Origin of the sequence: Chromobacterium sp. IIBBL 290-4 (assembly GCF_024207115.1) — a bacterium.
GTDB lineage: Bacteria > Pseudomonadota > Gammaproteobacteria > Burkholderiales > Chromobacteriaceae > Chromobacterium.
Genome location: NZ_CP100128.1, coordinates 968,921 through 1,022,344 on the forward strand (window position 1 = coordinate 968,921; position 53,424 = coordinate 1,022,344).

General features: G+C 62.9%; 64 protein-coding genes, 1 tRNA gene and 1 pseudogene (2 of these 66 only partly in view). 25 read left to right on the forward strand and 41 right to left on the reverse strand.

The genetic code is table 11. The annotated features are described in order from the left end of the window. Positions 1–693: the 3' portion of an S-formylglutathione hydrolase gene (gene fghA, locus NKT35_RS04420; RefSeq protein WP_371926490.1), read on the forward strand. Its footprint begins 138 nt before the window's first position; only the last 693 of its 831 coding nucleotides appear in the window; its start codon lies beyond the left edge, outside the window; the stop codon is at positions 691–693. Positions 694–750: 57 nt separating this feature from the next. On the opposite strand, the gene NKT35_RS04425 is transcribed toward fghA, so the two are convergent. The 3 genes from NKT35_RS04425 to NKT35_RS04435 all read right to left on the reverse strand — a co-directional run bounded on the left by NKT35_RS04425 (position 751) and on the right by NKT35_RS04435 (position 2,377). Further along, positions 751–836 (reverse strand) — tRNA-Tyr (locus NKT35_RS04425). Positions 837–879: 43 nt separating this feature from the next. After that, complete coding sequence (locus tag NKT35_RS04430; protein WP_254299237.1) at positions 880–1,473, reverse strand: glutathione S-transferase family protein; 594 nt, start codon at positions 1,471–1,473, stop codon at positions 880–882. Between the two features lie 34 nt (positions 1,474–1,507). Beyond that, positions 1,508–2,377 (reverse strand): LysR family transcriptional regulator, encoded by an 870-nt coding sequence (locus NKT35_RS04435; protein WP_254299238.1) that lies wholly within the window; start codon positions 2,375–2,377, stop codon positions 1,508–1,510. Between the two features lie 121 nt (positions 2,378–2,498). Here NKT35_RS04435 and NKT35_RS04440 point away from each other — a divergent pair, with 121 nt between their 5' ends. The 3 genes from NKT35_RS04440 (at position 2,499) to NKT35_RS04450 (ending at position 6,227) form a co-directional block, all read left to right on the forward strand. Then, positions 2,499–3,887, forward strand: coding sequence for an MFS transporter (locus tag NKT35_RS04440; protein ID WP_254299239.1), 1,389 nt, complete (start codon positions 2,499–2,501; stop codon positions 3,885–3,887). 34 nt (positions 3,888–3,921) lie between these two features. Continuing rightward, positions 3,922–5,067, forward strand: coding sequence for an MFS transporter (locus tag NKT35_RS04445; protein WP_254299240.1), 1,146 nt, complete (start codon positions 3,922–3,924; stop codon positions 5,065–5,067). A 218-nt stretch (positions 5,068–5,285) separates the two neighbouring features. Then, positions 5,286–6,227 (forward strand): LysR family transcriptional regulator, encoded by a 942-nt coding sequence (locus NKT35_RS04450; RefSeq protein ID WP_254299241.1) that lies wholly within the window; start codon positions 5,286–5,288, stop codon positions 6,225–6,227. On the opposite strand, the gene NKT35_RS04455 is transcribed toward NKT35_RS04450, so the two are convergent. Beyond that, on the reverse strand, positions 6,197–7,105 hold the full coding sequence (locus NKT35_RS04455; RefSeq protein ID WP_254299244.1) for a LysR family transcriptional regulator: 909 nt from the start codon (positions 7,103–7,105) through the stop codon (positions 6,197–6,199). The two genes, NKT35_RS04450 and NKT35_RS04455, sit on opposite strands and share 31 nt — an antisense overlap. Before the next feature lie 135 nt (positions 7,106–7,240). Between NKT35_RS04455 and NKT35_RS04460 the strand changes: the two genes are divergently transcribed. Further along, positions 7,241–7,879 (forward strand): NAD(P)-dependent oxidoreductase, encoded by a 639-nt coding sequence (locus NKT35_RS04460; protein WP_254299246.1) that lies wholly within the window; start codon positions 7,241–7,243, stop codon positions 7,877–7,879. Here the strand turns inward: NKT35_RS04460 and NKT35_RS04465 are convergent. Both NKT35_RS04465 and NKT35_RS04470 read right to left on the reverse strand, forming a co-directional pair. Then, a complete protein-coding gene (locus tag NKT35_RS04465) occupies positions 7,873–8,286 on the reverse strand; it encodes a hypothetical protein (protein ID WP_505190904.1) in 414 nt (137 codons plus the stop codon). The two genes, NKT35_RS04460 and NKT35_RS04465, sit on opposite strands and share 7 nt — an antisense overlap. Beyond that, complete coding sequence (locus NKT35_RS04470) at positions 8,286–9,710, reverse strand: MFS transporter (RefSeq protein WP_254299249.1); 1,425 nt, start codon at positions 9,708–9,710, stop codon at positions 8,286–8,288. The genes NKT35_RS04465 and NKT35_RS04470 overlap by 1 nt, the downstream gene beginning before the upstream one ends. A 113-nt stretch (positions 9,711–9,823) precedes the next feature. Between NKT35_RS04470 and NKT35_RS04475 the strand changes: the two genes are divergently transcribed. Next, positions 9,824–10,741 carry a LysR substrate-binding domain-containing protein gene (locus NKT35_RS04475; protein WP_254299251.1) on the forward strand — a complete coding sequence of 306 codons (918 nt, stop codon included), beginning with the start codon at positions 9,824–9,826 and terminating at the stop codon, positions 10,739–10,741. Between the two features lie 4 nt (positions 10,742–10,745). Here the strand turns inward: NKT35_RS04475 and NKT35_RS04480 are convergent, their stop codons facing one another. The 3 genes from NKT35_RS04480 to NKT35_RS04490 all read right to left on the reverse strand — a co-directional run bounded on the left by NKT35_RS04480 (position 10,746) and on the right by NKT35_RS04490 (position 14,183). Next, positions 10,746–12,680 (reverse strand): methyl-accepting chemotaxis protein, encoded by a 1,935-nt coding sequence (locus NKT35_RS04480; protein ID WP_254299253.1) that lies wholly within the window; start codon positions 12,678–12,680, stop codon positions 10,746–10,748. Positions 12,681–13,014: 334 nt separating this feature from the next. Then, on the reverse strand, positions 13,015–13,524 hold the full coding sequence (locus NKT35_RS04485; RefSeq protein WP_254299255.1) for a DinB family protein: 510 nt from the start codon (positions 13,522–13,524) through the stop codon (positions 13,015–13,017). 59 nt (positions 13,525–13,583) lie between these two features. Continuing rightward, complete coding sequence (locus tag NKT35_RS04490) at positions 13,584–14,183, reverse strand: TetR/AcrR family transcriptional regulator (protein WP_254299257.1); 600 nt, start codon at positions 14,181–14,183, stop codon at positions 13,584–13,586. A gap of 115 nt (positions 14,184–14,298) precedes the next feature. Here NKT35_RS04490 and NKT35_RS04495 point away from each other — a divergent pair, with 115 nt between their 5' ends. The 6 genes from NKT35_RS04495 to NKT35_RS04520 all read left to right on the forward strand — a co-directional run bounded on the left by NKT35_RS04495 (position 14,299) and on the right by NKT35_RS04520 (position 22,208). Beyond that, on the forward strand, positions 14,299–15,747 hold the full coding sequence (locus tag NKT35_RS04495) for an efflux transporter outer membrane subunit (protein ID WP_254299259.1): 1,449 nt from the start codon (positions 14,299–14,301) through the stop codon (positions 15,745–15,747). A 34-nt stretch (positions 15,748–15,781) separates the two neighbouring features. Next, positions 15,782–16,924 (forward strand): HlyD family secretion protein, encoded by a 1,143-nt coding sequence (locus NKT35_RS04500; protein WP_254299261.1) that lies wholly within the window; start codon positions 15,782–15,784, stop codon positions 16,922–16,924. Between the two features lie 7 nt (positions 16,925–16,931). Then, entirely contained in the window at positions 16,932–18,476 is a 1,545-nt protein-coding gene (locus tag NKT35_RS04505) for a DHA2 family efflux MFS transporter permease subunit (protein WP_254299266.1), read from the forward strand. Positions 18,477–18,682: 206 nt separating this feature from the next. Continuing rightward, on the forward strand, positions 18,683–20,362 hold the full coding sequence (locus NKT35_RS04510) for a pectate lyase family protein (RefSeq protein ID WP_254299267.1): 1,680 nt from the start codon (positions 18,683–18,685) through the stop codon (positions 20,360–20,362). A gap of 135 nt (positions 20,363–20,497) precedes the next feature. Continuing rightward, positions 20,498–21,439, forward strand: coding sequence for a DMT family transporter (locus NKT35_RS04515; protein ID WP_254299268.1), 942 nt, complete (start codon positions 20,498–20,500; stop codon positions 21,437–21,439). Positions 21,440–21,506: 67 nt separating this feature from the next. Further along, positions 21,507–22,208, forward strand: coding sequence for a S4 domain-containing protein (locus NKT35_RS04520; RefSeq protein WP_254299269.1), 702 nt, complete (start codon positions 21,507–21,509; stop codon positions 22,206–22,208). On the opposite strand, the gene sigJ is transcribed toward NKT35_RS04520, so the two are convergent. Continuing rightward, positions 22,209–23,084 (reverse strand): RNA polymerase sigma factor SigJ, encoded by an 876-nt coding sequence (gene sigJ / locus NKT35_RS04525; protein ID WP_254299270.1) that lies wholly within the window; start codon positions 23,082–23,084, stop codon positions 22,209–22,211. Between the two features lie 87 nt (positions 23,085–23,171). Here sigJ and NKT35_RS04530 point away from each other — a divergent pair, with 87 nt between their 5' ends. The 11 genes from NKT35_RS04530 to lnt all read left to right on the forward strand — a co-directional run bounded on the left by NKT35_RS04530 (position 23,172) and on the right by lnt (position 33,014). After that, positions 23,172–24,377 carry an NAD(P)/FAD-dependent oxidoreductase gene (locus NKT35_RS04530; RefSeq protein WP_254299271.1) on the forward strand — a complete coding sequence of 402 codons (1,206 nt, stop codon included), beginning with the start codon at positions 23,172–23,174 and terminating at the stop codon, positions 24,375–24,377. A gap of 119 nt (positions 24,378–24,496) precedes the next feature. Further along, positions 24,497–25,684: a cation:proton antiporter domain-containing protein gene (locus NKT35_RS04535; RefSeq protein ID WP_254299276.1), complete on the forward strand. Its 1,188-nt coding sequence runs from the start codon at positions 24,497–24,499 to the stop codon at positions 25,682–25,684. Between the two features lie 91 nt (positions 25,685–25,775). Continuing rightward, the gene (locus tag NKT35_RS04540) at positions 25,776–26,291 is read left to right on the forward strand and encodes a GNAT family N-acetyltransferase (protein ID WP_254299278.1); all 516 of its coding nucleotides are present in this window, start codon (positions 25,776–25,778) and stop codon (positions 26,289–26,291) included. A 77-nt stretch (positions 26,292–26,368) separates the two neighbouring features. Next, complete coding sequence (locus tag NKT35_RS04545) at positions 26,369–26,749, forward strand: hypothetical protein (RefSeq protein ID WP_254299279.1); 381 nt, start codon at positions 26,369–26,371, stop codon at positions 26,747–26,749. A 30-nt stretch (positions 26,750–26,779) separates the two neighbouring features. Further along, on the forward strand, positions 26,780–28,114 hold the full coding sequence (miaB, locus tag NKT35_RS04550) for a tRNA (N6-isopentenyl adenosine(37)-C2)-methylthiotransferase MiaB (RefSeq protein WP_254299281.1): 1,335 nt from the start codon (positions 26,780–26,782) through the stop codon (positions 28,112–28,114). Positions 28,115–28,193: 79 nt separating this feature from the next. Next, positions 28,194–28,481, forward strand: a complete 288-nt coding sequence (locus NKT35_RS04555; protein WP_254299284.1) for a YciI family protein — start codon at positions 28,194–28,196, stop codon at positions 28,479–28,481. Continuing rightward, on the forward strand, positions 28,478–29,149 hold the full coding sequence (locus NKT35_RS04560; RefSeq protein ID WP_254299286.1) for an HAD family hydrolase: 672 nt from the start codon (positions 28,478–28,480) through the stop codon (positions 29,147–29,149). The genes NKT35_RS04555 and NKT35_RS04560 overlap by 4 nt, the downstream gene beginning before the upstream one ends. Next, positions 29,146–30,105 (forward strand): PhoH family protein, encoded by a 960-nt coding sequence (locus NKT35_RS04565; protein WP_254299289.1) that lies wholly within the window; start codon positions 29,146–29,148, stop codon positions 30,103–30,105. The genes NKT35_RS04560 and NKT35_RS04565 overlap by 4 nt, the downstream gene beginning before the upstream one ends. Further along, positions 30,092–30,598, forward strand: a complete 507-nt coding sequence (ybeY, locus tag NKT35_RS04570; protein ID WP_254299296.1) for an rRNA maturation RNase YbeY — start codon at positions 30,092–30,094, stop codon at positions 30,596–30,598. The genes NKT35_RS04565 and ybeY overlap by 14 nt, the downstream gene beginning before the upstream one ends. A gap of 3 nt (positions 30,599–30,601) precedes the next feature. Further along, a complete protein-coding gene (locus NKT35_RS04575) occupies positions 30,602–31,453 on the forward strand; it encodes a CorC family transporter (RefSeq protein WP_254299297.1) in 852 nt (283 codons plus the stop codon). Between the two features lie 70 nt (positions 31,454–31,523). Then, positions 31,524–33,014, forward strand: coding sequence for an apolipoprotein N-acyltransferase (gene lnt / locus NKT35_RS04580; protein WP_254299298.1), 1,491 nt, complete (start codon positions 31,524–31,526; stop codon positions 33,012–33,014). Here the strand turns inward: lnt and NKT35_RS04585 are convergent. After that, on the reverse strand, positions 33,011–34,621 hold the full coding sequence (locus NKT35_RS04585; protein ID WP_254299299.1) for a methyl-accepting chemotaxis protein: 1,611 nt from the start codon (positions 34,619–34,621) through the stop codon (positions 33,011–33,013). The genes lnt and NKT35_RS04585 overlap by 4 nt on opposite strands. A gap of 192 nt (positions 34,622–34,813) precedes the next feature. After that, on the reverse strand, positions 34,814–36,691 hold the full coding sequence (locus NKT35_RS04590) for a methyl-accepting chemotaxis protein (RefSeq protein ID WP_254299300.1): 1,878 nt from the start codon (positions 36,689–36,691) through the stop codon (positions 34,814–34,816). A 405-nt stretch (positions 36,692–37,096) separates the two neighbouring features. On the opposite strand from NKT35_RS04590, the gene NKT35_RS04595 reads away from it, so the two are divergent. Next, complete coding sequence (locus NKT35_RS04595) at positions 37,097–37,894, forward strand: MOSC domain-containing protein (RefSeq protein WP_254299301.1); 798 nt, start codon at positions 37,097–37,099, stop codon at positions 37,892–37,894. A gap of 32 nt (positions 37,895–37,926) precedes the next feature. Continuing rightward, positions 37,927–38,841 carry a glutaminase gene (locus NKT35_RS04600; RefSeq protein ID WP_371926444.1) on the forward strand — a complete coding sequence of 305 codons (915 nt, stop codon included), beginning with the start codon at positions 37,927–37,929 and terminating at the stop codon, positions 38,839–38,841. Positions 38,842–38,953: 112 nt separating this feature from the next. Here the strand turns inward: NKT35_RS04600 and NKT35_RS04605 are convergent. The 29 genes and pseudogenes from NKT35_RS04605 to rplC form a co-directional block, all read right to left on the reverse strand. Beyond that, positions 38,954–40,190, reverse strand: a pseudogene (locus NKT35_RS04605) (IS3 family transposase). A 107-nt stretch (positions 40,191–40,297) separates the two neighbouring features. Further along, positions 40,298–40,693: a 50S ribosomal protein L17 gene (gene rplQ / locus NKT35_RS04610; protein ID WP_254299305.1), complete on the reverse strand. Its 396-nt coding sequence runs from the start codon at positions 40,691–40,693 to the stop codon at positions 40,298–40,300. Positions 40,694–40,717: 24 nt separating this feature from the next. Continuing rightward, positions 40,718–41,701: a DNA-directed RNA polymerase subunit alpha gene (locus tag NKT35_RS04615; RefSeq protein ID WP_254299312.1), complete on the reverse strand. Its 984-nt coding sequence runs from the start codon at positions 41,699–41,701 to the stop codon at positions 40,718–40,720. A 23-nt stretch (positions 41,702–41,724) separates the two neighbouring features. Beyond that, the gene (rpsD, locus tag NKT35_RS04620; RefSeq protein ID WP_254299319.1) at positions 41,725–42,345 is read right to left on the reverse strand and encodes a 30S ribosomal protein S4; all 621 of its coding nucleotides are present in this window, start codon (positions 42,343–42,345) and stop codon (positions 41,725–41,727) included. Positions 42,346–42,363: 18 nt separating this feature from the next. Further along, on the reverse strand, positions 42,364–42,759 hold the full coding sequence (gene rpsK / locus NKT35_RS04625; protein ID WP_011137709.1) for a 30S ribosomal protein S11: 396 nt from the start codon (positions 42,757–42,759) through the stop codon (positions 42,364–42,366). A gap of 17 nt (positions 42,760–42,776) precedes the next feature. Then, the gene (gene rpsM / locus NKT35_RS04630) at positions 42,777–43,139 is read right to left on the reverse strand and encodes a 30S ribosomal protein S13 (RefSeq protein WP_254299322.1); all 363 of its coding nucleotides are present in this window, start codon (positions 43,137–43,139) and stop codon (positions 42,777–42,779) included. A 70-nt stretch (positions 43,140–43,209) separates the two neighbouring features. Further along, entirely contained in the window at positions 43,210–43,323 is a 114-nt protein-coding gene (gene rpmJ / locus NKT35_RS04635) for a 50S ribosomal protein L36 (protein ID WP_011137711.1), read from the reverse strand. Positions 43,324–43,359: 36 nt separating this feature from the next. After that, entirely contained in the window at positions 43,360–43,578 is a 219-nt protein-coding gene (gene infA / locus NKT35_RS04640) for a translation initiation factor IF-1 (RefSeq protein ID WP_031296780.1), read from the reverse strand. 23 nt (positions 43,579–43,601) lie between these two features. Next, on the reverse strand, positions 43,602–44,921 hold the full coding sequence (gene secY, locus NKT35_RS04645) for a preprotein translocase subunit SecY (protein WP_254299324.1): 1,320 nt from the start codon (positions 44,919–44,921) through the stop codon (positions 43,602–43,604). A gap of 11 nt (positions 44,922–44,932) precedes the next feature. Then, on the reverse strand, positions 44,933–45,364 hold the full coding sequence (gene rplO, locus NKT35_RS04650) for a 50S ribosomal protein L15 (RefSeq protein ID WP_254299326.1): 432 nt from the start codon (positions 45,362–45,364) through the stop codon (positions 44,933–44,935). 3 nt (positions 45,365–45,367) lie between these two features. Beyond that, the gene (gene rpmD, locus NKT35_RS04655) at positions 45,368–45,553 is read right to left on the reverse strand and encodes a 50S ribosomal protein L30 (protein WP_011137715.1); all 186 of its coding nucleotides are present in this window, start codon (positions 45,551–45,553) and stop codon (positions 45,368–45,370) included. Continuing rightward, positions 45,546–46,064 (reverse strand): 30S ribosomal protein S5, encoded by a 519-nt coding sequence (gene rpsE / locus NKT35_RS04660; protein WP_021478366.1) that lies wholly within the window; start codon positions 46,062–46,064, stop codon positions 45,546–45,548. Before rpsE ends, rpmD begins: the two co-directional genes overlap by 8 nt. A 13-nt stretch (positions 46,065–46,077) precedes the next feature. Beyond that, the gene (gene rplR, locus NKT35_RS04665) at positions 46,078–46,431 is read right to left on the reverse strand and encodes a 50S ribosomal protein L18 (RefSeq protein ID WP_254299329.1); all 354 of its coding nucleotides are present in this window, start codon (positions 46,429–46,431) and stop codon (positions 46,078–46,080) included. Between the two features lie 13 nt (positions 46,432–46,444). Beyond that, positions 46,445–46,978, reverse strand: coding sequence for a 50S ribosomal protein L6 (gene rplF / locus NKT35_RS04670; RefSeq protein ID WP_011137718.1), 534 nt, complete (start codon positions 46,976–46,978; stop codon positions 46,445–46,447). 9 nt (positions 46,979–46,987) lie between these two features. Further along, positions 46,988–47,383 carry a 30S ribosomal protein S8 gene (gene rpsH / locus NKT35_RS04675; protein ID WP_114061419.1) on the reverse strand — a complete coding sequence of 132 codons (396 nt, stop codon included), beginning with the start codon at positions 47,381–47,383 and terminating at the stop codon, positions 46,988–46,990. Between the two features lie 15 nt (positions 47,384–47,398). After that, positions 47,399–47,704 carry a 30S ribosomal protein S14 gene (rpsN, locus tag NKT35_RS04680; protein ID WP_103903478.1) on the reverse strand — a complete coding sequence of 102 codons (306 nt, stop codon included), beginning with the start codon at positions 47,702–47,704 and terminating at the stop codon, positions 47,399–47,401. 4 nt (positions 47,705–47,708) lie between these two features. Then, entirely contained in the window at positions 47,709–48,248 is a 540-nt protein-coding gene (gene rplE / locus NKT35_RS04685; RefSeq protein ID WP_254299332.1) for a 50S ribosomal protein L5, read from the reverse strand. A 9-nt stretch (positions 48,249–48,257) separates the two neighbouring features. Beyond that, the gene (rplX, locus tag NKT35_RS04690; RefSeq protein WP_254299334.1) at positions 48,258–48,572 is read right to left on the reverse strand and encodes a 50S ribosomal protein L24; all 315 of its coding nucleotides are present in this window, start codon (positions 48,570–48,572) and stop codon (positions 48,258–48,260) included. 9 nt (positions 48,573–48,581) lie between these two features. Beyond that, positions 48,582–48,950, reverse strand: a complete 369-nt coding sequence (rplN, locus tag NKT35_RS04695) for a 50S ribosomal protein L14 (protein WP_043579386.1) — start codon at positions 48,948–48,950, stop codon at positions 48,582–48,584. Between the two features lie 208 nt (positions 48,951–49,158). Continuing rightward, positions 49,159–49,422 carry a 30S ribosomal protein S17 gene (gene rpsQ, locus NKT35_RS04700; RefSeq protein WP_088736470.1) on the reverse strand — a complete coding sequence of 88 codons (264 nt, stop codon included), beginning with the start codon at positions 49,420–49,422 and terminating at the stop codon, positions 49,159–49,161. Position 49,423: 1 nt separating this feature from the next. Next, the gene (gene rpmC, locus NKT35_RS04705; protein WP_011137725.1) at positions 49,424–49,612 is read right to left on the reverse strand and encodes a 50S ribosomal protein L29; all 189 of its coding nucleotides are present in this window, start codon (positions 49,610–49,612) and stop codon (positions 49,424–49,426) included. Beyond that, positions 49,612–50,028: a 50S ribosomal protein L16 gene (gene rplP, locus NKT35_RS04710; protein WP_011137726.1), complete on the reverse strand. Its 417-nt coding sequence runs from the start codon at positions 50,026–50,028 to the stop codon at positions 49,612–49,614. Before rplP ends, rpmC begins: the two co-directional genes overlap by 1 nt. Beyond that, positions 50,012–50,713 (reverse strand): 30S ribosomal protein S3, encoded by a 702-nt coding sequence (gene rpsC, locus NKT35_RS04715; RefSeq protein ID WP_254299336.1) that lies wholly within the window; start codon positions 50,711–50,713, stop codon positions 50,012–50,014. The genes rplP and rpsC overlap by 17 nt, the downstream gene beginning before the upstream one ends. A gap of 10 nt (positions 50,714–50,723) precedes the next feature. Next, complete coding sequence (gene rplV, locus NKT35_RS04720; RefSeq protein ID WP_011137728.1) at positions 50,724–51,053, reverse strand: 50S ribosomal protein L22; 330 nt, start codon at positions 51,051–51,053, stop codon at positions 50,724–50,726. Between the two features lie 9 nt (positions 51,054–51,062). Next, positions 51,063–51,341: a 30S ribosomal protein S19 gene (gene rpsS, locus NKT35_RS04725; RefSeq protein ID WP_011137729.1), complete on the reverse strand. Its 279-nt coding sequence runs from the start codon at positions 51,339–51,341 to the stop codon at positions 51,063–51,065. Positions 51,342–51,347: 6 nt separating this feature from the next. Then, positions 51,348–52,181 (reverse strand): 50S ribosomal protein L2, encoded by an 834-nt coding sequence (gene rplB / locus NKT35_RS04730; protein WP_254299339.1) that lies wholly within the window; start codon positions 52,179–52,181, stop codon positions 51,348–51,350. Between the two features lie 11 nt (positions 52,182–52,192). After that, the gene (gene rplW / locus NKT35_RS04735) at positions 52,193–52,501 is read right to left on the reverse strand and encodes a 50S ribosomal protein L23 (protein WP_254299340.1); all 309 of its coding nucleotides are present in this window, start codon (positions 52,499–52,501) and stop codon (positions 52,193–52,195) included. Further along, entirely contained in the window at positions 52,498–53,118 is a 621-nt protein-coding gene (gene rplD, locus NKT35_RS04740) for a 50S ribosomal protein L4 (RefSeq protein ID WP_254299342.1), read from the reverse strand. The genes rplW and rplD overlap by 4 nt, the downstream gene beginning before the upstream one ends. Continuing rightward, positions 53,118–53,424: the final stretch of a 50S ribosomal protein L3 gene (gene rplC, locus NKT35_RS04745; protein WP_254299343.1), read on the reverse strand. The gene runs 338 nt beyond the window's last position; 307 of the gene's 645 nt are visible here — the last part of the coding sequence; the start codon falls outside the window, past its right edge; it ends in the stop codon at positions 53,118–53,120. The genes rplD and rplC overlap by 1 nt, the downstream gene beginning before the upstream one ends.

The window sequence follows — 53,424 nt, forward strand, 5'->3', positions numbered from 1 at the left end:
CTGTGGCTGTCCGGCCTGACTTGCAGCGACGAGAACTTCAGCCAGAAAGCCGGCGCGCAGCGCCTGGCCGCCGAGCTGGGCATCGCGCTGCTCATGCCGGACACCAGCCCGCGCGGCGAAGAGGTAGCCGACGACGACGCCTATGATCTGGGCCAGGGCGCCGGTTTTTATCTCAACGCGCTGCGCGATCCCTGGCGCCGCCACTACCGGATGTACGACTACGTGACGCGCGAGCTGCCGGCGCTGCTGCGCGAGTCGTTTCCGCTGAATGGACGCTGCGCCATCGCCGGGCACTCGATGGGCGGCCATGGCGCGCTGGTTTGCGCGCTGCGCCGGCCGCAGGATTATGTGTCGGCGTCGGCCTTCAGCCCGATCTGCCGCCCCATGCAAGCGCCGTGGGGCCGCAAGGCTTTCGCGGCCTATCTGGGCGACAATGAGGAAACCTGGAGGGAGTGGGACGCCAGCGAGCTGCTGGCCGAGCGCGGCAGCCCCTTGCCGCTGCGGGTGGACGTGGGCCTGGCCGATCCTTTCCTGGCCGAGCAATTGCAGCCGGAAGCGCTGCAACTGGCGGCGCGGCAAAGCGACGCCAAGCTGGAGCTGCACCGCCACAGCGGCTACGACCACAGCTATTACTTCGTCGCCAGCTTCATCGACGAACACCTGCGTTTCCACGCCCGCCACCTGCGGGCCTGAACGCGGACGCGGAACGCAAAAAAGCCAGGTTCGAGAACCTGGCTTTTTTGTTGAATCTGGTGGAGGGAGAAGGATTCGAACCTTCGAAGGCTTAGCCGCCGGATTTACAGTCCGGACCCGTTGACCGCTGGGGTAACCCCTCCAGAGCGGCGCATATTATCGGTAAGCAGCCTGACTGTCAATAGCCTAGGGCAACTGGCTGGCGCGCAGATACGCCGGCCGGCTCAAACAACGCCTCAGCCAATCATGAACATGCGGCCGCGCCTGCGGCTCAAAATCCGCCAGGCCGTTGATCACCGCCGCCACGTTCAGATCCGCCGCGCTGAAGCTGTCGCCCAGCAAATATCGGCGATCGCGCAAAGCCCGCTCCAGCCTGTCCAGCGGACGCCGCAAGTCTTGCGCCGCCTGTTCGCGCTTCGCCGCGTCGCGCAAGGCCGCCGGCAGCCACAAGCTATGCTCCGCCCAAAGAATATAAGGCCCTTCCAGTGTAGCCTGCGCCCAGAACGACCATTGCAGCGCCAGCGCTTGCTCCCGCTCGTCCGCCGGCCACATGCGCCCGTGTTTGCGGGCCAGATAAAGATTGATGGCCAGAGATTCCGCCAACACGAAATCGCCATCTTTCAACAAGGGAATGGTGCCGGCCGGATTCAGCGCCAGGTACGCAGCGTCGCCGCCGCAACGCTCCACCGCCAAAGGATGGTGGACAAACTCCGTCTCCTGCTCGCACGCCATCCACAACACGCGGAAAGCGCGGGAATGGCTGGTGCCGTAGATTTCCATGACGCCCCAGTGAAATTACAAAAGCATATCACGCCTATCCAAGCGCCTGAAACGCCGCCGCGATCGCCTCCACCGCCGCCCGCACCCGCGTCACCTTCTGCACGTCGGGATGCAGTACCATCCACATGTCCACATGATCCACCCGCTCCGGCCAGACGCGTTCCAGCTCGGCGTCGCCATCGGCGATGAAGCAGGACAGCATGGCGATGCCCATGCCGTTCAGCGCGGCCTGGCGCAAGGAGAACTGCGAGTTGGCCTGCAGCGCGATGCGCGCCTGGTCTATGCTTTCTCCGCACAGGTTTTGCCAATGGCGCGGCACCGCCTCGCGCCGCAGCATCAGCAAATCATGGCCGGCGAAACTCTCGCCCGCTTGCGGCCGGCCGCGGCGGGCCAGGTAGCCGCGCGAGGCGTAGAGGCTCATTTCTATCGTCGCCAGCTTGCGCACCAGCAGTTCGCCTTTGTCCGGCCGCCGGCTGCGGATGGCGAAATCCACCTCGCCCGCCGCCACGTCGCTCAGGCTCAATCCGGTCAACAGGGTGAACTCCAGCTCGGGTTGGCGTTGCGACAGCTGCGCCAACGCCGGCAGCACGAATGCCTGGGCCACCGTCTCGGTGGCGGCGATGCGCACCGGGCCGGCCAGCTGGCGGTCGCTTTCCGCCGCCTTGCGGCAAAAAGCATCGGCCGAGGATTCCATCCTTTCGGCGTCGGCCAGCAGCATCCGCCCCGATTCGCTCAATTGATAGCCCTGCGGCGTGCGCAGAAACAGCCGGCTGCCCAGTTCGGACTCGAAAGCCTGCAAGCGCCGTCCCACCGTGGCCTGATCCACTTCCAGCTGCGCCGCCGCGGCGCGCAAGCTGCCGGCGCGCGCCAGCGCGAGAAAATAACGGGCGTTGTCCCAGTTCATCGATTCAACACTTTTACACGAAGATGCGAAATTGCATCACCATCTATCATATTTGTCTATTTTTTTGCTTGCCGCATTTGCCTAGGATGGGGGCCTTGCCTTTCACCCACCTGGATCATCGATGTCGCCCAACGCTTCCTTCCGCCCTGGCCTGCCCACCCTGCTGACGCTGAGCGCCGGCATGTTCATGGCAGTGCTGGACACCAATATCGTCAACTTGGCGCTGCCGGCCATGCAGCGCAGCCTGTCGGCCAGCCTCAGCGAGCTGACCTGGATTGTGGATGCCTATGCCCTCAGCCTGGCCGGCCTGATGCTCAGCGCCGGCTGGCTGGCCGACCGGCTGGGCGCGCGCCGGGTGCTGGCCTGGAGCTTGGGCTTGTTCGCGCTGACTTCGCTGCTGTGCGGCCTGGCGCCGGATGCGCGCGTGCTGATCATCGCCCGCTTGCTGCAAGGCCTGTCGGCGGCCTTATTCATTCCCAGCTCGCTGGGTTTGTTGCGCCATGCTTTTTCTGATCCGGCGCGGCGCGCGCGCGCGGTGGGCCTGTATGGCGGTTTGTCCGCCACTGCCGCCGCCGCGGGGCCGGTGCTGGGCGGCCTGCTGCTGGGCCCGTTGGGCTGGCGCGGCGCGTTTCTGGTCAATGTGCCGATCGCGCTGGCCGCGCTGCTGTCCATCCCCTTCACCGTGCCTGGCCAGCCCCCGGCGCCCAAGCGCGGCGCGGATCTGCCCGGCCAGTTGGCCGGCATGCTGACGCTGGCGCTGATCTGCTACGCGCTGATCGAGGGGCCGCATCTCGCCCATATCTGGATGTTGCCCGCGCTGTGCGCCGCCGCGCTGCTGTCCGCCCTCGCCTTCTGGCGGCTGGAACGCGCCAATCCGCAAGCGATGATGCCGCCCGCGCTGTTCGGCCATCCGGCTTTCGCCGCCGCCAACTGGGTCGGCCTGGTGATAGGCGTGGCTTATTTCGGCAGCTTGCTGTTGCTCAGCCTCTATCTGCAGCAAGGGTTGAAGCTGGACGCGCTGCATGCCGGGCTGTCCATGCTGCCGCTGGCCGGCTGCCTGGTGGCGGGCAATCTGTTGGCCGGCAGGCTCTTGCCCAAGCTGGGCGCGCGCCGGCAGATCCGCGACGGCTTGCTGCTGGCGGCCGCCGGTTACCTGTCGCTGGTGTGGGCTAGCCAATATGCGCTGGCTTGGCAGCTGCTGGCCATGCTGCCGCTGGCGCTGGGCACTGCGCTCGCCATCGCGCCGATGACGGCCACGGTACTGGAAACCGCGCCGCCGCATTTATCCAGCACCGCCTCCGCCGTGCTGGGCGCGGTGCGCCAGACCGGCGCGCTGGTCGGCACCGCCGGCGCAGCGCTGGTGATTGCCCGCAGCGCCGACCTGCGCCATGCGCTGGACATAGGCCTGTCGATTGCCGCCCTGGCCTCGCTCAGCGGCGCTTGGGCGGCATCTTGGGTGCCCAAAATGCGGGAGCAAAGCCTGCCTGCGCTCGCGGTCTCCGAACATTGAAACCGGCTTTTTTCCCATCCCGCTAAGGATTGTCATGCGCAATGTCTACTGGATCGGCCTAGGCGCTTTCGCGCTTGGCATGTCGTCTTATGTCACCGCGGGGCTGATTCCGCTGCTGGAGCGCGATCTTGGCGTGTCCGCCGCCAGCGCCGGCCAATTCGTCACCGCCTTCTCTCTGGCTTATGGCTTGGGCTCGCCCTTGTTCGCCGCGCTGCTGCCCGCCTCCCGGCAAAGACTGGGGCTCTTGCTGGCCTTGGCGGCCTTCACGCTGGCCAATGCCGCCAGCGCCGTCTGCGCTTCGTTCGGCGCCTTGCTGATCGCCAGGGCGGCGGCGGGCGCGGGAGCCGGCGTGTATCTGGCGCTGGGCATAGCCGCCGCCGCGACGCTGGCGCCCAGCGGCAAACGCGGCCAAGCGCTGGCCATCATCATGGCGGGCATGAGCGCAGGCACCGTGCTGGGCGTGCCGCTGGGCATTCTGCTGGCCGAGCGCATCGGCTGGCCAGCGGCCATGTGGCTCATCACGTTGCTGGGCGCGCTGTCGTTCATCGGTTTGGGGCGGGCGCTGCCGCCCTTGCCGGCATCCGCCTCGCCTTCATTGGCGCAGCGGCTGGCTTTGCTGCGCAACGGCCGGCTGGTTTCGGTGATTCTGGTTTCCTTCCTCGCCGCCATCGCCAGCCTGGGCTTGTACACCTATCTGGCCGCCGTGCTCAATGGCGAGCGCATCGCCTTGAGTCTATGGGTCTGGGGGCTGGGCGGCATCGCCGGCAGCCTGTTGATTGGCCCGCTGGCGGACCGCTATCCCGCCCGCACGCTATTGCTGTTCATCCTCGCCGGCCTGACCTTGTCTTTGGCGGCCTTGTCCCCCGCGCTCGCGCTCCATCCCTTATGGGCGCTGCCGCCCATCGCCATTTGGGGCGCCGTCGGCTGGGCGCTGCAAGTGCCGCAAAACCAGGAGCTGATTTCGGAGTCCGGCCATCACGGCGCCATCGCGGTGGCCCTCAACGAGTCGGCGCTGTATCTGGGCGGCGCAGCGGGCGCGGGGCTGGGCGGGATCGCCCTGGCTTATGGCCTGCCGGCATGGCTGCTGCCGCCCGCAGCCGCTTTGATCGGCTTATGCGCTCTGATCTGGCAATGGCGCCTGCCAAGCGCCGGCATCGCCGCCTCGACGGCGACGGATTAGCACACGGTTCGCCTCAGCAATGGCATCTGTTGATATTTGAGGCGGCGATACTCGTTCTCGGCGCATTGGCGGCCAAACAGCCTGGGATAAAAACGGAACAGATATCGCATGATGAACGCCTCGCGCAGGTGCGGAATGAAAGATGCATGCTAGGATAGCCAGCCTATTGTTCCGGAATAAATCCGCAAAACCGGATTCATTGTCCTGATATGAAAACAATGCCTTCGCCCGACAATCTGCTCGCCTTCGACGCGCTGGCCCGCGGCGGCAGCTTCACCGCAGCCGCCGATCTGCTCGATTGCAATAAAAGCCTGATCAGCGCCCGCATCAAGGAGCTGGAGCACGAGCTGGGCGCCGTGCTGGTTCAGCGCACCACGCGCAAGGTGGCGCTCACCGAAGCCGGCGAACGGCTGCGCCCGCATGCGGCCCGGCTGCGGGAAACCGTGGCCCAGGCCAGGATGGCGGTGGATGAAACGCAAAGCGATGTGCAGGGTCCGCTGATGGTGAGCACCACCTCCTCGCTGGCCCAGTATGTGCTGGGCCCGGTGCTCAGCGAGCTGGCCACCCTGCACCCGGGCTTGCAGCTATCGCTGGAAGTGAATAATCAGCTGCAAGACCCGGTGGCCGATGTGCTGGACTTTTGCCTGCGTTCCGCCCGTTCGCACAAGGTGCACGACGACAGGCTGGTAGCCCGGCTGGCGGGCTATGCCAGCGAGAATCTTTACGCTTCGCCAGCCTATCTGGCGCGCCATCCCGACATCCGCCAGCCCGCCGACCTGGCGGCGCACCGGCTGTTGGCGACGGAGGCGGAGCACCGCGGCGGCCTCAAGCTTACCCGCGGCGAGCAACACGTCCAGCAAGCCATCGCCCCCTTGTTTTACTTGAGTCACTACCCGCTGCAAGCCAATCTGGCCCTGGCTGGCCACGGCATCACCTTATTGGCTGATTACACGGTGCAGCGGCATCTGGATCGCGGCGAACTGGTGCGGGTATTGCCGGAATGGCATTGCGACTATTGGCCGATCTACCTGGTCCATGCCTTCCGCGCGCCGCTGACGCGCAAGTACCAGACTTTCATCGATTTCACGCTGCCGCGCGTGGCTGCCGCGCTGCCGGAAAATGGCAAATCTCAAACCGGCCTGGACAGACACACCCGGTAGAACTCGACAAAGGCGCGCACCGCCGGCGGCACATGCCGCCCGGGCGGAAACACCGCGTAGACGCCGCCCTTGGGCAAGGTCCATTCCGGCAACAGATGAATCAGGCGCCCTTGGCGCAAGTCGTCCTGCACGCTGAGCGAATCCAGCACCGACATGCCCGCGCCGGCCAATAGCAAGGAGCGCAGGGACGCGCCGGAATCCACCTTCATCCGTCCGCGCATCCGCACTTCGGCCTCTGCGCCGTTTGGCCCGGCGAAGCGCCAGGTCAGCGGCGTCTTCAATAGCGTCAACGCCACCCAATCGTGCGCCGGCAAGTCTTCGGGATGGCGGGGATGGCCGCGCTCGCGCAGATAGTCGGGCGAGGCCACCAATTGCTGGGCGAACTCCCCCAGCTTCAGCGCCCGCAGCGACGAATCCCGCAACATGCCCAGGCGGATGCCCAAGTCCATGCCTTCCGCCACCAGATCCACCATCCGGTCCACCGCGTGCAGCTCCAGCTGCAAGCCAGGGTGCTGGCGCATGAACTGGGTAGCCGCCGGCGCGACCGATTCCGCCATATGGCTGACCGGCGCGGTCAGCCGCAAGACGCCGCTCAACTCGCCCGCGCCATGTCCCGCCTGCAGCAGCGCGTCGCGCAATGCCGCCAAGGCCGGCTGGGCATCCAGATACAAGGCCTGTCCAGCCTCGGTGAGCTTGACCCGCCGCGTGGTGCGGGTGAACAGCGTCGCGCCCAGCTGGGTTTCCAGCCGCCCCACTTGCAGGCTGACATTGGCCTTGGTCATGCCCAGCCGCTCGGCGGCGGCGGTAAAGCCACCCGCCTCCGCCACCGCCACGAATACCTGCAAGCCTTCCAGATTGTTCTCTACGCCGCGCTTCATCTTGACTGTCAATTTTTCAATAACAATCAATTATGATTTCAGCCGTTTATCGAATCAATCGAAAAGCGCATGATGCACTCCATCAGCGCTGCGACGCGGCGCCTCAAACTCGATACCCAAGCAAGGAGTCACCCCATGAAAATCGCACTGATCGGCGCCAGCGGCTATGTCGGTTCCGCCCTGTTGCAAGAAGCCCTGTCCCGCGGCCACCACGTCACCGCCCTGGTGTCCCGTCCGGAACGCATCGAAGCGCAAGCCAACTTGGTCGCCGCCAAAACCGACGTGCAGGACAGCGCCGCGCTGGCCGAACAGCTGAAAGGCTTCGACGCCGTGATCAGCGCCTTCAGCGGCCACGCCCAAGCCGAGCAGTTCGATTACTACGTGAAGGGCATGCGCGCCATCATCGCCGCCGCCAAGGCCGCGCAAGCGCCGCGCCTGTTGGTGGTCGGCGGCGCCGGTAGCCTGGAAGTGGCCCCCGGCGTGCAACTGGTGGACTCCCCGTCCTTCCCGGAACAATGGAAAGCCTCGGCGCTGGGCGCCCGCGAAGCGCTGAACCTGCTGCGCGCCGAAACCGAGCTGAACTGGACCCTGCTGAGCCCCTCGGCCATGCTGGAACCGGGCGAGCGCACCGGCAAGTTCCGCCTGGGCAAGGATCAGTTGCTGGCCGACGCCGACGGCAACAGCCACATCTCGGTAGCCGACTACGCCGTGGCCATGTTCGATGAGCTGGAAAAAGGCGAACATCAGCGCAGCCGCTTCACCGTAGGCTACTGATCCGCCGGCCAGGAGGCCGCCAAGGTCTCCTGCAGATGGCGCCAACGCCAGTTGGCGCCATTCCGCCGCAACAGCGCCGTCGCATGGCGGCCGTTGCCGCTGCCGTCGTCCAGTGTTTGGGTTTCGTAATACGCCGCAACCGCCTCTGACATCCCCAGACTCAACACCGTCATCTCAGTCAGAGCGATCCGCAAGCCCGGCCGGCTGCCCGCCGCCTGCTCGAAGAACGCCTGCAATCCCCCGCTATCCAGACGAGAGCCGTCAGGCGCCGTCATCGTGAAATCCGCTTCGAAATCCGCCATCAATGCCTGCAAACGCGCCGGCTCATGCGGCCCGTCGCCCAGCCAACGTTCAATGCCTGCCAAAGTGGCGCGCAGCCGCGCGCAAACCGCCGTTTGTTCATCCATCATCCCTCTCCCTGAGTTTGAGGCGCCGCAGCCAAGGCCAGCGCTTCGTCATTGCGCATCCGCGCGCCCAGCCACAGCGGCGCCAACATGGCGCAGGCGGCGATCAGAAAACACGCGTGAAAGGCCAAACTGGCCGCGCTCCGCGCCGAAGCCGCCCCCGCGTCGCTCACCCCCATAGCCGCCAGCATGCAGCTCAGCAACAAGCTGACAAGCGCCGTGCCCAAGCAAAACGCCGTCTGGCGATTGATATTCCACCAGGCGCTGGCCTCGGCCATCCGCGCCGGCGGTATCCGCAAAAAAGCCGTGCTCTGGCTGGCGCTGCTGCACAGCGAACCGCCCAGACCCATGGCGGCGTAGCTGAGCGTCAGCAATAGCCATTGGTCCGGACTCTCCACCGCCAGCAGCAGCAAAATGCCCGCCGCCTGCGCCGCCGCGCCGCTCATGATCAAGGGCTGCGGCCCCCATGTCCGATAGCGCCGCCCGGTCAGGCTGATGGCGAAAAAGGCCGCCAGCGACCACGGCAACATCAGCAAGCCAGCCGCCCCAGCGGCCATGCCCAACACTTGCTGCAAATACAGCATGGCCGCCAGGCTCACGCCCATGAAAACGCCCGGCGCCGACAAATACACCCACATCGACTGCCGCAGCAAAGGCTCGCCCAACAGGTCCAGCCGCAAAAGCGGGCGTTCGCAGCGCCGGCTGTGGCGGACATAGGCCGCCGCCGACGCCAGGCTGAGCAACACGCAGGCCGCGCCCAGCGCCCGAGCCGAAGCTTGCGCCAGCTCGCTCAAGCCCAACAACAGCGACAGCAGCGCCGCCGCGCCCAAAAACAGCCCTCGCCAATCCATCGCCGCCGCAGGCTCCGGCTCGCGTTCCTCGCGCAGCCAGAGCCAGGCCAAGCACAAGGGCAGCGCCGCCAGCGGCGCGTTGAGCCAGAAAATCCAGCGCCAGCCCAGGCCATCCACCGCCAAGCCGCCTAACATGGGCGACAGCGCCGGGGCCAATTGCCCCACCAGCAAGATCGCAGCCGTCAAACCGGGCCGTTCCGACGCGTGAAACAAACGGTAGGTCATGGTCTGCCCCAAGGGGATCAACAAGCCGCCGCCCAAACCTTGCAAGGCCCGCCAAGCCACCAGCTCCGGCAGCGAACGCGCGCAACCGGCCGCGAAGGAAGCCAATATGAACAACAACAAGGAAAACATGAAAGCGCGCTTGCCGCCCCAGCGCGCCGCCAGCCAGCCGCCCAGCGGAATCACCACGGTCAGGCCCAGGATATAGGCGGTGCCTACCCACGCCAGCTCCGTCACGCCGCAGTGAAAATCGCGGACGATGGCTGGAAAAGCGACATTGCCGACGAAAAGATTGGCCAGATCGATGAAAAAGCCCAGCAGATACACTGTGGCCACCCGTTTGCGGTATTCCATGCCCGCCCCTTTGTGCTTGATTGACGCCAGCATAGCGAGGCATGGAGAGCGGAAAAACCACCGCCAATCGACCAAACTGTCAAAATTATTTTGACAATAAATCGAGCGACGACATGAGCCTACAGCGTTTCCGCATATTCACCGCCATCGTGGAAAGCGGCTCGCTGACCGCCGCCGCCGCTGCCTTGGGCCAAAGCAAGGCCGTGGTCAGCTTCAATCTAAAACAGCTGGAAACCGAGCTGGGCGCGGCGCTGCTGCTCCGCAGCACCCGGCGGCTGCAGCTGACCGAAACCGGCCGCCGATTCTATGAAGACTGCCGCCGCGTGCTGGAACAGGCGCAAGCGGCGATGGACGGCGCGCGGCTGCGCCATGGCGGCCTGGACGGCACGCTGAGTTTGAGCACCACGCCGGAATACGCGCGCTGGCGGCTGATTCCGGCGCTGGCGGCATTCGCCCGCCTGCATCCGCGGCTGCGCATCCGCCAGGCTTCGTCGTCCCAGCATGCCGATCTGATTTCCGAGCAAGTGGATGTCGCGATCCGGCTGGGCACGCTGGCCGACTCCAGCTACCGCGCGCGCTTGCTGGAAAGCTTCGACATCTGGCCGCTGGCCTCGCCCGAATATTTGAGCCAGCCAGGCCAGGCGATCCGCGATATCGACGATTTGGCCCGCGCCCGCTGGCTGGCGCACAGCCGGCTGACCGCGCCGTTGCGCTGGCGGCTATGCCGGGACACGGCTGATGGAATGGAGGAAACCGAACTGGACGCGGGGGATGCGCCCATGGTCTACGCCGACACTTCCGGCGCCTTGCTGGAGTTCGCCCGCCAGGGCAGCGGCGTGGCGCTGCTGCCGGACTGGCAGGCAAAAGAGGACCTGGAGGCCGGCCGCTTGGTCCATCTGCTGCCGGATTACCGTTTTCCGCGGCAAGGGGTGTACGCGGTTTACCCGGACACCCGCCACTTGCCGGAAAAGGTTCGCGCCTTCATCGACTTCTTCGCCGATTATCTGGGAGAGGCGCAAGCCTCCCCCTAGGCCCTTACAAGCGGAAGCGGCCCACCACCTGCTCCAGCGACTGCGACAGCCGCTCCAGGTCGGCCACCACCTCGCCGGCGCGGGTGATTTCAGCGTCGGACTGGGTGGCTTGGCTGGACATCTGCTCGGCGGTTCGCGCCATGTCTTCCGTCGCCTTGGACTGCTCGCTGGCCGCGTCGCGGATTTCCGCCGCCTGGCGCACCACCAGCTGCATGCTGGACTGGATCTCAGCGATCTGGCGCTGCGCCGCCTCGGCCAGCTCCACCCCGCCCTGCACCACGCCATAGGTGGCGGCGACGCGCTCGCGCGCCTGGCCGGAGCCCTGCTGCATGCCGTCCACCATATCGTCGATCTCCACCGTGGCCTGGCTGGTGCGCTCGGCCAGCTTGCGCACTTCGTCGGCCACCACGGCGAAACCGCGGCCTTGCTCGCCGGCGCGGGCGGCTTCGATGGCGGCGTTCAACGCCAAGAGGTTGGTCTGATCGGCGATGTCCTTGATCACGCCGGCGATGCTGCCCACCTGGGCGGAGCGGCGCTCCAGCTCCTCCATCACCGACTTCACCTCATCCATCGATTCGGCCACCGAGCCGATTTCGACGCTGACCTTGCCCACCGCGTCGGCGCTTTGCGATGACAAGGCGCCGGCCTGTTCCACCGCCTCGGCGGTGCCGTGGCAGTTGCCGGCGATGTGGCTGACGCTGACCGACAGCTGCTCGATGGTGGCGGCCGTGGTTTCGCTCAGGTCGGCGTTATAGCGAGAGCCGCTGGACAGACGCTCGGTCATCCGCGCCAGTTCGCCGGCGCTGTGATGCAGCTGGGCGCTCTGCTCGCGCACTTGCAGGAACAAGCCGCGCAGCTGCTCCATGAACTGGTTGAAGGCCGCCGCCACCTGGCCGGTTTCGTCGCGGCTCTCCACCGGCAGACGCAGCGTCAAATCGCCGTTGCCGGACACCAGCGCGCCCATGGCGTTGCGCAGCTGCACCAGCGGCCGGCTGATGAAGCCGGACACCCACCAGATCAACAACAGCGCCAAAGCCAGCACCAGCGCGTCCACGCCTGCCACCCACCAGATGGTGCGGGTCACCGCGCCGTAGACCTCGTTCGGGTCCATCTCCACCACCACGAACCAGTCGGCGTTGGGCATATAACTGGAGGCTGCCAGGCGCGGGCCATCCGGGCCGTCGAAGCGGACCAGGTTGAAACCGGTCTTGTTCAGCAGCTGCGGCGCGATCGCCGACAGGCCGGGCAGCTCGGCCAGCAGGGTTTTCTTCTGCATCGCCGCCGGATCGCGGTGCAGCCGCACCTGGCCGGAAGCGTCCGCCACGTAAACCTGGCCATGCTCGCCCACCGCCATCTTGCGCACCTTGTCGGCCATGGCGGTCACGTCGTAGCCCAGCGCGGCCACGGCGCGGTGGCCGGGCTTGTCCTTGTTGGCCAGCACGTTGACGAACATCATCACCTGCTGCTTGCCGGTTTCCGAACCCAGCGTGAACTGGCTCTCGCGGCCGGAGGCCAGGAAATCGGCCAGCCACTTGTCGTTGCCCTTGGGGTCGGCCTTGACCGTGCTGTGGTCGATATAGATGTTGAGCGTGGCTTCGGAAGTCCAGGAAATGATGGCCGCGCCCGAAGTCTGCATCAGCGCCTTGGCGTAATGCTGCCAGGCCGGCACGCCGCTTTCCGGCTCGCCGGCGGCGGTCCAGTCCAATAGATAAGTGTTGGCCGCCATCTGTCGCGTCTGCGACAGCGGCATGGCGATTTGGGCATCCAGATCATTGCGGATGCTTTCCACCGTGGCTTTCAATTCGTGCTGCTCCAGCCGCTCGGTCAACGCGGCTTGAAACATGCGAGTGGATACCGTGCCGGCGATCGCCAGCGCGGCTATCAGGATCAGCGCGACGCTGACCAGGATTTTCTGTTTGACCGACCAGTTCTTGAACATGCTTGCTGGCTTCCTGCAAATAAGGACGATACGTCCGGCACCGCTCCGGACAAGCGCGCGGCCGGCCGCATGGCCGGAAAGCTCCGGCATGCTGCGCCAGCCGCATCAAGACAGTTCTGAGCCGGATCAAATCAGGCGCGATCCGCTCATGCCGTCGAAATAGCGCGCCATTCTAGCAAGCTTGCCGCCACTTATTATGAATATTTACAGGCAAACCACTTCACATTAATTAAATCGCAAAATAAATCCAAATACATAAACGAGCCACACCCTGTTCCCGCCTCGTAAAGAGGCAAACCACGCATCGCCTCGTTTCCTGCGACAGCGGGTCTTCTTATGCGGGATGGCGGCGCGCAGGCTCGCTGTCGTGCAAGTAGCGGGTGTAGATGTCGCGCGGCGGCTGCAGGCCGCAATCGGCCAGGATGCGCCCCACTGCGCCACGGTGGTAGCCGCCGTGGGTGATGATCTGCAGCAGCATTTCGGCGCGGCTCATCCGGCCATGGCCGCCGTCGGTGAAGGTGAAATCGATGCTTTCCGACAATTCCGCCTCGCTCAAACCAGACGCGTAGGCGATGTACCAGGCATCGGTTTCGCGCGCCGCCGCCAGCAAATCGGCCAAAGCCGGCGTTTCCGGAGTGTTGGTGGCGGCATAGCCATGCGCTTGGCCGCTCAGATTGCCGCGGAAAATCCGGTCCACCACGTGGATGTGGTTGAGGATGCGGATGGCCAGATGGCGGCGCTCCGGATGCGCCTCGCCATCCAATCGCGCGGTCAGCGCGTACAGCTCTTCATCCGCCCAGGATTTGTAGCGGAACAAGGAGGGGAAGAAATCGGCAAAACTCATCGCGTGGTCTTTCGCTCATCAGGATCAGCCGCCGATTCTCTCACGCGAACTTGCCGACGTCATGCGCCGTAAGCGATCAAAAACACTTCCACCGCCGACGCCACCCAGGCGGGCCGGCTTTCCTTCGGCGCCAGCTGGTCCACCAGGCCAGTGATCATCGCCACCTGGCATTCGGCATGCAGCAGGCCGTGGAAATGCATGGCCGCGGTCCATGGCGACGCATCGCGCAGGCGTCCGGCCTGAATTTCCGCGGCCATGAAATCGGCCAGCTTGCCCCAGCCCACCTTGGGGCCGTTTTCATAGAACAGCAAGCCCACCTCGGAGCGGCTGCCGCTGCCCATCACGATGGCGCGCAGGGCCCGCAGCTCGGGGCTGAACAGATTGTCCAGATAGGCCTCGCCGAAATCCTGCAGCACCGCTGGCAAATCGCCGCCAGGGATGAGCTTGGTGTAGACCTTGGACATTTCGCCGGCCAGACAGGACATCACGTCCAGGAACAGTTCTTCCTTGGACGAAAAGTAGTTGTACAGCGTGGCCTTGGAGCCGCCGGCCCGCGCCGAGATTTCCGACATCGACGTCGCCTCGTAGCCGCGTTCCAGGAAGACCTCGGTCGCCGCCGCGACGATAGCCTGTCGCTTACTTTCGCTTTTTGTACGCATATCCACCCTTAAACTGAACCGTTCAGTTCAGTTTTTCTTGACAAGGAAACTTCGCTCGCCATATAACTATACCGTACCGTACAGTTAATGTCTTGAACACGACGAGCGAATCACCATGAACCCCACCGCCCCGTTTTTTTCTTTTACAGCGAGCGCCAGTCTGGCCGCGGCCCTGGCGCTGCTGCTGGGCGGCTGCGCCGCGACGCCCGACCTGGGCCCGGCGCCGCAAAGCAAACCGCTGCAACAATACCAGATTACGCAAAGCCTGCCTTCCGGCCAGGGTCAATGGAGCGACAGCCAGTGGTGGCGCAAGTTCGGCGACGCGCAGTTGAACCAGCTGATGGACGAGGCGCTGAGCCAGGCGCCCGACCTCGCCGCCGCCCGCGCCCGCGTCGAACGCGCCGAAGGCATGGCGCAACAAGCCGGCGCCGCGCGGCTGCCCAGCGCGGACCTGAACGCGTCCATCAACCGCGACAAGCAAAGCTATAACAACGGCATGCCGGCGCCGCTAGGCTTCAACACCAGCGGCCGCGCCACCCTGGATTTCAGCTATGAGCTGGATTTCTGGGGCAAAAACCGCGCCGCGCTGGCGGCCGCCACTTCTGACCTGGACGCCGCCCATGCCGACGCGGCCCAGGCGCGGCTGATGCTGACAACCTCGCTGGCCGCCGGCTATGCCGAACTGGCGCGGCTGTTCGCTGAGCGCGATGCCGCCGCGCAGGCGCTGGACGTGCGCCAGCACAGCGCCACGCTGATGCTGCAACGCTGGCAGCAAGGCATGGACACCCGCGGCGCATTGCGCCAGGCCGAATCGCGCCAGGCCGGCGCCGCGGCCGATCTGGAAGCGGTGGATGAAAACATCGCGCTGCAGCGCCATAGCCTGGCCGCGCTGATCGGCGCCGGACCGGACCGGGGTCTCGCCATCGCCCGCCCCGCCGCCAATTTGTTTCGGCCGCAAGCGTTACCAGCCGCCCTCCCCGCCGAGTTGCTGGGCCGCCGACCGGATCTGGCGGCCGCCCGTCTCCGCGCCGAAGCCGCGGCCAAGCGCATCGATGTCGCCGAGGCCCAGTTCTACCCCAACGTCAACCTTACCGCCTTCGTCGGCGCCCAATCGCTGGGGCTGGACTTGTTCGCCAAAGGCGGTTCCGGCATAGCCGGCGTCGGCCCGGCCATCAATCTGCCCATATTCCGCGGCGGCCAGCTGCAGGGCCAGTACCGCGCCGCGCGCGGCGATTACGACGCCGCCGTCGCCAGCTACGACGCCGCGCTGAGCCAGGCGCTGCGCGAGGTGGCCGACGCGGTGAGCAGCCAGGCCTCGCTGGCGCCGCAATTGACGCAACGCCAGGAAGCGCTGAGCGCCGCCGATGAGGCCTACCGTGTCAGCCAGAACCGCTTCAACGGCGGCCTGGCCAATTACCTGGACGTGCTGACCGCGGAAGACAGCGTCATCGCCGCTCGCCGCAGCCTGGCCAATCTGCAAGCCCGCCGCTTCTCGCTGGATGTCGCCCTGATCAAGGCCCTGGGCGGCGGCTACCAACAAACGACGCAACAGGCCGCCCGCTGAGGCCGCCGGCACACCCACACAAGGAATACCCATCATGAGCGAAAACGTACAAGCCCTGCCGGCCTCCGAGGCGCCCGCCGCCGCCGGCAAACCCCTGCAACGCAAGAAACTGTTCTCGCTGCTGTTCGGCGTCGTGGCCGCGGCCGCCGTCGCCTATGGCGGCTACTGGACGCTGATAGCCTCCCATCATGTCAGCACCGACAATGCCTACGTCGCCGCCGAGATCGCCCAGGTGACGCCCGAAGTGGCCGGCACCATCCAGCAAGTGAAGGTGGTGGACACCCAGCCGGTGAAGGCCGGCGACGTGCTGGTCGAGTTGAACGACAGCGACGCCAAGCTGGCGCTGGCCCAGGCCGAAGCCGATCTTGCCCGCGCCGAGCGCCGGGTGAAGGGCTATTTCGCCAATGACGAGGGCCTGAACGCCCAGGCCCAGGCGCGCGATGCCGACCAGACCCGCGCCGCCGCCCAGCTGGCCTCCGCCCAGGCTGACTTCGCCCGCGCCAAGCTGGACTTGCAGCGCCGCCAGGCGCTGGCGAAAAGCGGCTCGGTGTCCGGCGAGGAGCTGAGCAACGCGCAGAACGCTTTCGCCACCGCCGAAGCCAATCTGAAGTCCGCCGCCGCCGCCCGCCAGCAAAGCGAGGCCAATTACCGCGCCGCGCTGGGCTCTTTGAAAGCCAACCAGACGCTGACCGCCGACAGCACCGTGGAAAACAACCCGGAAGTGATGCTGGCCCGCGCCAAGCGCGACCAAGCCAAGCTGGACCTGGAGCGCACGGTGATCCGCGCCAAGGTGGACGGTGTGGTGGCCAAGCGCCAGGCCCAAGTGGGCCAGCGCGTGCAGGCCGGCACGCCGCTGATGTCGGTGGCGCCGCTGCAAAACGCCCACGTCGACGCCAACTTCAAGGAAGTGCAGCTGAGCAAGGTGCGCGTCGGCCAGCCGGTGGAGCTGACCGCCGATCTGTACGGCGGCAAGGTGGTCTACCACGGCAAGGTGGCCGGCCTGTCCGGCGGCTCCGGCGCCGCTTTCGCGATGATTCCGGCGCAGAACGCCACCGGCAACTGGATCAAGGTGGTGCAGCGGCTGCCGGTGCGCATCGCGCTGGATCCGGCGGAACTGAAGGCCCATCCGCTGCAAGTGGGGCTGTCGATGGAAGCCACCATCGACGTCAGCGAGTGAGGCTCCCATGTCTAGCGCGAATCCCGCTGCCGGCGGCGTCCAGCAACCGCTGACCGGCAATATGCTGTGGCTGGCGGCGCTGGTGCTGGCCGCCGCCAACTTCATGGTGGTGCTGGACACCACCATCGCCAACGTGTCGGTGCCGAATATCGCCGGCGGCTTGGCGGTGTCGTCCAGCCAGGGCACTTATGTCATCACCTCTTACGCGGTGGCCGAGGCCATCATCGTGCCGCTGACCGGCTGGCTGGCGGCGCGCGTCGGCACCGTGCGGCTGTTCGTCGGCTCCATGCTGCTGTTCGGCCTGTTCTCCATGCTGTGCGGCCTGGCCGGCTCGCTGGAGATGCTGGTGCTGTTCCGCGTGCTGCAAGGCCTGGCCGGCGGCCCGCTGATGCCGATGTCGCAGACGCTGCTGCTGCAGATCTTCCCCAAGCAGAAGGCCGGCGCGGCGATAGGCTTGTGGAGCATGACCACGCTGGTGGCGCCCATCATGGGGCCGATTCTGGGCGGCACGCTGTGCGACCAGGTCAGCTGGCCGTGGATCTTCTACATCAATGTGCCGATCGCGCTCGGTTGCGGCTTTGTCGGCTGGAAGCTGCTGAAGCGCTATCAAAGCCAAACCGCCAAGCTGCGCATCGATGTCGTCGGCCTGGCGCTGTTGATGCTGTGGGTGGCTTCGCTGCAGCTGATGCTGGACAAGGGCAAGGAGCTAGACTGGTTCGGCTCGCCGCTCATCGTCGGCCTGGCCATCGCCGCGGTCATCGGTTTCGCCGCCTTCCTGATCTGGGAGCTGACCGAGGCCCAGCCCATCGTCGACCTCAGGGTGTTCCGCCATCGCGGCTTCTGGGCCAGCGTGCTGACCATCTCCCTGGCCTTCGGATCGTTCTTCGGCGCCACCGTGCTGACGCCGCAATGGCTGCAGGGCTATATGGGCTATACCGCCACCCAGGCCGGCTACGCCACGGCGATGAGCGGCGTGCTGGCGGTGATGGTGGCGCCGATCGCCGCCCAGCTGTCCTCGCGGCTGGACCCGCGCAAGCTGGTGTTCTGCGGCGTGATGTGGCTGGGCTGCGTCACCTTGTACCGCAGCTTCTCCACCACCGACATGGGCTTCTGGCAGGTGGCGCTGCCGCTGTTGTTCCAGGGCCTGGGCATGCCCTTCTTCTTCGTGCCGCTGACCGGCCTGGCGCTGGCCAGCGTGGAGCCGGCGGAAGTGGCGTCCGCGGCGGGCCTGATGAGCTTCATGCGCACGCTGTCCGGCGCCTTCGCCACCTCGCTGGTCACCACCGCCTGGGACGACAAGGCCAATTACAACCATGCCGAACTGGTCGGCATGGTGGACGGCGGCGGCGACGCGCTGCGCGCGCTGACCGGCGGCGGCCTGTCCGACAGCGCCGCCTGGGGCACCATAGAACAGATGCTGCAGACGCAAAGCATCATGTTGTCCACCAATCAGATCTTCTGGCTGGCGGGGCTGTCCTTCATCGTCGCCGCCTGCGCCATCTGGCTGGCGCCCAGGCCCAGCCGCGTGGCCGACACCAGCCAGGCCCATTGATTTACGCGTTGTTTCACCCTTGCCCCGCGCCCTTGTGGCCGGGGCTTTTTTATTTCCGTCCGCGAGGCCTGGATTTACATATAGCCACCATCCTGTAACAGACCTTTACATGGAATGCGTGGTATCAATATGACAAACAATAATCAATGACGACAACGCCGCGCCTTCACCTGCAATCACTTTGAACAGACAGGATTCCCTTACCGATGAAGCACTCGATGACGCGGCTGGCGCTGACGCTGGCCATCGCGCTGGCCGCACAGGCCGCGCAGGCCTCTCCCCCTCTCCCGCTCCGCCATGATTTCGCCCAAGCCTGCCAAGCCTTATGGGGCGGCGAAAGCGCGCGCAGCCGCTGGGTGAAAGACGACGGCCAAGGCGGCCTCGCCTATGCGCCGCTGAACGGCAACGGCGATCATGTGATGGACTTCTCAAGCGCCGGCTATATGGGCGGCGGCGTAGCCTTGCCGATCGCGCCGGTGAAAGCGACCGTGCAAGCCAGCGGCAACGCGGCCAGCGACCTCGCCAACATCCAGGCCGCCATCGCCAAAGTGGCCGCCCTGCCGGCGGTGAACGGCGTGCGCGGCGCGGTGCTGCTCGCCCCCGGCACCTTCCTGCTCAGCAGCCCTATCCAGTTGGCCAGCGACGGCGTGGTGCTGCGCGGCAGCGGTTCCGGCGCTGGCGGCACCGTGCTGAAGGCCCAAGGCGATGGCCACGCGATGCTGAGCCTGGGCGCCAGCGCCGGCAGCCTGACGCCGCAAGGTTCGACCGTCGCCATCAGCGACAGCTATGTGCCCTCCGGCAGCAGCGTCATCCATGTGGCCAACGCGTCCGGCTTCCAGCCCGGTGACACGGTGATCGTGCGCCGCAAAGCCAGCGCCGAATGGATACATTTCATGGAAATGGACCAGCTGTTCCGCGACGGCAAGCCGCAAACCTGGATCAACGCCGGCAATAGCAGCGAATACTGGCTGCGCGCCGTCGCCGCCGTCAGCGGCAATCAGCTGACGCTGGACATTCCGTTGTCCGATTCATTCGACAGCGGCTACCTGGGCCCGAACGGCGGCAGCGTGCAGAAATACCAGGCCAGCGGCATCACTAGCCAGATCGGCGCCGAGCACTTGGCGCTGGAAGGCTTGCCGCGCGGCAGCGGCGCCGACTACGGCGTGGCCAATCTGGACAATCTGGCCGACGGCTGGCTCAACGACATCCAGGCGCATAATTTCACCTCCGGCGTCGTCGTCGGCAAGCAGGCTCGCCGGCTCACGCTGGAGGCCGTGGCGCTCACCCACGATCACAACAATATCGACTGCAAGGGCGCCAAGGAATTCGAGTTCAGCATCGCCGGCAGCCAGGTACTGGTGGACCGCAGCGCGTCCACCGGCAGCAAGAAATCGTTCTATTACGCCACTCAGGCCCAGGCCGGCGGTCCCAATGTGCTGCTGAACTTCAGCGGCCGCGCCGAAGCCTGCGGCAATATCGAGCCGCACCAACGCTGGGCCACCGGCCTGCTGGTGGACAACGCCGACGTCAGCGGCGCCATCGCGCTGGGCAACCGCGGCGCGGACGGCAGCGGCCACGGCTGGAGCATGGGCTGGGGCGTGGTGTGGAACGCCAAGGCAGACCAACTGGACGTGGCCGCGCCTCCCGGCGCCAGCAACTGGGCCATAGGCAGCAGCGGCGCGCTCAGCCCCGACATGCCGGACGCGCAAGGCGTGCCGGCGCCGCCGCAGCTGGGCGCGGTGGACTCCGCCAATGTCCGCGTCGGCCCGGACAGCCTGTACCTGATGCAGCTGTGCCAGCGGCTGGGTCCGCAGGCGGTGAAAAACATCGGCTATGCCGCCTCGCCTAAAACAGCCAACGCGCACCGTCCGCTCCTTAGCCGCTAAACCAGAGATGCCCGCTCGGCGCGCGCCTGCCGGGCATCTCTGGCTGCTGTCCAGCTTTCAAGAATCGCACAAGAACATTCCAATCCAATATCATATCCGCTCGCGCCCCCCCCTCACCCGCACCGCAAAGCCGCCATGCCAGACCACCGCCACTTCGCCACGCCCAGGCTGTACCTGCAACTGATCCTGGTCATGATCATCTGGGGCGGTACCTTCATCGCCGGCCGCCAGCTGGCCGGCCACGCGCCGCCCCTGCTGGCCGCCGCGCTGCGCTTCGCCGTCGCCAGCCTGTGCCTGCTGGGCTTTCTCGCCCTCAGCCGCACGCCGCTGACCCGCCCCACGCCCCGGCAAGCGTTGCGGCTGCTATTGCTGGGGCTGTGCGGCATCTTCGGCTACAACCTGTGCTTTTTCTACGGCCTGCAGCATGTCAGCGCCTCCCGCGCGTCCTTGATCGTGGCGCTCAATCCCGCCGCCATCGCGCTGGCCTCGCGGCTGTTTCTGGGCGAACGGCTGCCGGCGGGCAAGCTCGCCGGCGTGGCCTTGAGCCTGGCCGGCGCGGCCTTGGTCATTCTGGGCCGCGACGCTAGCGCTTTGGGCGGCGCCAAGGACTGGAGCGGCGATCTGCTGATTCTGGGCTGCGTCGCCAGCTGGGCGGCCTACAGCGTCGCCTCGCGCGGCTTGTCGCAAACGCTGGGCCCGCTGCAAACCGTCACCTGGTCCATCCTGTTCGGCACGCTGATGCTGCTGGCCGCCGCCGCGCTGAGCGGCGATCTGTCCCGGCAGGCGCTGGACGCGCTGGGCGGCGCGCAATGGAGCGGGCTGCTTTATCTGGGCGCGCTTGGCTCGGCGCTGGCCTATATCTGGTACTACGACGGCATCCGCGCGCTCGGGCCGACGCGGACCGGCGTGTTCATCGCGCTCAATCCGCTAAGCGCCGTGCTGCTGGGCGCGCTGTTGCTGGGAGAAAAGCTGACGCCGCAGATGGGGCTGGGCGGCGCGCTGGCCATCGCCGGCATTCTGCTGAGCAATCTGGCGCGGGACAAAGCGCCGGCAGCCGCGGCCATTCGCCAAAGCTGATCGTTGCCGGTTTGTCAGCGCCGCGCGGGGAGGCGATAATCGCCGCCCGATGTTGAAGGACGCAATCATGGATGAAACGAGCGTGCGCCTGTCCAAGCGCATGGTGGAACTGGGCTTGTGCTCGCGCCGCGAGGCCGATGCCTGCATTGAGCAGGGTTTGGTGAAAGTGGACGGCAAAGTGGTCAATACGCTGGGCGCGCGCGTGCGGCCGGAACAGGAAATCACGCTGGCCGGCACGCCGCAGGCGCTGGCGACCTTGCCGGTGACCTTGCTGCTGAACCGCCCGGCCGAAGACGACACCCCGCCGGCGCAACTGCTGGGGCCGGACAGCCGCTCGCCGCAGGACGCGTCGGAGCAAGTCTGGCTGGCGCGCCACCGCCAGCAGCTGACCGCCATCGGCGCGGTTGACGAGTGGTGCCATGGCCTGGTGGTGCTGACCCAGGATAAAAAGCTGCCGCGCCATCTGGCCGAATGCGAGATGGAGTTCCTGCTGCAAGTGGCGCGCGCGCCCGCCGCCGACGACCTGAAAGCGCGCGTCGCCGCCATCCGCCTGGACGGCAAGCCCTTGCGCCAGTGCAAGATCAGCCGCCAGAGCGACCAGCAGTTGCGCTGCGTCGTCTACTCGCCGCGCGCCGGCTTCTTCGATGAAATCGGCCGCCAGCTCGGCGTCCAGCTGCAGGGCGCGCGCTGCATCCGCATCGGCCGGCTGGCGCTGTCCGGGCTGCAGCCGGGCGAATGGCGCTATCTGCAAGCCTTCGAGCGCTTCTGATCACGCGCTTCCGGACAAGTGGGCCAGCTTGTCCGGATTGCGCATCGCATACAGCGCGATGATCCGGCCGGCCGCGTCGCACTCCAGCGACAGCGCCATTTCCAGCCGCCCATCCCGCCAGGCCAGCGCGCCGGGCATGCCGTTCAGCCATTGCGGCGTCAAACGGAAACCTTCCGCGCGCCAGCGCCTCCAGATGCCCAATAGCAATCTGGCCACCGCCAGCCTGCCGGACAGCGGCGCGGGCAGCGCGCGGGCCTTGCCGCCGCCATCCGCCATATACAGCGCGTCCTCAGCCAGCAACTGCGACAGCTCCGCCGCGTCGCCGCTCTCCAGCGCCCCGACAAAAGCCCGGAACAGGCCCTCCGGATCGGCAGGCGGACGCGTGGCTGCGGCCGGCTCTTCCGCCAGCTTCCGCTTGGCCCGGCTGGCCAGCTGGCGGCACGCTTCGGGACGGCGCTGCAAAACCCGGCCGATTTCCGGGTATTCCAGCTCGAACACCTCGCGCAGCAGAAAAGCCGCCCGCTCCAGCGGCCCCAAACGCTGCAGCGCCAACAGCCAGCCGTAGGACACCCGCTGCGCGCGCTCGACCAGACCTTCCGGCCCGACGCACGCGTCGTCCGCCGCCAGCGGCTCCGGCAGGCAAACGCCGACATATTGCTCGCGCCGGCTGCGCGCCGACTTCAGCCGGTCCAGGCACAGATGGGTGGTCAGCCGCGTCAGATAAGCCTCCGGCGTGTCCAGATCCTCCAGAACGCAGCCGCTCCAGCGCAGCCAGGCGTCCTGCACCGCGTCTTGCGCGTCGGCGCGCGAGCCCAGCATCCGGTAAGCCAGCGCCAGCAAACGGGAACGCTGCCGCAGGAAAATCGGCAAATGCATGCCGCCCTCCGATTTCACACTCTGATGTCACAATGATACGGCCTATCTCGTCATCCCCGCTCATATGACAAATCAAAGGAGCTGCAGATGACGACCCGCAAACCGCGCATTCTGATTTTGGGCGGCGGCTACGCCGGCCTGCACCTGGCGCGCCGTCTGGCCCATCCCGCCATGCCTGCCGCCGATATCACGCTGATCGACGCCAACGACAGCTGGCGCGAACGCATCCGCCTGCATCAATTGGCCGCCGGCCAAGCCTTGCCGGCATTTGCCTATCCCAGCATGCTGGCGTCGCTGGGCGTGGCCTTCGTCCAGGGACGGGTCGAAGCCATCGAGGCCGAGGAGAAACGTGTCTGGATACAGGCGCCGCAAGGCGGGACGCGATGGCTGGAATACGACTACCTGGCCTTGGCGCTGGGCAGCCGCATCCGCCGGCCCGCCGCGCTCGATGGCCTGCTGGCGCTGGATCATCCCGGCCACGCCCAAACCATCCATGAGCAGTTGGCAGCGCGGCCGCGCGCGCGGGTGCTGATCGCCGGCGGCGGCCTGTCCGGCCTGGAAACCGCCTTCGAATTGGCAGATGCCTGGCCGCAGGCCGCGATTACGCTGGCCGATGCCGGCCAGCTCACGCCATCGCGCCTGCCCGGCGGCTTTCACCGCAAGGCGGCGGATTATCTGGCGCACGCCGCGGCGCAACGCGGCATCCGCTGGCTGAGCGGAGCGGAGGTGATCGCCGCCGAAGCCGGCCATGCCACCCTGAAGGGCGGCGTTACGCTGGATTTCGATGTCGGCGCGCTGGCCGCCGGCTTCGCCGCCTCGCCCTTGATCGCGGCCGCGGGGCTGGCTTGCGACGCGCGCGGCCAAGCCCTGACCGCGCCCGACCTCAGCCTGCCGCAGTGGCCGGAAATCGTGGCGCTGGGCGACAACGCCGCCATGGCGACGCCGGATGGCGGCCCCTGCCGGATGAGCTGCGCGACAGCCCTTCCCGCCGCCATCGGCGCGGCGAACACCCTGCGCGCCCGCATGACCGGTCAAGCCGCCGCGGCTTTTCATTTTCAATACGTGTTCCGCTGCGTCAGTCTGGGGCGCGGCGACGGCCTGATTCAGTTTGTGGATAGCCGCGATGCGCCGACCCGGCAAATCTGGACCGGCGCCAAGGCGGCGGCCTGGAAGGAGTTCATCTGCCGCCGCACGCTGGCGACGCTGGGCTTGATCGACGCGCCGCAACCGCCGCATCTGCCGCCCTTGGCGATTCTGCCCAGATTGCAAAGGATGCAGCGCGCCTTCGCGTAGCCGTCTGAGCGCGATGCCGGGCGGGATACCACAACGGGATATAAAATAAAAATTTATCGGAACTCAGATTTTAATATCCTGTCTTTATTGCATTACAAACATAACAAGAGATCTCGCTCATGCCCCACGACACCCCCTTGATCACCACCATTGTCGGCGGCCTGGTGTTCGCCTTCGCCTTCGGCGCCTTGGCGCTGCGCCTGAGGCTGCCGCCGCTGGTGGGCTATCTATGCGCCGGCATCCTGGTCGGCCCGTTCACGCCGGGCTTCCAGGCCGACACCGCGCTGGCGCCGGAACTGGCGGAGCTGGGGGTGATCCTGCTGATGTTCGGCGTCGGCCAGCATTTCTCGATCAAGGACCTGATGAAGGTGAAAGCCATCGCCGTGCCGGGGGCGCTGGCGCAGATCGCGGTGGCGACCGCGCTGGGCATGGGCTTGTCGCATTTCCTGGGCTGGCCGCCGGGCGAGGGGCTGGTGTTCGGCCTGGCGCTGTCGGTGGCCAGCACCGTGGTGCTGTTGCGCGCGCTGGAGGAGCACGGCTGGCTGGAAAGCGAAGACGGCAAGGTGGCGGTGGGCTGGCTGGTGGTGGAGGACCTGGTGATGGTGATCACCCTGGTGCTGCTGCCCGCCTTCGCCGGCGCGCTGGGCGGCGGCCAGGCCGCGCCGACCTGGAGCCAGCTGGGCTGGACGCTGGCGCTGACCGTGGGCAAGGTGGCGGCCTTTGTCGCGCTGATGCTGGTGGTGGGCCGCCGCTTCATTCCGTGGATGCTGGAGCGCATCGTCCATACCGGCAACCGCGAGCTGTTCCGCCTGGGCGTGCTGGCCACCGCGCTGGGCGTGGCTTACGGCGCCACCCAGTTGTTCCAGATCTCGTTCGCGCTGGGCGCCTTCTTCGCCGGCATGGTGCTGGCGGAGTCGCCGTTCAGCCACCGCGCGGCCGAGGAATCGCTGCCGCTGCGCGAAGCCTTCGCCGTGCTGTTCTTCGTGTCGGTGGGCATGCTGCTGGACCCGCAAGTGCTGCTGCATGACGCGCCGGCGCTGCTGGCCGTGGTCTTGATCATCGTGCTGGGCAAATCGCTGGCCGCCTACGGCATCGTGCGGCTGTTCCGCCGCGGCCACTCCACCAGCCTGCGCATCGCCGCCAGCCTGTCGCAGATCGGCGAGTTCTCCTTCATCCTGGCCGGCCTCGGCCTGTCGCTGGGCCTGCTCAGCGCGCGCGGCCAGGCGCTGATCCTGGCCGGCGCCATCGTGTCCATTTTGCTCAACCCCTTGATGTTCCGGTTGGCGGAGCGCTATCGGATCGCATAAAAAGGTCAGGTAAACTATACTAGTTGCCACTATCCACGCGGCGTCGATGCGCCGCGTTCGCTTTTTCGACTGAAGAAATGGTTGCGCCCTGATGTCCGCTGTCGCCGCAAGCCAGGGCGATATCGTCCTGCGCCGCATGAACGCCGAAGACCTGCCCGCCGTGCTGCATGTGCAGCGCCGCTGTTATCCCGACCACCTGATAGAAAGCCTGGATGCCTTGGCCTCGCGCCAGCGGCTGTCGCCCGACACCTGCTGGGTGGCGGCCCGCCAGAACGCCTTGCTGGGTTATCTGTTCGCCCACCCCTGGCGCGGCGACCAGCCGCCCAGCCTGAACCAGCCCTTGCGCGCCTTGCCGGAAGCCGGCGATACGCTGTTCATCCACGATCTGGCCCTGCACCCGCAAGCGCGCGGCCACGGCTTAGGCCCCAAGCTGGTCGGCCAGGCGCTGCGCCAGGGCCGCAAGCTGGGCCTGCGCCACAGCCGGCTGGTGGCAGTGGAAGGCGCGGCCGCCTGGTGGCGCAAACACGGTTACCGCGGTTATGCCCTGCCCCACTATCCGCTGAACGGCTATGGCGACGGCGCCGTCAGCATGCAATGCGAGCTGTAGCCGCGTGATGCTATAAACATTAGGCCGGCCCCTGCCGCCATCTATGGTAGAATCGCGCGCAACGCGTTCAAATTGCTATGAAAAAATTCATCGCCACGCTATCGCTGCTGGCTTTGGCGCTGTCCATTCAGGCCGCCCGCCTGCTGCCGGATAATCTGGTGCTGGGCACGCTGGGCGAGCAGGATGACAGCGGCGTCGACTTCACCCGCGGCGACCGCACCATTTTGCAGCGCTTAAGCGCCTTGATCGCCGCCGAACCCAGCCATTTCGCGCTCTCGCCCGGGCTGCGGATTTTCGACGAGCACAACCGCTTCCTGTTGAGCGGGCAATTGAACAATCTGAAAGGCCGCGCCGTTGGCGTGACCTTCGATCAGCAGGGCAACATCAACCGCATCTGGGTGCTGGGCGATGAGGAAATAGCGGCGCAGAAGCAGCGCCAGGCCCAGACCGCTCCCTGAAACCGAATACAGCTGGAAATCCGAGTAGCAATGAAGAAGGTATACATCAAGACCTTCGGCTGCCAAATGAACGAGTACGATTCCGACAAGATGGCGGACGTGCTGGGCAGCGCCGAAGGCATGGTCAAGACGGACAATCCGGAAGAGGCCGACGTCATCCTGTTCAACACCTGTAGCGTGCGGGAAAAGGCCCAGGAGAAAGTATTCTCCGACCTCGGCCGCATCCGCCCGCTGAAGGAAGCCAATCCCAACCTGATCATCGGCGTGGGCGGCTGCGTGGCCAGCCAGGAAGGCGACGCCATCGTCAAGCGCGCGCCGTATGTGGACGTGGTGTTCGGCCCGCAAACGCTGCACCGCCTGCCGGACTTGATCGAGAGCCGCAAGCAGAGCGGCCGCTCGCAGGTGGACATCTCCTTCCCGGAAATCGAGAAGTTCGACCACATTCCGCCGGCCAAGGTGGATGGCGGCGCGGCCTTCGTCTCCATCATGGAAGGCTGTTCCAAGTACTGCACTTTCTGCGTGGTGCCTTACACCCGCGGCGAAGAAGTGTCGCGCCCGTTCGAGGACGTGCTGACCGAGATCGCCGGCCTGGCCGCCCAGGGCGTCAAGGAAATCACGCTGCTGGGCCAGAACGTCAACGCCTACCGCGGCGCGATGAGCGATGGCGAAATCGCCGATTTCGCGCTGCTCTTGGAATACGTGCACGAAGTGCCGGGCGTGGAGCGCATCCGCTTCACCACCAGCCACCCGCGCGAATTCAGCCAGCGCATCATCGACTGCTACGCCAAGCTGCCCAAGCTGGTTTCCCACCTGCATCTGCCGGTGCAGAGCGGCTCCGACCGCGTGCTGATGGCGATGAAGCGCGGCTACACCGGCCTGGAATACAAGTCCATCATCCGCAAGCTGCGCGCCATCCGCCCGGACCTGTGCCTGTCCTCGGACTTCATCGTCGGCTTCCCCGGCGAAACCGAGGCCGACTTCGAGCAGACGCTGAAACTGGTGCGCGATTGCGAGTTCGACTTCAGCTTCGTGTTCATCTACAGCCCGCGCCCGGGCACGCCGGCCTCCAACCTGCCGGACGACACCCCGCATGCGGAAAAAGTGCGCCGCCTGGAAGCGCTGAACGAGGTGATCGAGGCCAAGGGCTTCGCCATCAACCAGTCCATGGTCGGCAGCATCCAGCGCGTGCTGGTGGAAAACGTGTCCAAGAAGGACTCCACCATGCTGGCGGCGCGCGCCGCCAACAACCGCGTGGTCAACTTCGCCGGCCACCCGCGCCTGCTGGGCCAGACGATAGACGTCCGCATCACCGCCGCCTTCCCGCACTCGCTGGCCGGCGAGGTGGTGACCCACGAGAGCGCCTGACCGTGAAAGGGCGCGGCGCGCTATGCAATGTAAATTGCCGGGCGTATGCTGTGCCCTCTTTACTCACGGAGGATCAAGGATGTTTGTCGTCTCGCTGACCTATATCGCCCCGCTGTCCGATGTGGACGCCCTGCTGGCCGCGCATGTGGAATGGCTGAAGCAAGCCTACGCCGACGGCCTGTTTGTCGCCTCCGGCCGCAAAGTGCCGCGCGACGGCGGCGTCATCCTGGCCCGCGGCGAGCGCGCCGCGCTGGAGGCCCGCCTGGCGCAAGACCCGTTCGCCAAGGGCGGCGTCGCCCGCTACGACATCATCGAGTTTGTGCCCAGCATGGCCGCTCCCGGCCTGGAAGGCCTGAAGGAAGCATGAACGCAAGCGGCATCAAGGCCCTGCTGCTGGACCTGGACGACACCCTGTTTGACGACCGCCACGCCACAGAGCAGGCGTTTGCCGCCTTCATCGCGCCGCATGCCGCGCGCTTCGATGAATCCGAGCCCGAATTATTCCGCCGCTGGCTGGTCTGTATAGAGCGCCACTGGCGGCGTTTCGAAAGCGGCGAGTTGACGATAGCGCAGCAGCGCCACGAGCGGCTGCGCGATTTCCTGGGCCAGCCGCGTATCGCTGAAGACGAGGCCGCGCGGCTGTTTCAGCCGTATATGGACGCTTACCGCAGCCATCGCCGGCTCACGCCCGGCGCGGCGGCGTTTCTGGACGCCACCCGCCACCTGATCCGCATCGTGGTCAGCAACGGCGGCGCCGAACAACAGCGCGCCAAGCTGGAGCATCTGGGCATCGCCCACCATTTCCGGCATGTCGTCACGCTGGACGAAGCCGGCGCGGCCAAACCCGATCCGCGCATGTTTCTCCACGCGCTGGCGCTGGAAAACCTGTCGCCGGCGCACTGCCTGATGGTGGGCGACGACGCGGAGCGCGACATCGCGCCAGCGCGCAAACTAGGCATGGCGGCCTATCAGGTGTCACACGGCCGCCACGCCGCCGTTTTTGAACAGTTAAGCCAACAATTGCAAAACGCATGAGCACGAGCGAATCCCTGAGCTTCAACCCGGTGGACAACGACAGGCTGGCCCGGCTGGCCGGCCCGCTGGACGAGAACCTGAAACAGATCGAAACCGGTCTGGACGTGGCGCTGCGCCGCCGCGGCGAGGCCTTCCGCGTCGACGGCGCCGCCGCCAAACTGGCGGTGGAGGCGCTGACCCGCCTTTATCTGCTGGCGGCCGAGCAGGATGTGTCCATCGACGATGTGCAGTTGACGCTGGTGGAGCTGCGCCAGCAACACTCCGCGGCCGAACAGGAAGAATCGCCGGTGCTGGCCACCCGCCGCGGCGATCTGAAGGGCCGCACGCCCAACCAGGCCCGCTACATCAAGGCCATCCAGCAGCACGACGTCACCTTCGGCATCGGCCCGGCCGGCACCGGCAAGACCTATCTCGCCGTGGCCTGCGCGGTGGACGCGATGGAGCGTGACGCGGTCAAACGCATCGTGCTGGTGCGTCCGGCGGTGGAAGCCGGCGAGAAGCTGGGCTTTCTGCCCGGCGACCTGGCGCAGAAGGTGGACCCTTACTTGCGCCCGCTGTACGACGCGCTGTACGACCTGATGGGCTTCGACCGAGTCACCCGGCTGTTCGAGAAGAACCTGATCGAGATCGCGCCGCTGGCCTATATGCGCGGCCGCACGCTGAACCACGCCTTCATCATCCTGGACGAGGCGCAGAACACCACGCCGGAACAGATGAAGATGTTCCTGACCCGCATCGGCTTCGGCTCGCGGGCGGTGATCACCGGCGACGTCACCCAGATCGACCTGGCCCGCCACCAGAAAAGCGGCCTGGTCGAAGTGGAGAAAATCCTCGGCCAGGTGCGCGGCATCCATTTCCATCATTTCAACAGCAACGACGTGGTGCGCCATCCGCTGGTGCAGAAAATCGTCGATGCCTACGATCATTACCAAAGCAAGCAAGATGAAAAAAGCTAAACGCAATCCGCTGCTGGCCCGCCTGGCGGCGCGGCTGGAACTGAGCCTGGAGGTGCGCAGCGACGCCGCCCTGTTGCCGGAGCCGGCGCTGATCCGCCGCGCCTGCCAGGCCGCGCTGCGGCGCGAGGTGAAACAGGCCCAGGTCGGCATCATCATCGTCGACGCCGCTGAAGGCCGTCAGCTCAACAACGACTACCGCGGCAAGGATTATGCGACCAATGTCTTGTCCTTCGCCCTGAACGAAGGCGAAACCGTGCCCGGCCTGCCGCTGTTCGGCGACCTGGTGCTGTGCGCGCCGGTAGTGGAAAAAGAAGCCGCCGAGCAGGGCAAGGACCTGATGGCGCACTACGCCCACCTGCTGGTGCATGGCATGCTGCACCTGCAAGGCTTCGATCATGAAGAAGATGACGAGGCCGAAGCGATGGAAGCGCTTGAAACCGTCATCGTTAAACAGCTAGGATATCCCGATCCCTATCACGAGGAGCAACACTAAGAAATGGAAGACCCCAGTAAACCGCGACCCAGTTGGCTTGAACGCCTGTCCACCATGCTCATGCGCGAGCCGGAGGACCGCGAGGATCTGATCGAGCTGCTGCACAACGCCTTCGAACGCAACCTTCTGGACGCCGAGGCCCTCGGCATGATCGAAGGCGTGCTCGAAGTGAGCGAACTGACTGTCCGGGATGTGATGATCCCGCGCAGCCAGATGCACGTGCTCAACATCGACGATCCGATCTCGCGCTTCCTGCCCACGGTGATCGACACCGGCCACTCGCGTTTCCCGGTGATAGGCGAAAGCAAGGATGACGTGCTCGGCATCCTGCTGGCCAAGGAATTGCTGCGTTACTTCCATGCGCCCGCCACCTTCAATCTGAAGAATGTGCTGCGCCCCGCGGTGTTTGTGCCCGAATCCAAGCCGCTCAATGTGCTGCTGCGCGATTTCCGCGCCACCCACAACCACATGGCGGTGGTGGTGGATGAATACGGCGGCGTCTGCGGCCTGGTGACCATCGAAGACGTGATCGAACAGATCGTCGGCGACATCGAGGACGAATACGACATCGACGACGACGAGGACGACATCGTCCCGGTGCGCGGCGACGAGCGTTATCGCGTCAAGGCGCTGACCGAGATCGAAGACTTCAACCATTATTTCGGCACCGACTACGAAGACGACGACGTCGACACCGTCGGCGGCCTGGTGATTTCGCTGACCGGCCACCTGCCCAAGCGCGGCGAACAGATCGAGGCCGGCGGCCTGCGCTTCACCGTGCTACGCGCCGACAGCCGCCGCCTGGACACGCTGCTGGTGGAGCGGATACGGGTGTCCGCCAACTCGGTGGAATAAGACCTATGCTGAAAGCAGCCCGCCTCCCGGCGGCTGCTTTTTTATTGACAGAAACACTCAAGACCAGCCCATGCGACTCCTGATCCTGCTGCTTGCCGCCGCGCTGGCCGGCGCGCTGACCCTGTTTTCCTTCGCCCCCTACCGGATGTTCTGGCTGATGCCCCTGTGCCTGGCTGCGCTGGCTGAACTGGCGCAGCGCGAGCCCAAGCGCGCCTTCTGGCTGGGTTATGTCTGGGGCGTGGCCGCCTATGTCAGCAATTTCCACTGGATTTACGCCAGCCTGCATGATGTCGCCGGCTTGCCGGCCTGGATCGCCGCGCCGCTGGTGCTTTTATTGCCGGTCTATCTGGGCCTGTATCCTGGCCTGGCCGCCTGGCTGGCCTGCCGCGCCCACCCCAGTCCATGGGTGCGCTGGCTGATCGCCTTTCCGGCCGCCTGGGAATTGGGCGAATGGCTGCGCAGCTGGGTATTGACCGGCTTTCCCTGGGCCGCCGCCGGCTACTCGCAAATCACCGAAAGCCCGCTGGCCGGCTATGCGCCGCTGGGCGGCATCCATCTAGTGAGCTTCCTCACCGCGCTTGCCGCCGGCGCGCTGACCATGCTGGCGCGCGCCAAGATGCGCGGCCGGCTGGCCATTCTGATCGGCGCGGCCGTGCTGCTGGGCAGCGGCGCTTGGCTGCGCGATGTGGAGTGGACCACGCCAATCGGCAAACCCCTCACCGTAGCCCTGGCTCAAGGCAATATCGCTCAGGACTTGAAGTGGTCGCCGGAGAATCTGGAAAACTCGCTGCTCACTTATTATCGCCAGGTGGCGCTGACCCGCGCCGATCTGATGATCCTGCCGGAAACCGCCCTGCCGCTGTTCCTCGACGATCTGCCTTCCGGTTATCTGACCATGCTGCGCGGCGAAGCCAAGCGCGCCAATATGTCGGTGGCCAGCGGCATTCCGCGCCGCACGCCGGATGGCCGCGGCTACCTGAACGCGGTGACCACGCTGACCGACCCCAAGATGCCGTATTACGCCAAGGACCACCTGGTGCCCTTCGGCGAATTCGTGCCGCTGCCGGGATTGATAGGCTGGATCTACCAGCACATGAATATGCCGCTGTCCGGCTTCAGCCATGGCGGCGCCAATCAGGAGCCGCTGACGCTGGCCGGCCAGAAAGTGGCGTTCAACGTCTGCTATGAAGACAGCTTCGGCGAAGAGCTGATCGACCCGGCCTCGCGCGCCAACATCCTGGCCAATGTCAGCAATCTGGCCTGGTTCGGCAAGAGCGAGGCGATGAGCCAGCACCTGCAGCTGTCGCAGGCGCGGGCGCTGGAAACCGGCCGTTACGTGCTGCGCGCCACCAATACCGGCATGACCGCCATCATTCGGCCGGACGGGGAAATCGCCGCCGTCGCCGCGCCGTTCACCGTGCAGGTGCTGACCGGCTTCGCCGAAAGCCGCCAGGGGCTGACGCCTTATATGCGGGTGGGCAATCTGCCGACGGTGCTGGCCTGCGGCGCGCTGCTGCTGCTGGCCCTGCTGCTGGGCTGGCGCCACCGCGGCCGCCACTAAACGCGGAAGCGGGCGACCAGCTGCCGCAGCCGGCCTGCCAGCTGGTCCATATCATGCACCGCCCGCGAGGCCGATTTAGAGGCCTCGGCATTGCTGGTGGCGCTGTGGGCGATCTGCTCCACATGCTGGGCGATGGTCTGGCTGGCCACGCTCTGCTCCTGCAGGGCGAAGGAGATGTCGCCCACCACGCCGATCACGCCGTCGGCGCTGGTCTTGATGCGGGCGATCTCCTCGCCCGCCTTCTCCGCCAGGCCCAGGCCCGCTTTCACCCTATCCACCGCTTCGGCCATGCTGTTGCGGGAATGCTCCGCGCCTTTTTGCACATCCTGGATCATGCCGGCGATCTCCTGCGTCGCCTGCGCGGTGCGTTCGGACAGCTTGCGCACCTCATCCGCCACCACGGCGAAGCCGCGGCCCATTTCGCCGGCCCGCGCCGCCTCGATGGCCGCGTTGAGCGCCAGCAGATTGGTCTGATCGGCGATATCGCGGATCACCTGCATGATGCTGGAGATGGTCTGGGTCTTGTCGGCCAGGCTGGTGATGATGCCTGACGTTTCATCCACCGCCTCGTTGATGCGGCGCATTTCGTCCACCGCCTCGGCGATCACCGCGCCGCCGGCATTGGACAGTTTGCCGGATTCCTTGGCCAGATCGCGCGCGTCTTCAGAACGGTCGGCGATATGGTTGACGCTGACGGTAAGTTGTTCGATAGACGCCGCCATCGCGGTGGCGGCCTCGCTTTGCGTTTCCGAGCCGCGCCCCACCGCCGCCGCTTCGCCGGTCACCTCGCCGCTCATCTGCGACAGCTGATTGGCATGATCGATGATGTCCCGCACCAAGCGCTGCAGCTCCTGCTGCATGCCGCTCACCGCCGCCATCAGGCTGCTCTGGTCGCCGGACTTGATGGCCACCCGCTCCGACAATTCTCCAGAGGCGATACGCTTCACCACCATCACCGTATCGCCAGGATCGCCGCCCAGTTGCCGCAGCACCGAGTTCAGCACCATGCCGCCCAAGGCCAGCAGCACCGCCAGCGCGACAATCAACTCGCCACCCAGCCATAACAGCTGCTGCCGGAATGCGGCGTCGACATCATCCAGATAAATGCCCGAGCCGACTATCCAGTGCCAGCCAGGCGTCGTGGTGATATAGGACATCTTGGGCTGCGGCTGGGAGAAGCCGGGTTTGTTCCAGACATACTCGCCGAAACCGCCGCCCCCAGGCGAAGAAATCGCCGTCTGGAACAGCGTTTTGAGTTCCACGCCGTTCGGATCCTTGACCCCCGCCAGGTTCTTGCCTATCAGTTCCGGCTTCGCGCCGTGCGCAACATAGTTCCAATCGGCGTCGTAAGCGAAAAAGTATTCGCGCTGGTCGTAGCGCATGGAGCTGAGCACCTTGGACACCACACGCTTGGCCTCGGCCTCGGGCAGCTTGCCGCTGGCCACCAATTTTTCATAGGTGGAAACGACAGACACCGCGCTTTCCACCAGATTTCTGACTTTATCCTGCCTGTCCTGCATCATCGAATGCCGTTGCTGGATCACGCTGGCCAAGCCCAATAGGCAAACCACGATGACCACCAGCACCATCAATCCAAACAGACGCATCCTAAGGCTCATTCCGCCCGCACTTGCCATGACCCGCTCCTTCCCCGCACCTCTGCATGCCGCTCTTAGTATTTTTTCTTAGGACTATTCTAGTCCCCACCCACCTGATCGCCACGTCGATTTAATCCTTCGCGCGCCTCAGACGGCGAAGAAAAAGCCCGGCGATGCCGGGCTTTCATGATCGATGACGCTTTAAACATGGAAGCTGGAAAACAGCTGCCGCATATTGCTGGCGGAATGGGACAAATCCGACAGCGTATCGCGCACGCTCTGCAATGCGTCGTCGCTGTCGACGATGCGGCCGTTGATCTGCTCGGTGCTCTGCGCGATCAAGGTAGTCGCCTTATGCTGCTCGCTGGTGGACAGCGTGATCTCGTTCATCTTGGCCATCACTTCCTGCATGGCGTTCTGGATTTTCTCGATCCGCTCCACCGCGCCCTGCGTCAACTCCACGCCGCCATCCACCGAGTTGACGGTGCGCTGCATATTGCTGACCGCCTGGCTGGTTTCCTCGCGTATGGTGCTGACCATGCCGGAGATTTCCACCGTGGCCTGGCCGGTGCGCTCCGCCAGCTTGCGCACCTCGTCCGCCACCACCGCGAAACCGCGGCCCATTTCGCCGGCGCGCGCCGCTTCGATGGCGGCGTTAAGCGCCAGCAGATTGGTTTGATCGGCGATGTCCTTGATCACATTGGTGATGCCGCTGATTTGCTGCGAGCGCTGATCCAGCGAAGACAGCATGCCCGACAAGCCCTTCACCGCGTCCACCGTGCTATTCATCTCGCTGGAGATCTGCATCATGCCGCTGGCGCTCTCGCTCGACACCTGGCCGGTATGGTTGACCAGCGAGTCGGCTTCCCGCGCCGCATCGGCGATGTGGGAGATGCTGACCGTGATTTCTTCCAGCGTGGCCGCGTTGGAGCTGGACACGTCGGAGATCTGGCGCGAATCGTGCGCCACTTTATCCACGATATGCGAAACGCTCTCCACCCCGCCGGTCACTCGCTCGGCTTCTTCCTTCACGGCGATGAACATTTTCTGCAGTTGATCGATGAAGCGGTTGAAGGCGGTGGCGGTTTCGGCGATTTCGTCCTGGCCGGTTACCTGAATGCGGCGGGTCAAATCGCCCTCGCCTTGCGAGATTTCCAGCATCGCGCCGCGCAGGCGGCCCAGCCCCGCCAGCATCTTGCTCAGCATCACGCTGGCGACCGGCACCAGGATCACTACGCACAAGGCGCCCAGACCGACCACGGTCATCAGCAGGGTGCGCAAGGGGCCGGATACCACCGAGGAGTCCGTCACCACGCCCACCAGCCAGTTGGTGCCTTCCACAGGCTGCACCTCCACCAGCTTGTCTTCGCCGCCGATCTGGATATCCGCCATATCATTGCCATTCGCCAGCTGCGTCAAGCGATCGCCAGTCAGCTCAGGCACTTTTTCGCTCAGCGGCTTCAGCGTCAGGCTGGCATCCGGGTGAGCGATGACTTTGCCGGTCTTGTCCACCAGGAAAGCGTAGCCGTTGCCGCGCAGCTTGACCGACAACACCGTTTTGACCAGGTCGTCGATGAAAATATCGCCGCCGACCACGGCCTTCAAACCAGTGCCATCCTTGACCGGCGACACGAAGGTCACCACCAGCTTCTTGGTGTCGAAATCGACATAAGGATCGGATACGCCAGGCTGGCCCGCCGCGGCCGCCTGTTGATACCAGGGGCGCGCCACCGGGTCATAGCCCTGCGGCTGCGGCTTCATGTCCGAGCGTATCATCACATGCTGGGCGGTGCCGATATAGGTCATGTCGAAACCGCCGGCCTGGCTCAGCTTGGCCAGGGTCTGGCGGGGATCCTGCTCGGCGACCAAAGAGTTGGCCGCGATGACCACGCCGACCTTGCTCTTGTACCAGCCGGCGATCTGGCCCGCATAGCCCTTGGATGTGCCATCCAACTCGTTTTCCACGCCGCGGATGATTTCATTCCGCATCTGGCCGTATACCAGAATCGTGATCACAATGCCCAATACCACGAGCAAAAAGGCGATAAAAGCAATCAGCTTGACTCGCAAAGAACGCATTCCAAATCTCCTCTTCCCCAAGCACTGGCGGCCCGCGCGCGGCTTGCAATCCTATACCGCGGCATCATTTATGATTGTCCCGGCTCTACTCCGGTTTAGTACTTATCGCTACAAAGCTCAACGCACAAATCACTACGCAATGGTCTCCTTTCGCAGGATTTACGCTTGAAACTGATCGTAATCAGAACATTTCTCAATCCGAAATGTCAGATTGTCCAACCAGAGTCTGCCTGTAACTTGAGAATCTAAATCGCTCTGCATGGATATGCAATGATTCTCTTACAATTGCCCGCGACTCCCAGCGGGGTTTTTGTTAATAAACTTACAAGCCCTCACACCCGCCCCCATACCGGATGCATCAGGCCCAGTGGTATCATCCTCAGTGCCAAGAACCAAGGAGAGGCGATGCAACTGCGGCAAATGTTTGTCCACCCCATGAAATCGGCGCGCGGCATCGCTTTCGAGCGCGCCTTCGCCGGCTCTTTAGGATTGCTGCATGACCGGGAATGGCTGCTGGCCACCCCCGACGGCCAGCAAATCACCGCGCGCGCCTACCCGCAGCTGGTGCGCGTGCAGATCGACCTCATCCCCGGCGGCATTCTGCTGCGCTATCCCGACAAAGCGCCGATTTTCGCCATGACCACGGTCTATACCCGTCCGCACTTCGCCCAAGTCTGGAAGGACGGCTTTGACGCCTGTCATGGCGACGAGCGCGTCGACACCTGGTTCCAGAGCCTGCTGGGCATAGACTGCCGGCTGCTGTGGCTGGGCGCGCAATCTCAACGCGCCTTCAAGGGGGGCCCGGACAAGATGAGCTTCGCCGATGGTTATCCCTATCTGCTGGTCAATCAAACCTCGCTGGACGACCTGAACCGCCAGTTGGCCAAGCCCGTCAGCTTGCGCCACTTCCGCCCCAATCTGGTGGTCAATGCAGACTACCCCTGGGTAGAAGACGAATGGCAAGTCATCCGCATCGGCGAGGTGGAGTTCGATGTGATGAAGCCCTGCACCCGCTGCGTGCTGACGACCGTGGACCCGGATACCGGCGTCAAGGATGCCGACGGAGAGCCGCTGCGCACCCTGGTCCGCACCCGCAGACTGGAAGAGGGCGTCTGCTTCGGCATGAATCTGCGCGCGCGCAACCAAGGCATTCTGGAGCTTGGCGCGCCGGTCGAGGTGCTGCAGGAACGTTACGCCTTCTAGACGCCTCCGCTAGCGCTGCATACAATCGCTAGATGGATTTGCAAGCCCTCATTAAAGATATCCGGCAAGACATCTTGCCTTTCTATGACCAAGGCCGCGTGGCCGACTACATTCCCGCGCTCGCCTCGGTCCCGCCCCATCAGTTCGGCTGGGCCATCCACACGCTGGATGGCCAGAGCCATGCCTGCGGCGACGCCGACACGCCCTTTTCCATCCAGAGCATCAGCAAGGCCTTCATGCTGGCGATGACCTTGCAGGCGGATGGCGAAGCATTGTGGCGCCACGTCGGCAAGGAGCCCTCCGGCAATCCCTTCAACTCGCTGGTGCAGCTGGAGTACGAGCACGGCATCCCCCGCAACCCCTTCATCAACGCCGGCGCACTGGCGGTAACCGACCGCGCCATCCGCCACTTCAGCGACGCGCATGCCCGATTGCTTTCCTGGCTACGTCTCGAAACCGGCAATGCCGCGTTATCGGCCAATGAGGCCATCGCGGCTTCGGAACGCGCGCATGGCGATCGCAACGCGGCCCTGGCGCACTTCATGAAAAGCTACGGCAATATCGAACATGAAGTCGGCAACGTGCTGGACCAGTATTTTCACAATTGCAGCATAGAACTGAGCTGCCGGGAGCTGGCTCGCGCCGGGCTATTCTTGGCCAATCACGGCGTTTCGCCGTTGACAGGTCAACGATACCTCAGCCGCAGCCAGGCCAAACAGGTGAACGCGGTCATGTTGACCTGCGGCACTTACGACGCGGCAGGCGAGTTCGCCTATCGGGTGGGCTTGCCGGTGAAGAGCGGCGTGGGAGGGGGCTTGCTGGCCGTGATACCCGGCAAGATGAGCCTGGCGGTCTGGAGTCCGCAGCTGGACAGCCGCGGCAATTCGGTGCTTGGGCTGGAGGCTTTGGACCGCTTTACCACCCGCACCGGACTATCGATATTCTAAGGCCATGACAATGCCGGTTCCGCATCCGCAGGCCGGCGTTTTCTCGCCTTCAAGGCGCCCGGTGCCCAGTCCTGACATAGGTTGACACCTGCCAGCGCGCTGCATGCGCTGGTCAGATGCTCGCTACAGACGCCCGATGTACCTCATCGGGCGTCTTGTATTTCAAGCCCTGGTGAGGGCGCTCGTGGTTGTAAATCCTCACCGACTGCTCCACCATTTTCCTCGCCTGTTGCAAATCGGCTGGGCGATGCAGCAGCAGTTCGCCTTTTAGAATGCCGTTCACCCGCTCTGCCAGGGCATTCTGGTAGCAATCGTAGCCATCCGTCATTGAGCACGTCAGCCCGTGTCGTTCGTGGATCTGCTGATAGTAGGCCGAACAATACTGAATGCCGCGATCGGAGTGGTGAATCAACGGCTGCCGTGAACGTCGCGTTGCAAGGCCATTTTGAGGGCTCCGCTGACTTCCTCCGCCTGCAGGCTGTCATGCACATGATACCCAACAATTTTCCTTGAGTAAGCGTCGGTCACTAGACTCAGGTAAGCAAACCGCTGCGCTGTCGGCAAGTAGGTGATATCCGCCACCCAGACCTGCTCCGGCCCCGTCGGGACGACTTGGTGCGGCCCGGCCTTGAGCAGATTAGGATGGCGGTAAAAGCGATGGTGACTGTGTGTGGTCTTATGGTACGCCCGCTGCGGCACGACCAGCAGGCGGGCTGTACGCAACAGATCGAACAAACCGTCCCGTCCCAGCTTGATCTCCGCTTCAGCCATTCGCGATTGCAGCACATGGTGCAGCTTCTGCGTTCCCAGTCGGGGCTGGCGCAAGCGCACGTCCCTCACCCACGCGATCACTTTGCCATTCCGTTCGGCACGATGGCTTTCGCTTTGGCGGCGCTTGTAATAGGCCTGGCGGCTCAACTGGACATATCGGCAGGCCCGGCCCACGCTCAGCCCCTGGACGAGCCTTTGGGCAAGGACCTGCCCGAAGGCTTTTTTACTACGCGCACCCCGTAGTCTTTCTTCAAGACCTCAAGCATCGCTTCGAATAGCTGCGCCTTCTCATTGGCCTCTTTGAGTTGGGTTTCCAGTTCCTTGATCCGCTGTTCTGGCGTCAGCGGCTTGTTGCCTTGATTCCCCATCGCGATCCCCTGGGCGCTACGGGAGGGCTGGGCACTCCAGTCCTGCAAACCGTGCTTACGTAACCATACCAGCACCGTCGAACGACCTTGAATACCATAGCGGCGTTGCGCCTCTTTGTAAGTCAGTTCGCCTTTTTCTACCTGCTCTACGACCGACAGTTTAAAAGCCAGGCTGTAGTCTTGCTGGGTACGCTTAATCCTTGATTCCATGTGACTCTCCTTCGTTACGGCGAAAAAGTGTCAACTTATTCCAGGACGGGACACGGATATGAAAAAAGCCAGCTCAAAGAGCTGGCTTTTCTCGGCAACTTCGTCGATTACTCGGCGGAGTTGTCTTCTACGGCAACGGATTCTTCCGGACGGTCCACCAGCTCTACCAGAGCCATCGGGGCGTTGTCGCCCTTGCGGAAACCGTACTTCAGGATACGCACGTAGCCGCCGTTGCGGGTAGCGTAGCGCGCGCCGAGCACGTCGAAGAGTTTAACCACGATATCGCGGTCACGGGTGCGGTCGAACGCCAGACGACGGTTGGCGAGAGACGGCTTTTTGCCGAGCGTGATGAGCGGCTCGGCCACACGACGCAGTTCCTTGGCCTTCGGCAGCGTGGTCACGATTGCTTCGTGCTTCAGCAGCGAGTTGGCCATGTTGCGCAGCATCGCCAGACGATGGCTGGTCGTGCGGTTCAGTTTACGATTACTGTAACGATGACGCATTGTTAATGTCCTTTAGTCTCAAACTTACGGCTTTTCCAGACCAGCCGGAGGCCAGTTCTCGAGCTTCATGCCGAGAGTCAGGCCCTTGGAAGCGAGAACTTCTTTGATCTCGTTCAGCGACTTGCGGCCGAGGTTCGGAGTCTTCAGAAGCTCGGTTTCGGTGCGCTGGATCAGATCGCCGATGTAATAAATGTTCTCTGCTTTCAGGCAGTTGGCCGAACGGACCGTCAGTTCAAGATCGTCTACCGGACGCAGCAGGATCGGATCGATCGGCGGCGCCTTTTCAACGACTTCTTCAACCGCTGTGCCTTGGAGGTCAGCGAAGATCGACAGCTGATCCATCAGGATGCGGGCTGCGTTGCGCACAGCCTGCTCCGGCTCCAGGATGCCGTTGGTCTCGATGTCGAGAACCAGGCGATCCAGGTCGGTACGCTGTTCCACACGGGCGCTTTCCACAGCGAAGCTCACGCGGCGAACCGGCGAGAAGGAAGCGTCCAGTTGGATGGTACCGATGGAACGGTTGTCGTCATGGCTGATGCGGGAGGACACCGGCTGATAGCCGCGGCCCTTCTCCACCTTGACCTCCATGTCGATCTTGCCGCCGGCGGAGATGTGACAAATCACGTGTTCCGGATTGATCACTTCCACGTCATGCGGCAGTTCGATATCGCTAGCCAAGACAGCGCCCTCGCCTTCCTTTTTCAAGGTCAGCACGACACTGTCGCGACCATGCAGCTTAAGCACTACGCCCTTGAGGTTGAGGAGAATGTCTACGACATCCTCTCTCACGCCATCAAGCGCGGAATACTCATGCAAAACGCCAGCGATAGTCACTTCGGTCGGAGCATAGCCCGGCATCGACGACAGCAGGATGCGGCGCAGCGAATTGCCCAGCGTGTGGGCGTAGCCGCGCTCGAACGGTTCCATCGACACGCGAGCGTGAGTAGCGGATACCGGCTGAACATCGATCAGACGAGGTTTCAGAAATTCCGAAGCGCTGTTTTGCATAGTCATTCCCTAAGAGCTAGCGATTACTTGGAGTAGAATTCCACAACGAGTTGTTCGTTGATATCGCTAGACAGTTCGGAACGTTCCGGAGCGGATTTGAAAGTGCCTTCCATTTTCTTGGCGTCAACCGACACCCAAGACGGGAAACCACCTTGCTCAGCCAGAGCCAGACCTTCGACGATGCGAGCCTGCTTCTTAGCCTTTTCGCGGACGGACACTACGTCACCAGCTTTAACCTGGAAGGACGGAATGTTCACAACCTGGCCGTTCACAACGATAGCCTTGTGGCTAACCAGCTGGCGCGCTTCGGCGCGAGTGGAGCCAAAGCCCATGCGATATACAACGTTGTCCAGGCGGGACTCAAGCAGCTTCAGCAGGTTTTCACCCGTGGAGCCCTTGCGGCGAACAGCTTCCGCAAAGTAGTTGCGGAACTGACGCTCGAGTACGCCGTAGATACGGCGGATTTTTTGCTTTTCACGCAGCTGAACGCCGTAGTCGGACAGACGGCCGCGACGGGCGCCGTGCTGGCCAGGGGCAGCATCCAGTTTGCATTTGGAATCCAGTGCGCGACGCGCGCTCTTCAGGAAAAGGTCGGTGCCTTCACGACGAGCGAGCTTACACTTCGGGCCAATATAACGTGCCATGTTCTCACACTCTCCGAATTAGATACGACGTTTTTTGGGCGGACGGCAACCGTTGTGCGGTACCGGCGTCACGTCGGAGATGCTGGTGATCTTGAAGCCCAGCGAGTTGAGTGCTCGAACAGCGGATTCACGACCCGGGCCCGGGCCTTTGATACGAACTTCGAGGTTCTTCACACCGTATTCTTGGGCAACTTTACCAGCGTGCTCTGCGGCTACCTGAGCGGCAAAGGGTGTACTCTTGCGCGAGCCCTTAAAACCAGCGCCGCCAGAGGTAGCCCAAGACAGTGCATTTCCTTGACGGTCGGTGATAGTGATGATGGTGTTGTTGAACGAAGCGTGAACGTGCACGATACCTTCGCTAACAGACTTGCGCACTTTTTTACGTACACGGACAGCTGTGTTTGCTTTAGCCATTCTCTGTGTTCCTTAGTTTACTTCTTGCCGGCAATCGCCTTGCGCGGACCCTTGCGGGTACGGGCATTGGTGCGAGTGCGTTGACCGCGGCACGGCAAGCCGCGACGATGGCGGAAGCCGCGATAGCAGCCCATGTCCATCAGACGCTTGATGCTCATGGTGATTTCGCGACGCAGGTCACCTTCAACGGTGAACTTCGCCACTGCATCACGCAGAGTTTCCATTTCAGCTTCAGACAGATCCTTCACCTTGGTGGAGGGATTCACGCCAGCAGCAGCACAAATTTGCTGGGCGCGAGTCTGACCGATGCCGAAAATTGCCTGCAGGCCGATAACGGCATGCGCATGATTGGGGATATTTACCCCTGCAATACGGGCCATACTCTTTCCTTAAGCCTTAAGACCTTGAAAAGTTTGCGATTGTATCACGCAAATCCAGGTCTAACAAATGTTAGCCTTGTTTTTGCTTGTGACGCGGGTCCGTGCAGATCACGCGTACTACGCGATTGCGACGGATGATTTTGCAATTGCGGCAAATCTTCTTTACAGAAGGCTGTACTCGCATGTTCAGATCCTTTCAAATCCTAAAAGAGCGAATGCATTACTTCGCACGGAACACAATGCGGGCACGGGACAGATCGTATGGAGTCAACTCCACAGTCACCTTGTCGCCTGGCAGGATGCGGATGTAGTGCATCCGCATCTTTCCAGAGATATGCCCGAGTACCACGTGTCCATTTTCGAGCTTGATCTTGAAAGTTGCGCTGGGCAAGTTTTCAAGGATCTCGCCTTGCATCTGGATAGTGTCTTCCTTAGCCATATAACCCAGTGTGAACTCGTGTGTCAGCGGGTAAGCGCATTGCCTTTGAAGTTAGCCTTCTTCAGCAAGCTCTCGTATTGATGCGACAACACGTAGGACTGTACCTGCGCCATGAAGTCCATCGTCACCACCACGATAATCAGCAGCGACGTACCGCCGAAGTAGAACGGAACGTTCCACTTCAGGATCAGGAACTCAGGCATCAAGCAAACCAGCGTGATGTAGATCGCACCGATCAGCGTCAGCCGCAGAATGATCTTCTCGATGTAACGGGAAGTCTGCTCACCTGGACGGATGCCCGGAATGAACGCTCCGCTCTTCTTCAGATTGTCAGCCGTTTCCTTCGGGTTGAAAACCAACGCCGTGTAGAAATAGCAGAAGAAGATGATCGCCGCCGCATACAGCAGCACATAGATCGGTTGACCCGGATGCAGCTTGTCAGCCACGCCCTTCAACCAAGACATGTGCTCACCCTGACCAAACCAACCGAGAACGGTGGCCGGGAACAAGATGATGCTCGATGCGAAGATCGGAGGAATCACCCCTGCCATGTTGAGCTTGAGCGGCAAATGCGTGCTCTGGCCTTGCATGACGCGATTGCCCACCTGACGCTTGGCGTAGTTCACCAGCACCTTGCGCTGGCCACGCTCAGCGTAGACCACCAAGAAGGTAACCAGGATCACACCGACAAACAGCAGGATGGCAAACAGGATGGGCAAAGAGCCCTGACTAGTCAGAGTCAGGGTTTTACCAATGGCGGCCGGCACACCTGCAGCGATACCCGCGCAGATGATCAGCGAGATACCGTTGCCGATACCACGCTCGGTGATCTGTTCACCCAACCACATCAGGAACATGGTTCCGGTGACCAGCGACACCACGGTCGTCAGATAAAACTCCCACTGAGCAGTCATCACCAGGTTTGGCTGCTTGTACAACATCACCGCGATGCCGAAACTTTGGAAAGTCGCGAGACCAACGGTGGCGTAACGCGTGTACTGGGTTATCTTGCGACGTCCCGCATCGCCTTCCTTCTTCAGCTGCTTGAGACTGGGCAGAACCTCGGCCGCAAGCTGCAGGATGATGGAAGCCGAGATGTACGGCATGATGCCCAAGGCAAATACCGTAAACCTCGAGAGGGCGCCGCCCGAGAACATGTTGAACATGTCGAGCAGGCCCGTCTGCGATGTGTGGAACAACTTCGCTAGTTCGGCAGGGTTGATACCCGGAACCGGAATATGGGCGCCGATGCGATAAACGATCAGCGCGCCAATCAGGAACCAGATTCGACGCTTCAGATCACCAAACTTATTGGCATTGGCCACTAGAGAAGTATTCGCCACAGATTTATGCCTTATTCAATGCTGCCGCCGGCAGCCTCGATGGCAGCGCGGGCGCCAGCGGTAACGCTGATACCACGCAGTTTCACTGCGCGCTCAATCTTACCGGACAGCACTACCTTGGCAACGAGTGCCTGGGCAGCAACCAGACCGGCTTGCTTGAGAGCCAGCAGATCGATGTCATCGACCGGCAGCAGGTTCAGTTCGGACAGGCGAACTTCGCTAACGAAGCGAGCCGTCAGAGACTTGAAGCCGCGCTTCGGCAGGCGACGTTGCAGCGGCATTTGACCGCCTTCGAAGCCGACCTTGTGGAAACCACCAGCACGGCTCTTCTGACCCTTGTGGCCGCGGCCGCAAGTCTTGCCCAGGCCGGAGCCGATGCCACGGCCTACACGGCGCTTAGCATGCTTGGCGCCGACGCCCGGTTGTACGGTGTTCAGCAGCATCTCTTAGCCCTCGAATTTGAGCAGGTAGCTGATCTTGTTGATCATGCCACGGTTTTCAGGGGTATCGAGCACTTCAACAGTCTGGCGGATCTTCTTCAGACCCAGACCACGGGCGCAAGCCTTGTGAGACTCCAGGCGACCGATCAGGCTCTTTACCAGAGTGACCTTGACAGTCTTGGCGTTACTCATGACCCACCCCCAGGATGTCCTCGATGCTCAGGCCACGCTTGGCGGCGATTTGAGCCGGGGTATTGATCTTGCTCAGGCCGTCCAGAGTCGCGCGAACCACGTTGTACGGGTTCGTGGAGCCGTGGATCTTGGCCGAAACATTGTGAATACCCATTGCGTCGAAGATCGCGCGCATCGGACCACCGGCCTTAACGCCAGTACCATCCTTTGCAGGCTGGATCAGGACGCGAGTCGCGCCGTGACGGCCTTCAACGGTGTGCTTCACAGTACCGTTGTACAGCTTGATCTTCACCATGTTGTGGCGGGCTTGTTCCATCGCCTTTTGTACGGCAACCGGAACTTCCTTGGAACGGCCCTTACCCATGCCGATACCGCCGTCGCCATCACCAACCACGGTCAGGGCGGAGAAAGCCATGATACGGCCGCCCTTAACCACTTTGGTGACGCGGTTGACGCTGATCATTTTCTCGACCAGACCGTCGCCGCGATCTTCCATTTCGTGCTTAGCCATTCTTCACTCCGAATTAGAATACGAGGCCGTGTTCGCGAGCGGCGTCAGCCAGAGCCTTCATGCGACCGTGGTATTTGAAACCCGAACGGTCGAAGGCTACGTTCACGATGCCAGCGGCTTTTGCTTTTTCAGCAATGCGCTTGCCGATCACGGCCGCAGCTGCCACGTTGCCGCCATTGGCGATCTCGGCGCGGACGTCTGCTTCCAGCGAAGAAGCGCTGGCCAGTACCTTGCTGCCGGTCTCGTCAATGATCTGAGCGTAAATGTGGCTATTGGTGCGATGCACAGAGAGGCGCACCATCTTGAGCTCCGCAATCCGTGCACGGGTTTTACGTGCGCGGCGGAGTCGAGCTTGTTTCTTGTCCATGTCAGTGCCTCAGTTACTTCTTCTTGGTTTCTTTCAGAACCACAACCTCGTCGGCATAACGAACGCCCTTGCCCTTATAGGGTTCCGGCGAGCGGTATGCGCGGATTTCGGCTGCGACCTGACCAACGAGCTGCTTGTCAGCGCCCTTGACCAGAATCTCGGTCTGAGTCGGAGTCTCAACTTTGATGCCAGCGGGCATCTTGTGAGCCACCGGGTGCGAGAAACCCAGAGACAGGTTCAGGGTATCGCCTTGAGCCTGGGCACGATAGCCCACGCCTACCAGCTGCAGCTTCTTTTCGAAGCCCTTGGATACGCCGTTCACCATGTTGTTCAGCAGGGCACGCAGGGTGCCGGACATGGCACGCGCGAACTTGCTGTCGTTCTTAGCGGCGAAAGTCAGTTGGCCGTTGTCCAGCTTGACTTCCACGTCGTTGCACAGAGCGGTGCTCAGGGAGCCCAGGGCGCCCTTAACAGTCACATCTGCAGCGCCGAACTTAACTTCGACGCCGGCCGGAATGGCTACCGGATTCTTAGCTACGCGAGACATTTGACCCCCTTACGCCACGACGCAGAGCAGTTCGCCGCCGATACCGGCTGCGCGTGCCTTGCGATCGGTCATCACGCCCTTGGAAGTGGACAGAATCGCCACGCCCAGACCATTCATGACCTTCGGGATTTCGGTGGAGCCCTTGTACACGCGCAGGCCAGGACGGGATACGCGCTCGATGCGCTCGATCACCGGACGGCCAGCGTAGTACTTGAGCTGGATATCGAGAACAGGCTTCTTCTCTTCGCCGGCAACGGCGAAGTCTTCGATGTAGCCTTCTTCTTTCAGCACCTGCGCCAGCGCAACCTTCAGCTTCGAGCAAGGCATGGAAACCTTGACTTTGGAAGCGTGTTGGCCGTTGCGGATGCGGGTCAACATATCGGAAATAGGATCGTGCATGCTCATTCTATGTATCTCCTATTACCAGCTGGCCTTCACAACACCCGGAATCTCACCCTTCATGGCGATCTCACGCAGCTTGTTGCGACCCAAACCGAATTTACGGAACACACCACGCGGACGACCGGTCACGGCGCAGCGACGACGCTGGCGTACCGGAGAAGCGTTGCGCGGCAGCTGCTGCAGTTGCAGGCGGGCGGCAAAACGCTCTTCTTCCGAGAGGTTCTGGTTGTTGATGGTGGCGATCAGGGCTTCACGCTTGGCAGAAAACTTGTTTGCCAGCTTGACGCGCTTTTCTTCACGGTTAATCAGTGCAAGTCGTGCCATGTGCTTAACCCTTGAACGGGAACTTGAACGCGGCCAGCAGAGCGCGGGCCTCTTCGTCAGTCTTCGCCGTGGTGGTGATAGTGATGTTCATACCACGCAGAGCATCGATCTTGTCGTACTCGATTTCCGGGAAGATGATCTGTTCTTTAACGCCCATGTTGTAGTTGCCGCGGCCATCGAAGGACTTGGCAGACACACCACGGAAGTCACGAACGCGCGGCAGCGCGATGGTAACCAGGCGGTCCAGGAACTCATACATGCGTTCGCGACGCAGAGTTACCTTGCAACCTACCGGGTAGTTGTCGCGGATCTTGAAGCCGGCGATGGACTTGCGAGCGGTGGTGACAACCGGCTTTTGACCGGCGATCTTTTCCATATCGCCCACGGCGAATTCCATTACCTTTTTATCGGCAACAGCTTCACCCACGCCCATGTTCACGGTGATCTTCTCGATACGCGGAACTTGCATGATCGACTTGTAGCCGAACTGTTTCATCAGTTCCGGCACTACGCTGTCTTTGTAGAAATCGTAGAGACGTGCCATGTTTGCTCCTTAGGCGCCGATAACTTCGCCGCTGGACTTGAACACGCGCACCTTGCGGCCGTCTTCAAGAACCTTGAAGCCTACGCGGTCAGCCTTTTGGCTTGCCGGATTGAAAATCGCGACGTTAGAAGCGTCAATGGGCATGGTCTTCTCAACGATGCCACCAGCTACGCCACGTACCGGGTTCGGCTTCTGGTGTTTCTTGGCAACATTGATGCCTTCCACAACCAGCTTGGTTTCCAGAACACGCAGGACGGTACCGCGCTTGCCTTTGTCTTTGCCGGTGATTACTACGACTTCATCACCTTTACGAATTTTGCGCATGTGACCTCCTTACAGCACTTCAGGAGCCAGCGATACGATCTTCATGAAGCGTTCGGTACGCAGTTCACGCGTAACGGGCCCGAAGATACGTGTGCCAATCGGCTCAAGCTTGTTGTTGAGCAGAACGGCAGCATTGCTGTCGAACTTGATCAAAGAGCCATCCGGACGGCGCACGCCTTTGGCAGTGCGTACCACGACCGCATTGTATACGTCGCCTTTTTTGACGCGACCACGCGGAGCGGCATCCTTGATGCTCACCTTGATGATGTCACCTACGCTAGCATAGCGACGCTTGGAGCCACCCAGCACCTTGATGCACATAACGTGACGCGCACCGGTGTTGTCAGCGACCTCAAGCATGGTCTGCATTTGGATCATTTGAGATTACCTTTCTAATCCAACTTTATCCGTCACTTTCCACTGCCGTTAGCGAGGCTTAGATGCCAAGCTCGAACAGCGGAAACGCCACAGACAATCTGTGGCGTGTCAAACGGCCAGTTTTGGACCCCGCAAGGGCGGAACTCCTGCACAGAGTGGGTGCAGGAGATGGCCATTATACAGAGGACCGAAGTCCTCTGCAAGTTTTTTACACTTGGCGAGCTTTCTCGACCAGTGCGGTTACCACCCACGACTTGGTCTTCGAGAGCGGACGGGACTCGCTGATTACTACGATGTCGCCAGCCTTGAACTCGTTGTTCTCGTCGTGTGCGTGGAACTTCTTGGAGCGACGGATGATCTTGCCGTAGATCGGGTGCTTAACTTTGCGCTCGACCAGTACGGTCACGGTCTTATCCATCTTGTCGCTGACCACAACGCCGGTCAGCGTACGTACCACTTTGGTTTCGCTCATCTTAAACTGCCTTTTCTTTCAGAACGGTACGAACACGAGCGATATCGCGACGCACTTTCTTCAGTTCAGAGGTCTTGGCGAGTTGCTGAGTAGCGTGCTGCATGCGCAGCGCAAACTGTGCCTTCAGCAGGCTCAGCAGTTCCGCCTTCAGCTCGTCAACAGTTTTGGCTTTCAGTTCGGAAGCTTTCATTACTGACCTACCTGTTTGGTTACGAACACAGTGGCGATCGGCAGCTTAGCTGCGGCCAGACGGAAAGCTTCGCGAGCGAGTTCCTCGGATACGCCATCCATTTCGTACAGCATCTTGCCAGGCTGAATTTCAGCCACATAGTACTCCGGAGAGCCCTTACCCCCGCCCATACGGACTTCGGCAGGCTTGGAGGTGATCGGCTTGTCCGGGAAGATACGGATCCAGATGCGGCCGCCACGCTTGATGTGACGGGTCATCGCACGACGCGCAGCTTCGATCTGACGCGCGGTCAGACGACCACGACCAATAGCCTTCAGACCGAAATCGCCAAAGCTCACCTTGTTGCCACGAGTGGCGATACCGGTGTTACGGCCTTTGTGCTGTTTGCGGTACTTGAGTCTAGTTGGCTGCAGCATTGCGGGCACCCTTTCTCATTTTCTTCTCGGGAGCTGCCGGAGCGGCTACAACTTGGCCCGGCTTCAGCTCGCCTTTGTATACCCATACCTTGATGCCGATGATACCGTAGGTGGTCTTGGCTTCAGAGGTAGCGTAATCCACGTCGGCGCGCAGGGTATGCAGCGGAACGCGGCCTTCGCGGTACCATTCGCTACGAGCGATGTCGATACCGTTCAGACGACCGGACGACATGATCTTGATGCCTTCGGCACCCAGACGCATGGCGTTTTGCATGGCGCGCTTCATGGCGCGACGGAACATCACGCGCTTCTCCAGCTGGGAAGCGATGCCGTCGGCGATGATTTGCGCGTCCAGTTCCGGCTTGCGAACTTCTTCGATGTTCACGTGGACCGGAACGCCCAGGCGCTTTTGCAGTTCTTGCTTCAGAACTTCAATGTCTTCGCCCTTCTTGCCAATCACCACGCCCGGACGGGCGCTGTGAATGGTGATGCGGGCGGACTTGGCCGGACGCTCGATGGTTACGCGGCCAACCGAAGCATGACCCAGACGCTTCTTCAGGAATTCGCGAACTTCGATATCCTGCTTCAGCATTCCCGGGAAGTTCTGCGAGGACGCGAACCACTTGGAAGACCAGTTTTTGTTAACGGCAAGACGGAATCCCGTCGGATGAATCTTCTGACCCATTTCTTACCCCTTAATTGCCAACGGTCAAGGAAATGTGGCAGGTCTGCTTTTCGATGCGATTGCCACGACCCTTAGCACGGGCAGTGAAACGCTTCAGACTAGCGCCCTTGTCAACAAAGATGCTGGTGACACGCAGGGTGTCGATGTCAGCGCCTTCGTTGTGCTCGGCGTTAGCGATTGCAGATTCCAGCACTTTCTTGATGATGACCGCACCCTTTTTCGGGGAGAAGGCCAGGATATTCAGCGCCTGATCAACGGACTTGCCGCGGACCAGATCCGCCACCAGACGGCACTTTTGAGCCGACAGGCGAACACTTTTCAGATTTGCAGATACTCTCATCGCTTCACCTTACTTCTTCTTCGCCTTCTTATCGGCAGCATGGCCTTTGAAGGTACGAGTCAGAGAGAATTCACCCAGTTTGTGGCCGACCATGTTTTCAGAAACATAAACCGGAACGTGAGTGCGACCGTTGTGCACAGCGATGGTCAGACCAATAAAGTCCGGCAGGATGGTCGAACGACGCGACCAGGTCTTGATCGGACGCTTGTCGCTGGTTGCCCGTACCGCATCAACCTTCTTCAGGAGATGCAGGTCAACGAACGGGCCTTTTTTCTGCGAACGTGCCATTGTCAATTACCCTTTGGTGGAATAGCGACGGCGTACGATCATGTTGTCGGTACGCTTGTTGCGACGGGTGCGGAAGCCCTTAGTCGGGGTACCCCACGGGCTAACCGGTACGCGACCTTCGCCAGTGCGGCCTTCACCACCACCGTGCGGGTGGTCGATCGGGTTCATCGCCGTACCGCGAACGGTCGGACGAATACCGCGCCAACGGGTTGCGCCAGCCTTGCCCAGCTTGCGCAGGGAGTGCTCTTCGTTACCCACTTCGCCAACGGTCGCACGGCAATCGACGTGTACCAGGCGGATCTCGCCAGAGCGCAGACGCAGTTGAGCGTAAACGCCTTCGCGAGCCAGCAGCATTGCAGAAGCGCCAGCGGAGCGAACCATCTGAGCGCCCTTGCCGGGTTGCATTTCCACGCAGTGGATAGTGGTACCCACCGGGATGTTGCGGATCGGCAGAGCGTTACCGGCCTTGATCGGAGCCTCGGAACCGGACAGCAGAACGGCGCCAACCTTCACGCCGCGCGGAGCGACGATGTAGCGACGCTCGCCATCGGCGTAGCACAACAGAGCGATGTGGGCGGTGCGGTTCGGATCGTATTCGATGCGTTCCACTTTCGCCGGGATGCCATCCTTGTTGCGACGGAAGTCGATCAGACGGTAGTGCTTCTTGTGGCCACCACCGCGATGACGCGTGGTGATGTGGCCGTTGTTATTGCGGCCGCCGGTCGAGTTTTTCTTCTCAACCAGGGAAGCCAGCGGAGCGCCTTTATGCAGGTCCGGGTTTACCACCTTGACTACTGCACGACGACCCGCGGAAGTCGGTTTTACCTTAACGATAGGCATGCTCTATCTCCTCACTCCGCCGCGGCCGGGGTAGCGGTCAGGTCGATTTCTTGACCTTCAACCAGGCTAACGTAGGCCTTTTTCCAGTCACTGCGACGACCGATGGAACGGCCGAAACGCTTAACCTTGCCCTTGACGTTCACGGTGGAAACGCCATCAACTTTTACGTTGAACAGCATTTCAACAGCGGCCTTGATTTCCGGCTTGGTTGCATCTTTCGCAACGCGGAACGCCATTTGCTGGTTCTTCTCAGCGATCATGGTGCTCTTTTCGGAAACAATAGGAGCAAGGATTACTTGCAACAGACGTTCTTGATTCATGCCCACTGCTCCTCCAGTTGCTTCACGGCGTCGCGGGTGATCACGGTCTTCTTGAAGCGCAGCAGGCTGTACGGGTCAGCTTGTTGAGCTTCGATAACCAGCACGTTCGGCAGGTTACGCGAAGAGAGATAGAGGTTTTCGCTCAGTTCACCAGTGATGAACAGCGCTTGCTCCAGACCCATCGGCTGAACAGCGCCCACGAATTCCTTGGTCTTCGGGCTGTTGATCGACAGCTCGTCAACCACGATCAGACGCTCGTCACGCACCAGCTGCGACAGGATAGCTGCCATGCCAGCGCGGAACATCTTGCGGTTAACCTTCTGAGTGAAGTTCTCGTCCGGCTTGTTCGGGAAAGCACGGCCACCACCACGACGGTTCGGGGTGGAAGTCATACCAGCACGAGCGTTACCAGTACCCTTCTGACGGAAAGGCTTCTTGGTCGAGTGATTCACTTCGGCACGAGTCATCTGAGCACGGTTACCGCTGCGAGCGTTCGCCAGGAACGCGGTCACAACTTGGTGCACCAGAGCTTCGTTGTATTCGCGACCGAACAGAGCGTCGGACACTTGCAGGCTACCAACAGCCTTGCCTTGGGTATTGATTACATTCAATTCCATTACGCACCCGCCTTCACGCTGGGACGCACAACAACTTGACCATTCTTGGCACCCGGGACTGCGCCCTTAACCAGGATCAGTTGACGTTCTGCGTCGACACGAACGATCTCGAGGCACTGAACAGTGCTCTTCACGTTACCGTACTGACCGGCCATGCGCTTACCCGGGAAAACGCGACCCGGATCTTGGGCTTGACCGATGGAACCCGGCGTATTGTGCGAACGCGAGTTACCATGCGAAGCACGGTTGGAGGAGAAGTTGTGACGCTTGATCACGCCGGAGAAGCCCTTACCCTTGGAGGTACCG

Coding starts and splice junctions, on each gene's coding strand:
- NKT35_RS04430 (WP_254299237.1), bottom strand. CDS start 1,473: ATGGAAATCTACGGCACCAGCCATTCCCGCGCTTTCCGCGTGTTGTGG.
- NKT35_RS04435 (WP_254299238.1), bottom strand. CDS start 2,377: ATGAACTGGGACAACGCCCGTTATTTTCTCGCGCTGGCGCGCGCCGGC.
- NKT35_RS04440 (WP_254299239.1), top strand. CDS start 2,499: ATGTCGCCCAACGCTTCCTTCCGCCCTGGCCTGCCCACCCTGCTGACG.
- NKT35_RS04445 (WP_254299240.1), top strand. CDS start 3,922: ATGCGCAATGTCTACTGGATCGGCCTAGGCGCTTTCGCGCTTGGCATG.
- NKT35_RS04450 (WP_254299241.1), top strand. CDS start 5,286: ATGCCTTCGCCCGACAATCTGCTCGCCTTCGACGCGCTGGCCCGCGGC.
- NKT35_RS04455 (WP_254299244.1), bottom strand. CDS start 7,105: ATGAAGCGCGGCGTAGAGAACAATCTGGAAGGCTTGCAGGTATTCGTG.
- NKT35_RS04460 (WP_254299246.1), top strand. CDS start 7,241: ATGAAAATCGCACTGATCGGCGCCAGCGGCTATGTCGGTTCCGCCCTG.
- NKT35_RS04465 (WP_505190904.1), bottom strand. CDS start 8,286: ATGGATGAACAAACGGCGGTTTGCGCGCGGCTGCGCGCCACTTTGGCA.
- NKT35_RS04470 (WP_254299249.1), bottom strand. CDS start 9,710: ATGGAATACCGCAAACGGGTGGCCACAGTGTATCTGCTGGGCTTTTTC.
- NKT35_RS04475 (WP_254299251.1), top strand. CDS start 9,824: ATGAGCCTACAGCGTTTCCGCATATTCACCGCCATCGTGGAAAGCGGC.
- NKT35_RS04480 (WP_254299253.1), bottom strand. CDS start 12,680: ATGTTCAAGAACTGGTCGGTCAAACAGAAAATCCTGGTCAGCGTCGCG.
- NKT35_RS04485 (WP_254299255.1), bottom strand. CDS start 13,524: ATGAGTTTTGCCGATTTCTTCCCCTCCTTGTTCCGCTACAAATCCTGG.
- NKT35_RS04490 (WP_254299257.1), bottom strand. CDS start 14,183: ATGCGTACAAAAAGCGAAAGTAAGCGACAGGCTATCGTCGCGGCGGCG.
- NKT35_RS04495 (WP_254299259.1), top strand. CDS start 14,299: ATGAACCCCACCGCCCCGTTTTTTTCTTTTACAGCGAGCGCCAGTCTG.
- NKT35_RS04500 (WP_254299261.1), top strand. CDS start 15,782: ATGAGCGAAAACGTACAAGCCCTGCCGGCCTCCGAGGCGCCCGCCGCC.
- NKT35_RS04505 (WP_254299266.1), top strand. CDS start 16,932: ATGTCTAGCGCGAATCCCGCTGCCGGCGGCGTCCAGCAACCGCTGACC.
- NKT35_RS04510 (WP_254299267.1), top strand. CDS start 18,683: ATGAAGCACTCGATGACGCGGCTGGCGCTGACGCTGGCCATCGCGCTG.
- NKT35_RS04515 (WP_254299268.1), top strand. CDS start 20,498: ATGCCAGACCACCGCCACTTCGCCACGCCCAGGCTGTACCTGCAACTG.
- NKT35_RS04520 (WP_254299269.1), top strand. CDS start 21,507: ATGGATGAAACGAGCGTGCGCCTGTCCAAGCGCATGGTGGAACTGGGC.
- sigJ (WP_254299270.1), bottom strand. CDS start 23,084: ATGCATTTGCCGATTTTCCTGCGGCAGCGTTCCCGTTTGCTGGCGCTG.
- NKT35_RS04530 (WP_254299271.1), top strand. CDS start 23,172: ATGACGACCCGCAAACCGCGCATTCTGATTTTGGGCGGCGGCTACGCC.
- NKT35_RS04535 (WP_254299276.1), top strand. CDS start 24,497: ATGCCCCACGACACCCCCTTGATCACCACCATTGTCGGCGGCCTGGTG.
- NKT35_RS04540 (WP_254299278.1), top strand. CDS start 25,776: ATGTCCGCTGTCGCCGCAAGCCAGGGCGATATCGTCCTGCGCCGCATG.
- NKT35_RS04545 (WP_254299279.1), top strand. CDS start 26,369: ATGAAAAAATTCATCGCCACGCTATCGCTGCTGGCTTTGGCGCTGTCC.
- miaB (WP_254299281.1), top strand. CDS start 26,780: ATGAAGAAGGTATACATCAAGACCTTCGGCTGCCAAATGAACGAGTAC.
- NKT35_RS04555 (WP_254299284.1), top strand. CDS start 28,194: ATGTTTGTCGTCTCGCTGACCTATATCGCCCCGCTGTCCGATGTGGAC.
- NKT35_RS04560 (WP_254299286.1), top strand. CDS start 28,478: ATGAACGCAAGCGGCATCAAGGCCCTGCTGCTGGACCTGGACGACACC.
- NKT35_RS04565 (WP_254299289.1), top strand. CDS start 29,146: ATGAGCACGAGCGAATCCCTGAGCTTCAACCCGGTGGACAACGACAGG.
- ybeY (WP_254299296.1), top strand. CDS start 30,092: ATGAAAAAAGCTAAACGCAATCCGCTGCTGGCCCGCCTGGCGGCGCGG.
- NKT35_RS04575 (WP_254299297.1), top strand. CDS start 30,602: ATGGAAGACCCCAGTAAACCGCGACCCAGTTGGCTTGAACGCCTGTCC.
- lnt (WP_254299298.1), top strand. CDS start 31,524: ATGCGACTCCTGATCCTGCTGCTTGCCGCCGCGCTGGCCGGCGCGCTG.
- NKT35_RS04585 (WP_254299299.1), bottom strand. CDS start 34,621: ATGCGTCTGTTTGGATTGATGGTGCTGGTGGTCATCGTGGTTTGCCTA.
- NKT35_RS04590 (WP_254299300.1), bottom strand. CDS start 36,691: ATGCGTTCTTTGCGAGTCAAGCTGATTGCTTTTATCGCCTTTTTGCTC.
- NKT35_RS04595 (WP_254299301.1), top strand. CDS start 37,097: ATGCAACTGCGGCAAATGTTTGTCCACCCCATGAAATCGGCGCGCGGC.
- NKT35_RS04600 (WP_371926444.1), top strand. CDS start 37,927: ATGGATTTGCAAGCCCTCATTAAAGATATCCGGCAAGACATCTTGCCT.
- rplQ (WP_254299305.1), bottom strand. CDS start 40,693: ATGCGTCATCGTTACAGTAATCGTAAACTGAACCGCACGACCAGCCAT.
- NKT35_RS04615 (WP_254299312.1), bottom strand. CDS start 41,701: ATGCAAAACAGCGCTTCGGAATTTCTGAAACCTCGTCTGATCGATGTT.
- rpsD (WP_254299319.1), bottom strand. CDS start 42,345: ATGGCACGTTATATTGGCCCGAAGTGTAAGCTCGCTCGTCGTGAAGGC.
- rpsK (WP_011137709.1), bottom strand. CDS start 42,759: ATGGCTAAAGCAAACACAGCTGTCCGTGTACGTAAAAAAGTGCGCAAG.
- rpsM (WP_254299322.1), bottom strand. CDS start 43,139: ATGGCCCGTATTGCAGGGGTAAATATCCCCAATCATGCGCATGCCGTT.
- rpmJ (WP_011137711.1), bottom strand. CDS start 43,323: ATGCGAGTACAGCCTTCTGTAAAGAAGATTTGCCGCAATTGCAAAATC.
- infA (WP_031296780.1), bottom strand. CDS start 43,578: ATGGCTAAGGAAGACACTATCCAGATGCAAGGCGAGATCCTTGAAAAC.
- rplO (WP_254299326.1), bottom strand. CDS start 45,364: ATGCTGCTGAACACCGTACAACCGGGCGTCGGCGCCAAGCATGCTAAG.
- rpmD (WP_011137715.1), bottom strand. CDS start 45,553: ATGAGTAACGCCAAGACTGTCAAGGTCACTCTGGTAAAGAGCCTGATC.
- rpsE (WP_021478366.1), bottom strand. CDS start 46,064: ATGGCTAAGCACGAAATGGAAGATCGCGGCGACGGTCTGGTCGAGAAA.
- rplR (WP_254299329.1), bottom strand. CDS start 46,431: ATGGACAAGAAACAAGCTCGACTCCGCCGCGCACGTAAAACCCGTGCA.
- rplF (WP_011137718.1), bottom strand. CDS start 46,978: ATGTCTCGCGTAGCTAAGAATCCGGTAGCCATTCCGGCCGGCGTCGAA.
- rpsH (WP_114061419.1), bottom strand. CDS start 47,383: ATGAGCATGCACGATCCTATTTCCGATATGTTGACCCGCATCCGCAAC.
- rpsN (WP_103903478.1), bottom strand. CDS start 47,704: ATGGCACGACTTGCACTGATTAACCGTGAAGAAAAGCGCGTCAAGCTG.
- rplE (WP_254299332.1), bottom strand. CDS start 48,248: ATGGCACGTCTCTACGATTTCTACAAAGACAGCGTAGTGCCGGAACTG.
- rplX (WP_254299334.1), bottom strand. CDS start 48,572: ATGCGCAAAATTCGTAAAGGTGATGAAGTCGTAGTAATCACCGGCAAA.
- rplN (WP_043579386.1), bottom strand. CDS start 48,950: ATGATCCAAATGCAGACCATGCTTGAGGTCGCTGACAACACCGGTGCG.
- rpsQ (WP_088736470.1), bottom strand. CDS start 49,422: ATGAGCGAAACCAAAGTGGTACGTACGCTGACCGGCGTTGTGGTCAGC.
- rpmC (WP_011137725.1), bottom strand. CDS start 49,612: ATGAAAGCTTCCGAACTGAAAGCCAAAACTGTTGACGAGCTGAAGGCG.
- rplP (WP_011137726.1), bottom strand. CDS start 50,028: ATGCTGCAGCCAACTAGACTCAAGTACCGCAAACAGCACAAAGGCCGT.
- rpsC (WP_254299336.1), bottom strand. CDS start 50,713: ATGGGTCAGAAGATTCATCCGACGGGATTCCGTCTTGCCGTTAACAAA.
- rplV (WP_011137728.1), bottom strand. CDS start 51,053: ATGAGAGTATCTGCAAATCTGAAAAGTGTTCGCCTGTCGGCTCAAAAG.
- rpsS (WP_011137729.1), bottom strand. CDS start 51,341: ATGGCACGTTCGCAGAAAAAAGGCCCGTTCGTTGACCTGCATCTCCTG.
- rplB (WP_254299339.1), bottom strand. CDS start 52,181: ATGCCTATCGTTAAGGTAAAACCGACTTCCGCGGGTCGTCGTGCAGTA.
- rplW (WP_254299340.1), bottom strand. CDS start 52,501: ATGAATCAAGAACGTCTGTTGCAAGTAATCCTTGCTCCTATTGTTTCC.
- rplD (WP_254299342.1), bottom strand. CDS start 53,118: ATGGAATTGAATGTAATCAATACCCAAGGCAAGGCTGTTGGTAGCCTG.